General features: G+C 42.3%; 58 protein-coding genes, 1 tRNA gene and 1 pseudogene (2 of these 60 cut by a window edge). 36 read left to right on the plus strand and 24 right to left on the minus strand.

Translation table 11 applies throughout. The annotated features are described in order from the left end of the window. Positions 1-321, minus strand: partial view of an acyl-CoA thioesterase gene (locus ACFGVR_RS19015; RefSeq protein ID WP_448699013.1) — the 5' portion only. Its footprint begins 102 nt before the window's first position; 321 of the gene's 423 nt are visible here — the first part of the coding sequence; the start codon lies at positions 319-321; the stop codon falls past the left edge of the window. 102 nt (positions 322-423) lie between these two features. Here ACFGVR_RS19015 and ACFGVR_RS19020 point away from each other — a divergent pair, with 102 nt between their 5' ends. From ACFGVR_RS19020 to ACFGVR_RS19050, 7 genes are all read left to right on the plus strand, one after another. After that, positions 424-870 carry a hypothetical protein gene (locus ACFGVR_RS19020; RefSeq protein WP_448699014.1) on the plus strand — a complete coding sequence of 149 codons (447 nt, stop codon included), beginning with the start codon at positions 424-426 and terminating at the stop codon, positions 868-870. Between the two features lie 128 nt (positions 871-998). Then, entirely contained in the window at positions 999-1,277 is a 279-nt protein-coding gene (rpsO, locus tag ACFGVR_RS19025; RefSeq protein ID WP_448699016.1) for a 30S ribosomal protein S15, read from the plus strand. Positions 1,278-1,404: 127 nt separating this feature from the next. Further along, complete coding sequence (gene pnp, locus ACFGVR_RS19030; protein WP_448699018.1) at positions 1,405-3,537, plus strand: polyribonucleotide nucleotidyltransferase; 2,133 nt, start codon at positions 1,405-1,407, stop codon at positions 3,535-3,537. A gap of 224 nt (positions 3,538-3,761) precedes the next feature. Further along, positions 3,762-4,046 (plus strand): hypothetical protein, encoded by a 285-nt coding sequence (locus tag ACFGVR_RS19035; RefSeq protein ID WP_448699019.1) that lies wholly within the window; start codon positions 3,762-3,764, stop codon positions 4,044-4,046. 52 nt (positions 4,047-4,098) lie between these two features. After that, the gene (rpe, locus tag ACFGVR_RS19040) at positions 4,099-4,749 is read left to right on the plus strand and encodes a ribulose-phosphate 3-epimerase (RefSeq protein ID WP_448699020.1); all 651 of its coding nucleotides are present in this window, start codon (positions 4,099-4,101) and stop codon (positions 4,747-4,749) included. A gap of 216 nt (positions 4,750-4,965) precedes the next feature. Beyond that, entirely contained in the window at positions 4,966-6,033 is a 1,068-nt protein-coding gene (serC, locus tag ACFGVR_RS19045) for a 3-phosphoserine/phosphohydroxythreonine transaminase (RefSeq protein WP_448699021.1), read from the plus strand. A gap of 73 nt (positions 6,034-6,106) precedes the next feature. Next, positions 6,107-7,054: a D-2-hydroxyacid dehydrogenase gene (locus ACFGVR_RS19050; protein ID WP_448699023.1), complete on the plus strand. Its 948-nt coding sequence runs from the start codon at positions 6,107-6,109 to the stop codon at positions 7,052-7,054. 65 nt (positions 7,055-7,119) lie between these two features. Here ACFGVR_RS19050 and ACFGVR_RS19055 read toward each other — a convergent pair whose 3' ends face one another. The 3 genes from ACFGVR_RS19055 to ACFGVR_RS19065 all read right to left on the minus strand — a co-directional run bounded on the left by ACFGVR_RS19055 (position 7,120) and on the right by ACFGVR_RS19065 (position 9,869). Further along, complete coding sequence (locus ACFGVR_RS19055) at positions 7,120-7,791, minus strand: hypothetical protein (protein WP_448699025.1); 672 nt, start codon at positions 7,789-7,791, stop codon at positions 7,120-7,122. A gap of 87 nt (positions 7,792-7,878) precedes the next feature. Then, positions 7,879-8,379 (minus strand): hypothetical protein, encoded by a 501-nt coding sequence (locus tag ACFGVR_RS19060; RefSeq protein WP_448699027.1) that lies wholly within the window; start codon positions 8,377-8,379, stop codon positions 7,879-7,881. Between the two features lie 98 nt (positions 8,380-8,477). Continuing rightward, positions 8,478-9,869 (minus strand): MBL fold metallo-hydrolase RNA specificity domain-containing protein, encoded by a 1,392-nt coding sequence (locus ACFGVR_RS19065; RefSeq protein WP_448699028.1) that lies wholly within the window; start codon positions 9,867-9,869, stop codon positions 8,478-8,480. 64 nt (positions 9,870-9,933) lie between these two features. On the opposite strand from ACFGVR_RS19065, the pseudogene ACFGVR_RS19070 reads away from it, so the two are divergent. Then, a pseudogene (locus ACFGVR_RS19070) lies at positions 9,934-10,029 on the plus strand (KxYKxGKxW signal peptide domain-containing protein); the annotation flags it as partial. Between the two features lie 46 nt (positions 10,030-10,075). Here the strand turns inward: ACFGVR_RS19070 and ACFGVR_RS19075 are convergent. The 3 genes from ACFGVR_RS19075 to ACFGVR_RS19085 form a co-directional block, all read right to left on the minus strand. Continuing rightward, complete coding sequence (locus ACFGVR_RS19075) at positions 10,076-11,905, minus strand: ABC transporter ATP-binding protein (RefSeq protein ID WP_448699030.1); 1,830 nt, start codon at positions 11,903-11,905, stop codon at positions 10,076-10,078. Positions 11,906-11,946: 41 nt separating this feature from the next. Continuing rightward, positions 11,947-12,468: a hypothetical protein gene (locus ACFGVR_RS19080; RefSeq protein WP_448699032.1), complete on the minus strand. Its 522-nt coding sequence runs from the start codon at positions 12,466-12,468 to the stop codon at positions 11,947-11,949. 146 nt (positions 12,469-12,614) lie between these two features. After that, entirely contained in the window at positions 12,615-13,391 is a 777-nt protein-coding gene (locus ACFGVR_RS19085; RefSeq protein WP_448699033.1) for an SAM hydrolase/SAM-dependent halogenase family protein, read from the minus strand. Between the two features lie 192 nt (positions 13,392-13,583). Here ACFGVR_RS19085 and ACFGVR_RS19090 point away from each other — a divergent pair, with 192 nt between their 5' ends. From ACFGVR_RS19090 to ACFGVR_RS19110, 5 genes are all read left to right on the plus strand, one after another. Next, a complete protein-coding gene (locus ACFGVR_RS19090) occupies positions 13,584-14,543 on the plus strand; it encodes a PhoH family protein (protein WP_448699034.1) in 960 nt (319 codons plus the stop codon). Positions 14,544-14,616: 73 nt separating this feature from the next. Next, positions 14,617-15,561 (plus strand): phosphoribosylaminoimidazolesuccinocarboxamide synthase, encoded by a 945-nt coding sequence (locus ACFGVR_RS19095; protein WP_448699036.1) that lies wholly within the window; start codon positions 14,617-14,619, stop codon positions 15,559-15,561. A 61-nt stretch (positions 15,562-15,622) separates the two neighbouring features. Further along, the gene (locus ACFGVR_RS19100; RefSeq protein ID WP_448699037.1) at positions 15,623-16,000 is read left to right on the plus strand and encodes an STAS domain-containing protein; all 378 of its coding nucleotides are present in this window, start codon (positions 15,623-15,625) and stop codon (positions 15,998-16,000) included. A gap of 24 nt (positions 16,001-16,024) precedes the next feature. After that, positions 16,025-16,942: a ribonuclease Z gene (locus ACFGVR_RS19105; RefSeq protein ID WP_448699039.1), complete on the plus strand. Its 918-nt coding sequence runs from the start codon at positions 16,025-16,027 to the stop codon at positions 16,940-16,942. Beyond that, entirely contained in the window at positions 16,942-17,409 is a 468-nt protein-coding gene (locus ACFGVR_RS19110) for a CYTH domain-containing protein (protein ID WP_448699041.1), read from the plus strand. The genes ACFGVR_RS19105 and ACFGVR_RS19110 overlap by 1 nt, the downstream gene beginning before the upstream one ends. On the opposite strand, the gene ACFGVR_RS19115 is transcribed toward ACFGVR_RS19110, so the two are convergent. Continuing rightward, positions 17,394-18,065: a phosphatase PAP2 family protein gene (locus ACFGVR_RS19115; RefSeq protein ID WP_448699042.1), complete on the minus strand. Its 672-nt coding sequence runs from the start codon at positions 18,063-18,065 to the stop codon at positions 17,394-17,396. The genes ACFGVR_RS19110 and ACFGVR_RS19115 overlap by 16 nt on opposite strands. A gap of 467 nt (positions 18,066-18,532) precedes the next feature. On the opposite strand from ACFGVR_RS19115, the gene ACFGVR_RS19120 reads away from it, so the two are divergent. The 4 genes from ACFGVR_RS19120 to ACFGVR_RS19135 all read left to right on the plus strand — a co-directional run bounded on the left by ACFGVR_RS19120 (position 18,533) and on the right by ACFGVR_RS19135 (position 23,036). Further along, positions 18,533-19,549, plus strand: coding sequence for a glutamine synthetase beta-grasp domain-containing protein (locus ACFGVR_RS19120; RefSeq protein ID WP_448699044.1), 1,017 nt, complete (start codon positions 18,533-18,535; stop codon positions 19,547-19,549). Positions 19,550-19,702: 153 nt separating this feature from the next. Beyond that, the gene (locus ACFGVR_RS19125) at positions 19,703-21,061 is read left to right on the plus strand and encodes a glutamine synthetase family protein (RefSeq protein ID WP_448699046.1); all 1,359 of its coding nucleotides are present in this window, start codon (positions 19,703-19,705) and stop codon (positions 21,059-21,061) included. A 79-nt stretch (positions 21,062-21,140) separates the two neighbouring features. Beyond that, positions 21,141-22,178, plus strand: coding sequence for a hypothetical protein (locus tag ACFGVR_RS19130; protein WP_448699048.1), 1,038 nt, complete (start codon positions 21,141-21,143; stop codon positions 22,176-22,178). Positions 22,179-22,187: 9 nt separating this feature from the next. Next, positions 22,188-23,036, plus strand: coding sequence for a TIGR01459 family HAD-type hydrolase (locus ACFGVR_RS19135; protein ID WP_448699050.1), 849 nt, complete (start codon positions 22,188-22,190; stop codon positions 23,034-23,036). A gap of 3 nt (positions 23,037-23,039) precedes the next feature. On the opposite strand, the gene ACFGVR_RS19140 is transcribed toward ACFGVR_RS19135, so the two are convergent. Continuing rightward, positions 23,040-23,252: a hypothetical protein gene (locus tag ACFGVR_RS19140; protein WP_448699052.1), complete on the minus strand. Its 213-nt coding sequence runs from the start codon at positions 23,250-23,252 to the stop codon at positions 23,040-23,042. A 369-nt stretch (positions 23,253-23,621) separates the two neighbouring features. Here ACFGVR_RS19140 and ACFGVR_RS19145 point away from each other — a divergent pair, with 369 nt between their 5' ends. Continuing rightward, on the plus strand, positions 23,622-23,801 hold the full coding sequence (locus tag ACFGVR_RS19145) for a hypothetical protein (RefSeq protein WP_448699053.1): 180 nt from the start codon (positions 23,622-23,624) through the stop codon (positions 23,799-23,801). 248 nt (positions 23,802-24,049) lie between these two features. Here the strand turns inward: ACFGVR_RS19145 and ACFGVR_RS19150 are convergent, their stop codons facing one another. Together ACFGVR_RS19150 and ACFGVR_RS19155 are read right to left on the minus strand one after the other, a co-directional pair. Then, positions 24,050-24,466: a hypothetical protein gene (locus ACFGVR_RS19150; protein ID WP_448699054.1), complete on the minus strand. Its 417-nt coding sequence runs from the start codon at positions 24,464-24,466 to the stop codon at positions 24,050-24,052. Positions 24,467-24,613: 147 nt separating this feature from the next. Beyond that, complete coding sequence (locus ACFGVR_RS19155) at positions 24,614-25,351, minus strand: SDR family NAD(P)-dependent oxidoreductase (RefSeq protein ID WP_448699056.1); 738 nt, start codon at positions 25,349-25,351, stop codon at positions 24,614-24,616. A 247-nt stretch (positions 25,352-25,598) separates the two neighbouring features. Between ACFGVR_RS19155 and ACFGVR_RS19160 the strand changes: the two genes are divergently transcribed. From ACFGVR_RS19160 to ACFGVR_RS19170, 3 genes are all read left to right on the plus strand, one after another. Beyond that, positions 25,599-26,708, plus strand: coding sequence for a hypothetical protein (locus tag ACFGVR_RS19160; protein WP_448699057.1), 1,110 nt, complete (start codon positions 25,599-25,601; stop codon positions 26,706-26,708). A 178-nt stretch (positions 26,709-26,886) separates the two neighbouring features. Beyond that, a complete protein-coding gene (locus tag ACFGVR_RS19165) occupies positions 26,887-28,410 on the plus strand; it encodes a hypothetical protein (RefSeq protein WP_448699058.1) in 1,524 nt (507 codons plus the stop codon). A 9-nt stretch (positions 28,411-28,419) separates the two neighbouring features. Continuing rightward, complete coding sequence (locus tag ACFGVR_RS19170) at positions 28,420-28,962, plus strand: hypothetical protein (protein WP_448699059.1); 543 nt, start codon at positions 28,420-28,422, stop codon at positions 28,960-28,962. A 20-nt stretch (positions 28,963-28,982) separates the two neighbouring features. On the opposite strand, the gene ACFGVR_RS19175 is transcribed toward ACFGVR_RS19170, so the two are convergent. After that, positions 28,983-30,005, minus strand: a complete 1,023-nt coding sequence (locus ACFGVR_RS19175; protein WP_448699061.1) for an LLM class flavin-dependent oxidoreductase — start codon at positions 30,003-30,005, stop codon at positions 28,983-28,985. Positions 30,006-30,671: 666 nt separating this feature from the next. Here ACFGVR_RS19175 and ACFGVR_RS19180 point away from each other — a divergent pair. Continuing rightward, complete coding sequence (locus ACFGVR_RS19180) at positions 30,672-33,110, plus strand: sulfatase-like hydrolase/transferase (RefSeq protein WP_448699062.1); 2,439 nt, start codon at positions 30,672-30,674, stop codon at positions 33,108-33,110. A 169-nt stretch (positions 33,111-33,279) separates the two neighbouring features. Here the strand turns inward: ACFGVR_RS19180 and ACFGVR_RS19185 are convergent. From ACFGVR_RS19185 to ACFGVR_RS19215, 7 genes are all read right to left on the minus strand, one after another. Next, positions 33,280-33,367: transfer RNA gene (locus ACFGVR_RS19185), tRNA-Ser, on the minus strand. 98 nt (positions 33,368-33,465) lie between these two features. Next, positions 33,466-34,434: a YihY/virulence factor BrkB family protein gene (locus tag ACFGVR_RS19190; protein ID WP_448699064.1), complete on the minus strand. Its 969-nt coding sequence runs from the start codon at positions 34,432-34,434 to the stop codon at positions 33,466-33,468. 10 nt (positions 34,435-34,444) lie between these two features. Further along, positions 34,445-34,852: an acyl-CoA thioesterase gene (locus ACFGVR_RS19195; protein ID WP_448699066.1), complete on the minus strand. Its 408-nt coding sequence runs from the start codon at positions 34,850-34,852 to the stop codon at positions 34,445-34,447. Further along, complete coding sequence (gene mltG / locus ACFGVR_RS19200; protein WP_448699067.1) at positions 34,852-35,904, minus strand: endolytic transglycosylase MltG; 1,053 nt, start codon at positions 35,902-35,904, stop codon at positions 34,852-34,854. The genes ACFGVR_RS19195 and mltG overlap by 1 nt, the downstream gene beginning before the upstream one ends. 4 nt (positions 35,905-35,908) lie before the next feature. Then, complete coding sequence (locus tag ACFGVR_RS19205; protein ID WP_448699068.1) at positions 35,909-36,214, minus strand: rhodanese-like domain-containing protein; 306 nt, start codon at positions 36,212-36,214, stop codon at positions 35,909-35,911. Positions 36,215-36,216: 2 nt separating this feature from the next. Next, positions 36,217-36,981, minus strand: coding sequence for a PASTA domain-containing protein (locus ACFGVR_RS19210; protein WP_448699069.1), 765 nt, complete (start codon positions 36,979-36,981; stop codon positions 36,217-36,219). A 106-nt stretch (positions 36,982-37,087) separates the two neighbouring features. After that, a complete protein-coding gene (locus tag ACFGVR_RS19215; protein ID WP_448699070.1) occupies positions 37,088-39,505 on the minus strand; it encodes an AsmA family protein in 2,418 nt (805 codons plus the stop codon). A gap of 137 nt (positions 39,506-39,642) precedes the next feature. Here ACFGVR_RS19215 and ACFGVR_RS19220 point away from each other — a divergent pair, with 137 nt between their 5' ends. The 8 genes from ACFGVR_RS19220 (at position 39,643) to ACFGVR_RS19255 (ending at position 45,727) form a co-directional block, all read left to right on the plus strand. Beyond that, the gene (locus ACFGVR_RS19220; protein ID WP_448699071.1) at positions 39,643-40,632 is read left to right on the plus strand and encodes a D-alanine--D-alanine ligase; all 990 of its coding nucleotides are present in this window, start codon (positions 39,643-39,645) and stop codon (positions 40,630-40,632) included. A gap of 36 nt (positions 40,633-40,668) precedes the next feature. Continuing rightward, complete coding sequence (locus tag ACFGVR_RS19225; RefSeq protein ID WP_448699073.1) at positions 40,669-41,304, plus strand: ABC transporter ATP-binding protein; 636 nt, start codon at positions 40,669-40,671, stop codon at positions 41,302-41,304. Further along, positions 41,304-42,419, plus strand: coding sequence for a hypothetical protein (locus ACFGVR_RS19230; protein ID WP_448699075.1), 1,116 nt, complete (start codon positions 41,304-41,306; stop codon positions 42,417-42,419). The genes ACFGVR_RS19225 and ACFGVR_RS19230 overlap by 1 nt, the downstream gene beginning before the upstream one ends. 84 nt (positions 42,420-42,503) lie before the next feature. After that, positions 42,504-42,683: a hypothetical protein gene (locus tag ACFGVR_RS19235; protein ID WP_448699076.1), complete on the plus strand. Its 180-nt coding sequence runs from the start codon at positions 42,504-42,506 to the stop codon at positions 42,681-42,683. A gap of 90 nt (positions 42,684-42,773) precedes the next feature. Next, a complete protein-coding gene (locus ACFGVR_RS19240) occupies positions 42,774-43,256 on the plus strand; it encodes a hypothetical protein (protein WP_448699077.1) in 483 nt (160 codons plus the stop codon). Positions 43,257-43,378: 122 nt separating this feature from the next. Beyond that, entirely contained in the window at positions 43,379-44,014 is a 636-nt protein-coding gene (locus tag ACFGVR_RS19245) for a peroxiredoxin (RefSeq protein WP_448699078.1), read from the plus strand. Positions 44,015-44,156: 142 nt separating this feature from the next. Then, positions 44,157-44,354 (plus strand): cold-shock protein, encoded by a 198-nt coding sequence (locus ACFGVR_RS19250; protein WP_448699079.1) that lies wholly within the window; start codon positions 44,157-44,159, stop codon positions 44,352-44,354. Positions 44,355-44,458: 104 nt separating this feature from the next. After that, positions 44,459-45,727, plus strand: a complete 1,269-nt coding sequence (locus ACFGVR_RS19255; RefSeq protein WP_448699080.1) for an MFS transporter — start codon at positions 44,459-44,461, stop codon at positions 45,725-45,727. Positions 45,728-45,876: 149 nt separating this feature from the next. On the opposite strand, the gene ACFGVR_RS19260 is transcribed toward ACFGVR_RS19255, so the two are convergent. Genes ACFGVR_RS19260 through ACFGVR_RS19275 form a run of 4 tightly spaced genes read right to left on the minus strand, consistent with a single transcriptional unit; the run spans position 45,877 to position 48,687 of the window. Beyond that, positions 45,877-46,635, minus strand: coding sequence for a hypothetical protein (locus ACFGVR_RS19260; protein ID WP_448699081.1), 759 nt, complete (start codon positions 46,633-46,635; stop codon positions 45,877-45,879). A gap of 1 nt (position 46,636) precedes the next feature. Continuing rightward, on the minus strand, positions 46,637-47,014 hold the full coding sequence (locus ACFGVR_RS19265) for a GntR family transcriptional regulator (RefSeq protein WP_448699082.1): 378 nt from the start codon (positions 47,012-47,014) through the stop codon (positions 46,637-46,639). Positions 47,015-47,032: 18 nt separating this feature from the next. Beyond that, positions 47,033-47,848 (minus strand): hypothetical protein, encoded by an 816-nt coding sequence (locus ACFGVR_RS19270; RefSeq protein WP_448699083.1) that lies wholly within the window; start codon positions 47,846-47,848, stop codon positions 47,033-47,035. Continuing rightward, positions 47,845-48,687, minus strand: a complete 843-nt coding sequence (locus tag ACFGVR_RS19275; RefSeq protein WP_448699084.1) for an ABC transporter ATP-binding protein — start codon at positions 48,685-48,687, stop codon at positions 47,845-47,847. The genes ACFGVR_RS19270 and ACFGVR_RS19275 overlap by 4 nt, the downstream gene beginning before the upstream one ends. A 174-nt stretch (positions 48,688-48,861) precedes the next feature. On the opposite strand from ACFGVR_RS19275, the gene hemF reads away from it, so the two are divergent. The 5 genes from hemF (at position 48,862) to ACFGVR_RS19300 (ending at position 55,223) form a co-directional block, all read left to right on the plus strand. Beyond that, positions 48,862-49,770 carry an oxygen-dependent coproporphyrinogen oxidase gene (hemF, locus tag ACFGVR_RS19280; RefSeq protein ID WP_448699085.1) on the plus strand — a complete coding sequence of 303 codons (909 nt, stop codon included), beginning with the start codon at positions 48,862-48,864 and terminating at the stop codon, positions 49,768-49,770. 4 nt (positions 49,771-49,774) lie between these two features. Beyond that, entirely contained in the window at positions 49,775-50,176 is a 402-nt protein-coding gene (locus ACFGVR_RS19285; RefSeq protein ID WP_448699086.1) for a hypothetical protein, read from the plus strand. A gap of 144 nt (positions 50,177-50,320) precedes the next feature. Continuing rightward, complete coding sequence (gene gyrA / locus ACFGVR_RS19290) at positions 50,321-52,894, plus strand: DNA gyrase subunit A (RefSeq protein ID WP_448699087.1); 2,574 nt, start codon at positions 50,321-50,323, stop codon at positions 52,892-52,894. Positions 52,895-52,984: 90 nt separating this feature from the next. Next, entirely contained in the window at positions 52,985-54,028 is a 1,044-nt protein-coding gene (locus tag ACFGVR_RS19295) for a tetratricopeptide repeat protein (RefSeq protein WP_448699089.1), read from the plus strand. Positions 54,029-54,032: 4 nt separating this feature from the next. Continuing rightward, positions 54,033-55,223 carry a tetratricopeptide repeat protein gene (locus tag ACFGVR_RS19300; protein WP_448699091.1) on the plus strand — a complete coding sequence of 397 codons (1,191 nt, stop codon included), beginning with the start codon at positions 54,033-54,035 and terminating at the stop codon, positions 55,221-55,223. A 95-nt stretch (positions 55,224-55,318) separates the two neighbouring features. Here ACFGVR_RS19300 and ACFGVR_RS19305 read toward each other — a convergent pair whose 3' ends face one another. Further along, entirely contained in the window at positions 55,319-56,575 is a 1,257-nt protein-coding gene (locus ACFGVR_RS19305; RefSeq protein WP_448699092.1) for a hypothetical protein, read from the minus strand. A 238-nt stretch (positions 56,576-56,813) separates the two neighbouring features. Here ACFGVR_RS19305 and ACFGVR_RS19310 point away from each other — a divergent pair, with 238 nt between their 5' ends. Beyond that, positions 56,814-57,671: the 5' portion of a DUF763 domain-containing protein gene (locus tag ACFGVR_RS19310; protein ID WP_448699093.1), read on the plus strand. 345 nt of this gene lie beyond the right edge of the window; the window shows 858 of its 1,203 coding nt (coding positions 1-858); it begins with the start codon at positions 56,814-56,816; its stop codon lies beyond the right edge, outside the window.

Consider the following 57,671-nt stretch of genomic DNA (forward strand, 5'->3'; position numbering starts at 1 on the left):
GCCGCTTGTTTTACTGGTAATGGTAAAATGCACCCGGCAGCCACGCTCGTCAATATGATCGATATTGGTTTGCACGGTAAAATATTCGCCTAATACCAATGCGCGTTTGTAATTCATGTGTACAGCCTTAACTACCCAGCCATGGCCCTGTTCCATATAAGTTTCCATGCTCATGCCGTAGCCATGCTCCATCTGATCATAACGGGCGGCAAGCACATAGTCCATATATTTACTATTGTGCACATGCTGAAACATATCGATATCGTCGGGGCGTACGCGCAACTCAGTTTCGAAAGTTTTGTATAAAGAGGTGTGGGGCATATAATTGGTAATTCGAAGGTCAAAAGTAAAAAATCAAAACTAAAAGAACTTCAAATTCTCAAAATAACTGAATAGTCGAAAAATAAAATATCTTTATATCAGATGAAAACTATCCTGATTTTTGCATTTTTTTATTTCGGCCTGTTATTTAATGGATACTCTCAACTAAGCAATGTAAAACTGCTTGAAGTAAAAAACGAGAACCTTGTTACACTATTAGCATCCTTAGATACGGTAATTACAAAAAACAATGGTAATTGTGGTATTTATATCTACGTTTTTGCTAACGCATCAGGCAGCGCGCATGTTGCCGAAACGGATGAAATAACAAATAAGGTATTAGTTGCTACAACTAATGGTGATGAATTGCCTGAGCAGCATTTATTTAAATTGGGGGATTTTTACGATCCTAAAATCAGTGATATTCGTACTTTGCCAACTGGTGGCTATTCGTTCAGCTTGGTCTATACGGCGAATAATCACAAAAAGAAATTGCTGTACGTCGTTTCTCTGCGAATGGTAACTGTGAAGCAGGCGCAATTTAAATAATTCATGACACTATACTTGCCGACAGTTTCATTGCAGATTTTTGCTTTTTGCGTTTTAACTTATCACAATAAACACTATCTTTGCGCCACAATTAACAAAAGTATTTACGCTTTAATATTATTCAGGTAATGTATTTAAGTACAGAGTGGAAACAAGAGATTTTCGCAAAACATGGTGGCGCTGCCACTAACACAGGTTCAGCAGAAGGACAAGTAGCTTTATTTACAACACGTATTGCTCACTTAACCGGTCACTTGAAAAAAAACAAAAAGGATTTTTCAACCCAGTTGTCTCTTCAAAAATTAGTAGGTAAACGCCGTGCTTTGCTGGCATACCTTTACAAAAAAGATATTAACAGGTACCGTGCCATTATCAAAGCTTTAGAGCTGCGCGATATCATCAAGTAAATATTTTTGCATTTCAATAAAAAGCCGTCGCAATTGCAGATGGCTTTTTTACTTTTGTTGAAATAATAAGCACACAATAAAAACCGGTACGCTCAAAAGATGAAAAGCGTACTATAAACAAAACAAGATGAGTTTAAATGTAATTAAAAAAGTTATCGATTTAGGTGACGGCCGCACCATTGAGATCGAAACAGGAAAACTGGCCAAGCAAGCGCATGGAAGCGTAGTGGTAAAAATGGGTGATACCATGTTATTGGCTACCGTTGTTTCATCGTTCGAAGCAAAAGAAGGTGTTGATTTTTTACCGCTTTCTGTTGACTACCAGGAGAAATACGCTGCAACAGGCCGTATCCCGGGTGGTTTTTTACGCCGTGAGGCCCGTTTATCAGACTATGAGGTATTGATCTCGCGTTTGGTTGACCGTGCTTTGCGTCCGTTATTCCCTGAAGATTACCACGCTGATACCCAGGTGATGATCTCGCTGATCAGTGCTGATAAAGATATTATGCCTGATTGCTTAGCCGGTTTGGCAGCATCAGCAGCATTAGCTGTTTCTGATATCCCATTCAATGGCCCGATCTCTGAAGTTCGCGTAGCTAAAATTGATGGCCAACTGGTGATCAATCCTAAAATGAGCGATTTAGAGCGCGCTACCTTAGAATTTATTGTAGCAGGTAGCGAGTTCGACATCAACATGGTTGAAGGCGAATGTAACGAGATACAGGAAGATGAAATGATCGAGGCATTGAAATTTGCCCATACAGCTATCAAACATCACTGTGCCGTACAAAAAGAACTGACCGTTGCTGTAGGTAAAACCGAAAAACGTGTATACAGCCACGAAAACCATAACGAAGACCTGAAGAAAGCTATCTACGCTGCCACTTACGACCAGGTTTATGCTATCGCCTCATCTGCCTCGGGCAAAGATGAGCGCGCCGCCAAATTTAAAGAAGTACGTGATACCTACATCGCTACTTTAGGCGAAATTGACGAGGTTACTAAATTTTTAGCTAAAAAATATTATCACGATGTGGAGTATGATGCTATCCGTAACCTGGTGTTAGACGAAGGTAAACGTTTAGACGGCCGTACCACTACCCAAATACGCCCTATATGGAGCGAAGTTGGTTATTTACCTGCAGCTCACGGTAGCGCAGTATTTACCCGTGGCGAAACACAATCGTTAACCACTGTTACTTTAGGTGCTAAGGATGATGAGCAAATGATTGACGGTGCTTTTATCAATGGTTACCAAAAATTCCTGTTACACTATAATTTCCCTGGTTTTTCAACCGGTGAGGTTCGCCCGAACAGGGGAGCAGGCCGTCGCGAGATCGGTCACGGTAATTTAGCTATGCGTTCGTTAAAACAGGTTTTACCTGGAGATGATTCAAACCCATACACTATCCGCATAGTATCTGATATTTTGGAATCGAATGGTTCATCATCAATGGCTACGGTTTGCGCCGGTACATTGGCTTTGATGGATGCCGGTATCAAGATCAAAGCACCTGTATCAGGTATCGCGATGGGATTGATCACCAACGAAATGGGTACTAAATATGCCATCCTTTCGGATATCCTTGGCGACGAAGATCACTTAGGTGATATGGACTTTAAAGTTACTGGTACCGAAAAAGGCATTGTGGCTTGCCAAATGGACTTAAAAATCAACGGTTTATCATACGAAGTTTTGGCCAAAGCTTTAGAGCAGGCAAAAGCCGGCCGTTTACATATCCTTGGTGAAATGGCTAAAACCATTACTGCGCCTCGCGAAGATTACAAACCACACGCTCCGCGTATTGTGAGCATGCGTATCGATAAAGAATTTATCGGTGCTGTAATTGGGCCCGGTGGTAAAATTATCCAGGAAATGCAACGCGAGACCGGTGCGACCATTTCGATCGAAGAAAAAGATAACCAGGGTATCATCCAGATATTTGGCGACAATAAAGATTCGATCGACCAGGCTGTTAAACGCATCCGCCAGATCGTAGCTAAGCCAGAAGTTGGCGAAATTTACGAAGGTAAAGTAAAATCAATTATGCCGTTTGGTGCATTTGTTGAGATCATGCCAGGTAAAGACGGTTTGCTGCACATATCAGAAATTGACCATAAACGTATTGAGACAATGGATGGTATTTTTGAAATTGGCGACGAAGTACGCGTTAAATTATTAGATGTTGACAAACAAGGTAAATTGAAACTTTCGCGCAAAGCTTTATTGCCTCGTCCTGAAAAACCGGCTAACGCCTAAGTTAACAGCTTATAACTATACTAAAGACCCTCATGGTATGAGGGTCTTTTTTTTGCTCAAATTTGCGATAATGGCGCATGTTACTTACTTTAGATACGCCTTGACAGGGCATTAAAATAAATATTGAATTATCGCAAACAAAATCGGGGTATTGTGTGTTGCATTTTGGTATAGTTGCACCCCTGTAAAAGCAATTTAAGCATCGAGCCTGTTTTTGAATAAGAATGATACAAACGCCTAACGATCCTTTAAATTTTTTAGATAAAGCGACCGCGCCCGGTGGTGGATTGTCTAAAGGCGCCAGTACCGATGATCTGATCCAGGATTTGCTGTACGAGATCATCCGCGTAAAAGAGCTCATTAAATACTATGATAATATCCCCAATGGCGCTGGTCAGCTTGGTTCGTCTATACTAACAGAACTGGTTGCCGAAGCTTATAAATCATTGGTTGATTATGATACCGTGCTGATGAGAAAATACTTCGAACTGTTACAAAATTGCGACTAACGCTGAATACTTAACCATCCCCGAAAGGAAAATATTTTGTAAGTTTGGCGACATGAGTCACCTGCTTTCTCCTTCAATTTTGACCGCCAATTTTGCCAACCTGCAACAAGAGATCGATATGCTGAACAGCAGCAATGCCGACTGGATACATGTTGACGTGATGGACGGCATGTTTGTACATAATATCTCATTCGGCTTTCCGGTTATCAAATCCATAAAACAATACGCACAAAAGCCGCTTGATGTTCACCTGATGATCGTTGATCCGGACAGGTACATTGAAGACTTTAAAAATGCTGGTGCCGATGGTATTACGGTTCATTACGAAGCCTGCACTCATTTAAACCGTACTATAAACCGCATTAAGGAATTGGGCTGCAGGGCAGGGGTGGCCATTAACCCGCATACTCCAGTTGCTTTATTGACCGATATTATTGCCGATGTTGATATGGTATTAGTGATGTCGGTAAACCCCGGATTCGGAGCGCAAAAATTCATTCCCAACACCTATAAAAAGATCCGCGAAGTTAAGGCGCTAAGCAGCCAGAGTAATCCTGATCTGTATATCGAAATTGATGGCGGTGTTGATCAATCTAACGCTGCAGAATTGGTAAAGGCAGGGGCGAATGTATTAGTAGCCGGTAACGCCGTATTTTCAGCCAAAGATCCCGTTGGCATGATCTCGCATCTCAAACAAGTATGAGCCTTAGGGCGATCATCTGCTTTATGTAAAAACCTGTGATTTTTTTTTAATATTACTGATAATACAATTCCAAATTACATAACTTAGCGGCGAAAATATTAACATCTTAATAACAATTATAGTAACTTTTTTTTAAATACATAATATATAAAATCTATAGTCTAAAAGGTATAAAAATAAAGGTGATACCTCAATCACCCTATAATTAACACAAACATGAAACATAATTTTGGCGCCGGACCTGGCATTTTACCTCACGAAGTATTAAAACAAGCGGCTGAGGGTGTAGTTGATTTAAATGGAATTGGACTATCAATTTTAGAGATATCGCACCGATCGACTGAGTTTGAAGCTATCTTGAATGAGGCTGTTAGTTTGGTAAAAGAGCTGTTTAATGTGCCGGCCGGATACTCTGTTTTATTTTTGCAGGGAGGCGCCAGCACCCAGTTTGCCATGGTACCTTACAACCTGTTGCCATCAACGGGCAAAGCTGCTTATTTAGACAGCGGGGTATGGGCAAGCAAGGCTATCAAGGAAGCTAAATTCTTCGGCGACTCTGTTGTAGTTGCTACCGGTAAAGAAAACAATTACAAAAGCATCCCAGCTGATTACGAAATACCTGCCGATGCAGCATATTTCCACATCACATCAAACAACACCATTTATGGTACCCAATTGCAGCAATTTCCAAAATCGCCCGTACCGCTTATCTGCGATATGTCGTCGGACATATTTAGCCGTAAAGTTGATGTTGCCGATTTTGGTTTGATCTATGCAGGTGCGCAAAAAAACATGGGCCCTGCAGGTACAACACTGGTAATTGTTAAGGACGAGATTTTAGGTAAGGTTGACCGTAAAATACCGGCCATGTTCAACTATCAAACTCAAATTGAAGGCGGCTCGATGTACAATACGCCTCCATGCTTTGCCATTTACGTATCGATGTTAACCCTGCGCTGGTTAAAGGCTAAAGGAGGTGTGGCTGCGATAGAAAAAGAAAACGATGCTAAGGCTGCTGCTTTGTATGCCGAAATAGATCGCAACCCATTCTTTAAAGGAGTATGTGTGCCTGCAGACCGTTCAAAAATGAATGTATGTTTCTTGACTGAAAATCCCGAGCACGAAAAACCATTTTTAAAGCTTTGCGATGAAAGAGATATCGTAGGTGTAAAAGGTCACCGTAGCGCAGGTGGTTTCAGGGCATCAATCTACAATGCGTTGCCAATAACAAGTGTATATGCATTGATCGATGTAATGCAGGAATTTGCAGAGAAGAATAAATAATTTAGTTATTGGATTACTGAGCCAACACAACTCAATAACTTAATAACCAATAATATAATAACTAATTAAGAAAATGAAAATATTAGCTAATGACGGTATCGACCCTGCAGGTAAAGCCCTTTTGGAAGCTGCCGGTTTTACAATTGATACTGTAAATATACCTCAGGAAGAATTACCTGCACGTTTAAACGAATACGATGCCATTACTGTACGCAGCGCAACTAAAGTGCGTAAAGCGCTGATAGATGCCTGCCCTAATATCAAACTGATAGGCAGGGGTGGTGTAGGTGTTGATAATATTGATGTTAACTATGCCAAAGAAAAAGGTGTAGCGGTATTCAATACGCCGGCATCATCATCACTATCTGTTGCCGAATTGGTATTTGGTCACTTATTTACCGGCGTGCGCTTTTTGCATGATAGTAACCGTAAAATGCCGGTTGAAGGCGGCACCAAATTTAACGACCTGAAAAAAGCTTATGCTAAAGGCATTGAGCTTGGCGGTAAAACCATTGGTATTTTAGGCTTTGGCCGTATCGGTCGCGAGGTTGCCAAAATGGCGATAGGCCTGGGTATGGATGTTTTGGCATTTGATGTTTATGATTTTAACCCGGAAGTTGAGCTAACCCTTGGCGGCGGCATAAAAGTTAAAGCATCGGTAAAAAGAGCAACTAAAGAAGAGATCATCAAATCAGCCGACTTTATCACCCTGCATACACCGTTTATCGACAAACCTATTTTAGGTGCCGAAGAATTTGCTGAAATGAAAAAAGGCGTAGCTATAGTAAACTGCTCACGCGGTGGCTTGATCGATGAGTTAGCTTTGGTGGACGCTTTGGACAGTGGCAAAGTTAGCTTTGCCGGTTTAGATGTTTATGATAACGAACCAACGCCACGCCAGGAAATATTAACACATCCTAAAATATCGTTAACACCGCACATCGGCGCTGCAACCAACGAAGCCCAGGAACGTATCGGTGTTGAACTCGCCAACCTGATTATCGGATACTTTAAAAAGTAAACTAAGCAGGTCTTAAATAAAAAACACCCCAATAAACTTGGGGTGTTTTTTATTTAAGTTATTTTTTATTGTGAGATGTTAAAAGAACCAACTACCCGTACTGAATCTGAACTGTGGGCACCGATTCCGCTTGCATCTTGCAAATAGCCACTAAATGTCCCTGTAACTGTGTTTGCGGTCTGTGAAATTACAACTACTTTATCATTGTGGCTGCTGGTCAGGTAAGTTTTTTGATCGTTCCCCATGCTTAACGAAAGATTTATAGTCAAATTGATGTGACTAAAAGAACCAGGTGTTAAAGACTGGTAATCAATTTCGAAATCATTGTAACCTATAGAAGCTTTTGCGCCGAAAGTTACTTGAGTGCTATTGAAAGGAGCCCCTAACGTATTATAGCTTGTATTAAAAAACTTAGCGGGCCATGTATATGTCGTGTCATTGTTTATACGAAATATTACGGTATTTGCAGGCCCTACGGCAACAGGGCCTGAGCCGCCGCCGGCTGCCACTCCATTACCTCCCCAACTGGTGTTGCCAACTCCGGTTCCATCGTTAGAACCCGAACCACCGCTACCACCGGTACCTCCGGTCCCCCCGGTAGAACCGGTGCCTCCGGTTGTTTTAGCGGCAACACCCGTTGCATGACCAGGTATTTTTTCACATGAACTGAGAATTGTGCTGCACAGAAACAGACACAGGACACAATAGATCAAACTTAAGGGTACTTGTTTTTTCATACGTATTCCAACAGCTAAATTATTAGCTATAAATATAGTATAAATAAACAACACGAAAAAAGAAAGATCTTTAAGTAGTTGCCAAAGTTACTGTTGAATATTAAAGGTCCCTGTTACCGTAACCAAATTATTCGAGGTGTCAGGTACGCTTGTCGTAAAACTGCCGGTAAGCAAACCACCATATACATTAAAGCTATCAACCGTTACTGTGCCTGTGTTGGTACTGCTTGTAGTACGTTTACCATTAGTTATTGGTACTGTAAAAGATACCGAAGCTACCGGGTAAGAACCGGCCGCGTTAGCCTTAAATGACAATATCATTGACAGGTTTTTTTGCGCATTTTTAGCGGTAATTGTGGTCACCGGCACAGTTGTGGTATTAAACGAGACCGTATCTAAACTTACCGTTGATAAAATATGTGTGCTATTATCGATAAAAAAAGAAACATTGCCCTGCTTTGTAATAGGTGTTTTAGTGGTAGATATGGTATGCCCGGCTATCTTTTCGCACGAAGCAAATAAAACAGATAAACCTGCCAATACCAGCAGTGCTAATATGTTAAGCCTTAAAGTAGAATGTCTTTTCATGATATGATAGCGTAAAATACCTTTTTATATGATTACGATATAAACGAAAATTGGTTGCGCTTATTATAAATTTAAATGACCTATAAGGTTTCAGATAATTATAATTCGTAGGCAATATCCCTGTTGGGTATAGTAACGGTATAACCTTCCGCTGTCAGTTCATCGGCCATAGCTTCCATGCTTTCAGTTTCACCGTGTACAAGGTATACGTTTTTTAGGCGCTCTTTGTTTTGCTGCTTTACAGTATTTATCAGATCGGCATGATCGCCGTGCGCGCTAAACAGGTCCGTTTTTTTGATGGTGGCATAAACGGCCAGGTCGCGATCGCGTATGTGTACAATAGGATCGCCGCGTAAAAGCCTGTGTCCCAGTGTTCCTTTGGCGCAATAACCAATAAACAGAATGGTGCAATAGTAGTTCTGGATATTATAATACAGGTGATCTTGTATCCGTCCACCCTCCAGCATCCCGGCCGAAGAAATAATGATACAAGGTTCAAAATAATTCGAAACCTGGCGGCTATCCCTCAAATTCTCAACATAGGTCAGGTTATCAAATTCAAATTCATCGCCTTGGCGGTTATAAAAATCCTGGGCTTCTTCGTTTAGCAAGGTATGATATTTCCTGAAAACGCCGGTTGATATATTAGCCAGCGGACTGTCAACAAATACTTTAACAGGTGGGAGCAACCCCTGGCTGAATATCTTATTCAACGAAAATACCAACGCCTGGGTGCGCCCGATACTGAATGCCGGGATGATCAGTCTGCCTTGCTCTTTGATACACGCTTTTTCAATGGTTTCAACAAGCGTTTCTTCTATCGTTTTGTCTTTGGTGTGATGGCGGCCGCCGTAGGTAGATTCGGATACCAGGTAATCAACCTGCGGTATATCCTGCGGGTCGTTCAGCACCGGGTAATTTTTACGGCCGATATCTCCTGTAAAGGCAATGCTTTTTTCTATGCCATCGTCGTTTACTTTGAGTACAACAGCTGCCGCGCCCAGCAAATGCCCCACAGGTATAAAGGTTAGCTCTATATCACCATTAATGCGGAACGGGCGGTTAAAGCCTATCGTAATAAAACGGTCAATCGTGTCCATTACGTGCTTTTGCAGGTATAAAGGTTGCCTGCCGCTGCCGGGCCTTTTGCGGTTATGCTTACGCGATTTTTCTTCTTTCCGCAAAAAGATATTAACCGAATCCAACAGGAGCAATTCCGTCAGATCGGCGGTAGGCGGGGTGCATAATATCTGTCCGTTAAATCCCATCCGCACCAGCGTAGGTAAATTACCCGAGTGATCAATATGCGCGTGGGTCAAAATAACCACATCAATCTCTTCGGGCCTGAACGGAAAGTTTTCGTTCAGTTGTATATGATGGTCTTTTTCGTAATCAAGGCCGCAATCTATCAATATTTTAAATCGGCCTATCTCTAAAAGGTGCATGCTCCCGGTAACCTGTTGCGCCGCACCGTGTATGGTTAATTTCATTAATTCCTTTTGGTTCTTAATCGCTTAGCGCGATTATATTTTTTGTAAATACCCTTACTAATACGTAGGTAAAAGGTGGGTATTTGTCGGTATTTTTCAGTTTACTTTCGCTATTTTGTTATCAAAATCGCAATTTCTGCTTACTACAATTTACCATTAACTTCTCCACTAAATATACAAAAAATAATTGGCTGTTACAACACCCGTCAGGCGCCTACCTCAAATTGCAAACTGCTCAGGTAACGGTACAGGCCGCTTTCGTTTTGCAGCAACTCATCGTGATTACCGCTTTCAACAATAACGCCTTTTTCTAATACAATGATCTTATCCGCCTCGCGGATGGTTGATAAACGGTGAGCAATAATGATCGATGTCCGGTTTTTCATCAGTTCTTCCAAAGCTTCCTGCACCAAACGTTCCGATTCCGAATCCAGCGACGATGTTGCTTCATCCAGTATCAGTATCGAAGGGTTTTTCAACAGTGCCCTCGCAATGGCTATCCGCTGCCTTTGTCCGCCCGAAAGCTTTACGCCGCGTTCGCCCACAACGGTATCAAACCCTTCGGGGAAACCGGTTATAAAGTCAAAAGCATTGGCACGTTTGGCTGCCTGTAAAATCTCCTCTTCGCCGGCGGTTAGTTTACCGTAAGCTATATTTTCGCGAATGGTTCCGCCAAACAGCATTACATCCTGCGGTACAATGGCAACTTGTTTCCGGATATCGGTTAACGAATATGCCGAAGCCGGCTTGCCGTCAAACAGCAGTTCACCCTTTTGAGGATGGTAAAACTGCAGGATCAGTGCGGCCGTTGTTGATTTACCCGATCCGCTCGGTCCAACAATAGCCACCTTTTGCCCGGCGCTTGCTTCAAAAGAAACACCTTTCAATACTTCGATCTCCGGCCGGGAAGGGTAGTGGAACTCTACATTGTTAAAGCTCAAATTGCCTTCAATTTTTTGTTTAACATAGTTTTCTTTTTCGATGATGTTGATGTCCTCGCCTTTATCGTTTAGTATTTCGATCACACGCTCGCTGGCGCCTACTGCCTTTTGCACATTGGCGTATTGTTCGGGCAAACTCCCTAACGATGCCGACACCATAATGGCATACAACACAAACTCCGTCAGTTCGCCTACATTTAAACTATGCGACTGAACCAAATTTGCGCCAAACCAAATAACACCTACAATAACACCAAATCCACAGAATACGATAAACGACGCAAATAAGCCTCTAAATTTAGCGCCTTTAATACCCAGCCGGGCAACCTCGCGGATACTTTTATCATACCGGCCCGCCTCAAATGCCTCGTTAACAAAAGCTTTCACACTGGCTATACCTTGCAGTGTTTCTTCAACTATAGTGTTCGATTCGGCTAACTGATCTTGTGCCTGTCGCGATACTTTGCGTACAAAGCGGCCAAAAAATATAGCAGAAGGGATAACTATAGGCAATAAGATCAATAAAACCAGTGCCAGCTTTGCCGATACGATAGCCATCATCACAACACCGCCTACCATTAAAATAACCTGGCGAATGATCTCGGCAAAAGTCGTAGTTAAGGTATCTTGTATTTGCGACAGATCAGCTGATATGCGGCTATTCAACTCTCCAACCCGGCGGTTGGAAAAGAAATTCATCGGCAGCGTGATCAGTTTAAAATAGGTATCTCGACGAATATCAGCCAAAGCATTTTCGGCTATCCGTACAAACCAGGTTACTCTAAAAAAAGACACGAATGCCTGCGCAAACAAAATTGCAAAGGCAATAAGTCCTATTTCATTCAAATTAGTAGGTAGTATTCCCTTTTTCAGATCACCCCTTGCTACATCAATAATACTGCCCAGTAATTTTGGAAACGCCAAACCGGTTAAACTGGATAGGATCAAAAAAAACAGCGCGCCGGCAAACCTAAACCGATATGGCCTTAAGTACGAAAAGAGCTTTGATATGTTTTGTAAACTCTGCTTGTTTATTTTTGCTTTAGGTAATTCCTGTTCTGTTGCGTTGCCGCTATTGAGTCGTCCTCTGGCCATGAGTGCTATTTTTCAAGTGTGTTCGGTAGCAAAAGTACGGCTCAGTTTGTGTTTATCGTCCTCCTTTTACGGGTTAACAAAAAAACTGACAATAGGATGAGCAGTAAGATCACTACAATATGCATGGTTTGACGCTGCTCGAACTCTTTTGTTACCCTAACTTGTTCAGCTTGTAGTTTCGCATTCTCATCGCGCAGCTTATTGATAGTATTCATATAAGCAAGAGCATGGCTTTCAGATTCTTCAGATTTACCCGCAACCTGTGTTTGCTGAAAAGTGCGGTACTCCAGTAATATTTTCAATTCCCGGAAAATATCATCATCCGTTTGAACGATCTCCATCAATATCTCGTTCGACCGCTTGATATCTTTTTTGGTTTGCAAACCAAATATGCCGGTGTGTTTGTCAAGGCTTTCGGTATACTGACTAAACTTTTGGCGCCTTACCTCAAGCATCTCGTTTATTTTATCACGCTGGTGCTGATAAACCAGTGAGTCTGTATTAACGGCAAAACATTTAGTGGCTGAGATAATAATTATAAAGGCAAGGAGAATTTTCTTCATAATGCTAATACAGCAGAAGCAGAAATTTGTTTAACCTGGACCCGCGTTAGTATTGAGCAAGGATAAAGGAGCAAAGAATAAGGACGTTTGCTAAGTAGTCTATTTCGAAAAAGAACCAAAATCCTTGTTCCTTGCTCCAAACAGATCTATTGAAAATCAATGATCACGCTATCGCCCAATCCCAGCCCCAGCAAACCACTGGCATTGCCTTTGTTGATCGCTATCTCCAAATGATCGCTGATGCCAAACATGCAAAGTTTTTCGCCCTCGGGTACTTCGTTGTAGTGCCAGCTTAAATGCGTAATGGTTTCGTTTCGTTTAAAGTACAGCACAAAACGGCGGCCGTTTTGTATGCCGTTAAAAAACTCTTTGGTGATATTGGTGATCACGTTCTGGAACGAGTCGATATAAATAACGCTGCCTTTGATCGTGTTTTTTTCAACAACCGGCTGCAGGTTCATTTTCTTTTCAATGCCCGTTACCGGGATGCCTATTTCGCTCAGCGGTGAGCCTTCGGCCAGTCTAACCGCGGCCTTAACAAAGATATCGGCCAGCGGAAAATGCAGAAATTTAAGATCCTGCATAATGTTGATCTCTACCATTTCTTCGGCTTCGCGATCAAACATCAGCGAGAATATCCCATTATCGGCACCAACAAAAAAATGATTTTTATACCTGACAGCCAGGTACTTGGTACCGTCGTTATAAACCGTATCGATCCCTATCAGGTGAACGGTATTGTCAGGAAAATAGTGAAAACTATTTTTTAAAATAAACGCTGCTTGTTGTACATTAAAGGCCGAAACAGAGTGGGTAATATCAACAATGGTAACACCCGGTATTAACTTTAAGATACTACCTTTAAGGGCAGCCTGATAAATATCCTTATCGCCCAGGTCAGTAGTTAAAGTTATAATCGCCATTAAAATTTTTAAATATTATTGCTAATCTTGTGAACGCTTAAATCAATTGCAAATATTCAATTTTTAATCCAATAAAACCACCATGAGCCACCTCTTGCAAATTGAAACGTAAAAAAAATGGCTTATGGCAGCTTCATTGCCGTTAAAACAAAGTACATTACAAAAAAAACCAGCATCTAAAAAATATACCGCTTGAACGAATTAAAAACAACCATTGAGCAAATTAACCCCGCAGTACTATGGGGGCCTAATAATGATCATTTTGAGATCATTAAAAAACAATTTCCAAAATTAAAAATTGTTGCGCGCGGCAGCGAAATTAAGGTTTTGGGTGACGATGCTGAATTGAACCATTTTCAGGATAAATTGACACGTATTATTCAGCATATCGAAAAGTACGAAAGCATTACCACGATAGAACTGGGACAGATACTCGGATCAAAGATACAGGATACCCCGGCACCCGACGCCGGTGCCGATAAGTCAACAACCGGCGAAGTGCTCGTTTTTGGCCCTAACGGTATTATGGTTAAGGCGCGTACAGCCAACCAGCGCCGTATGGTTACCGGTATTGGCACGAGCGATATTTTGTTTGCTATTGGCCCTGCAGGTACAGGTAAAACCTATACTGCGGTTGCGCTGGCCGTTCGCGCGTTAAAAAACAAAGAGATCAAACGCATTATCCTAACCCGCCCGGCCGTTGAGGCAGGGGAGAACCTGGGCTTTTTGCCAGGCGATTTAAAAGAAAAGATCGACCCGTACCTGCGCCCGCTGTACGATGCGCTTGATGATATGATCCCGGCCGATAAACTGAAAGTTTATCTGGAGAACCGTACCATTGAGATAGCCCCGCTGGCATTTATGCGCGGCCGTACCCTGGATAATTGCTTTGTAATTTTGGATGAGGCACAAAACGCCACCGATATGCAGCTAAAGATGTTTTTAACCCGTATGGGGCCGTCGGCTAAATTTATCGTTACCGGCGACGTTACCCAGATCGACTTGCCCAAAAAGCAACAATCGGGGTTACATACCGCGCTGCGCATTTTAACCGATATAAAAGGTATCGATATTATTTACCTTACCGGCGAAGACGTGGTGCGCCACAAACTGGTACGTAAGATTTTGGAAGCCTACGGGGATATACAATAGAGATATGCGTACAGCGTATTGCGTAGTGCGATCTTTATCTCAATACGCAATACGCACATCTCAATACTAAAACATGAATGCTATAAAAGAAACACATTTTACCCTCCCAAACCAAACCAGCTTTTATAAAGGCAAGGTAAGGGATGTATATACTATTAATAACCAATACCTGGCCATGGTGGTTACCGATCGCATTTCTGCGTTCGATGTGGTATTACCCGAGCCTATTCCGTACAAAGGACAGGTATTAAACCAGATAGCCGCTAACTTTTTAAAGGCTACAGCCGATATTGTACCCAACTGGGTTATTACCGTGCCCGATGCCAACGTAACCATTGGCCGCATTTGCGAACCGTTTAAGGTTGAAATGGTGATACGCGGTTATCTTGCCGGCCATGCGGCACGCGAGTATAAATTAGGTAAGCGTACCGTTTGCGGCGTTGCTTTACCCGATGGTTTGAACGAGAACGATAAGTTACCCGAGCCGATCATTACCCCAACTACCAAAGCATCTGTTGGGCACGATGAGGATATTTCACGCGAAGATATTTTGGCAAAAGGCATCTTAAGTGAAACTGATTACGTACAACTGGAAACTTACACCCGTGCGTTATATCAGCGCGGCACCGAAATGGCCGCCAAACAGGGCTTGATTTTGGTTGATACTAAATATGAATTTGGCAAAGTTGACGGAAAGATATATTTAATAGACGAAATACATACGCCCGATTCATCACGCTATTTTTATAAGGAAGGGTACGAAGAGCGCCAGCAAAAGGGCGAACCTCAGAAGCAGCTTTCGAAAGAATTTGTACGCCAATGGCTAATTGAAAATGGTTTTCAGGGAAAAGAAGGGCAGCAAGTACCCGTAATGACGCCCGAAAAGGTGGCGTCCATATCCGACAGGTATATCGAATTATATGAGCAGATTATCGGCGAAAAGTTTATCAGATCAGAAAACACCAATGTATTACAGCGAGTTGAGCAAAATTTGATCGGGGCATTAAACAAACTTTAATACGATAGTATTATATTTGCAGGAAAAAAAAATCCTATATTTAGACTTTCAATATTTAACGATGAAATTTTCTGTAGATAAACACGAAAAATATGTTTTGGTAAAGTTGAATGAATCCAAGCTGAATTCATTGATCACACCACAACTGAAATCAGAATTCATATTAATGAATACTGAGGGGCAAAGAAATATAGTTTTAGACCTGTCTGCTATAAAATTTGCCGATTCATCTGGTTTAAGCAGTTTATTGGTTGGCCATCGTTTATGTAAAAACTCCGACGGTTCCTTTATTTTAGTAGGATTAAATGATTCGGTTGCCCGCCTGGTAACCATCTCTCAATTAGATAACGTTCTATCTATCGTAAAAACACCTGATGAAGCTATTGATCTCATCTTTATGGAAGAAATAGAAAAAGAGCTCAAAAAAGAAACAAGATAATATTCCATTCGTTTAACCGGACACATGAGGTTTGATGTAACTATCCTGGGCAGCAGTTCGGCAACACCAATTTATAACAGAAATCCAACGGCACAGGCGCTTAATATTAACGAGCGCTTTTACCTGATTGATTGCGGCGAGGGTACGCAACAGCAAATGCTGCGTTTTGACATCAAATCAAGCCGTATCGATTATATCTTCATCAGCCATCTACATGGCGATCATTACCTTGGCCTGGTTGGTTTATTGTCATCGCTCCATTTAAACGGGCGTAAAAAACCGATCACCTTATTCGGCCCGGCAAATTTAAAAGAGATCATCGATCTGCAGTTCCAATACTCAGAAACCGTATTACATTTCGATCTGATTTTTCAGGCCATTGATCCATCGGCCCCGGCTGTTATTTTAGATAACCAGGATATCACCGTCGAAACTATTATTCTTGATCACCGCATAGCCTGTACAGGCTTTTTATTCAGACAAAAAAAACGTCTCCGAAAGATCATTAAAGACAAGGTTGAAGCACTGGATATACCCGTAAGTTATTATCCCTTACTAAAGCGCGGCACAGATTATTTTGCTACCGACGGCTCCGTTTATCCTAATGCCGATCTCACCACAGATGCCGAGGCACCTAAAGCCTACGCTTATTGTTCGGACACCTTATATAACGAGAGTTATTTTAAACAGATAGCCGGCGTTGAATTGCTTTACCACGAAGCTACATTTGCCCATGACATGCTCGACAGGGCAAACGAAACTCACCATACCACAGCCTTACAAGCAGGAGAAGTTGCCAAAACTGTTGGCGCTAAAAAGCTCATCATTGGCCACTTTTCGGCCAGATATAAAACCCTTGGCGAACTGCTCGACGAAGCCCGTTCCGTTTTCCCGGATACAGAGTTGGCCATTGAGGGTAAAACTTTTATCATCGGTCAATAATGGGTGTTGAGATAGAAAGAAAATATCTGGTCGATCTTACTAAGTGGGATTTATTAGAAAAGCCAGATGGTAGCTTTTACAGGCAAGGTTATATGCATAAACAACCCGGTAAAACCATCCGCGTCCGGGTAACCAACCAGGGGAGCTTTCTAACTATCAAGGGTAAATCGCTGGGCGCATCCCGACCAGAATACGAATATGCCATACCTACAGCTGATGCCGAAGAACTGTTAAGGGATTTTTGCGATGAGATCATCACCAAAATGAGATACCGCATTGCACACGCCGGTAAAATATGGGAAGTGGATGTGTTTTCAGGAGATAATGAAGGCCTCGTTACCGCCGAAATTGAACTAACCAGCGAAACCGAAACATTTGAGATCCCGGATTGGATAGGGAAGGACGTTACTGATGATAAGCGTTATTTCAACTCGAACCTTTCTGTGCATCCTTATACAAAATGGTAAGGTACCAGGCAGTAATGAAATAACAAAAAGCCCACCAATCCACCCATAATACTGCCCGCTACTACCTGCATGGGCGTATGTACCTTTAAATACAGCCTTGCCGCACAAACGCCAACTGTTAAAAACAGTATAATATAATATAGCACAACAAAGCTAGGTTCGTGGTAGCGCGATTGCAGATCATAAACTATGGCAAACAGGCCCCAGGCACCGCAGGCATGAGTACTGATCTTCCAGAAAGGCGTGATCAGCGTAAGCCCGATAACCGATACCGATACCGCGATCAGGCTTAAACTTAACGCGTTGGTTGCCCCTTCAGTGTACACTAAAAAAGCACAGATGCCCGCGTAAATAAAGCACGAGAATATCTGCGGAATAACCCTGTCCTGCTGCCGGTGCAGTGTTAAATCAGTAATTATCTTTCGCTTATATAAAATAAACACCACCAGGAACGGTAAAAATGTAGTTGCTAAAAAAATGTAAAAAATGGCCAGTATTTTATCGCTTAAACTAACTATGCGCGTAAGGTGCGGAAAGAAGAATAAAATGATCCAGAAAAGATAAGAAGGAGCAATAAGAGGTATTAATAGTATCGAAACAAAATTGGCTGCAAATTTCTTCATATATCTGATGGGGTGGCCAGGGATCTCATTCATCTGCGCAAACAAAAGTAAAATCAACCGGGCTTACCCAACAAATATAATTCAAATACCGCTTTACCCATAACTTTTTTCATTTGAATGTCAGGCGAATAGTTTGGGCTCTTTGATGTGTTATTGCGTGATAAATTCCATATAATTTATAATTATGTTAATTTTAAGGGTATTAATTGTAGTTAAAATACATTTTACTCAAAAATAAAATACATTTTTTATTAAAATTTTAATTTACAACATTTTTAATCCCAAAATGCAGATGAATTTTAAAATTTTAGTTACAAAAACAAGTTTCTGTCTCTTTTTTCGTTTAAATAGCGCCTTTTTCAAACATTTGTCCTATTAAATAGATTAATTTGATAGAATATTATGAAAAAAAGAAAAATTTTCATTAATTCGTATCGTTTATTGAATATTTCATTATAAAATTCCCATTTTTGAACTAAGCTTTACAAAACAACTAAACAATGGCAACAAAACTCGAGTACATTTGGCTTGATGGCTACAAGCCAACACAAAGCCTTCGTAGCAAAACAAAAATTGAAAAAGATTTCAGCGGTAAATTAGAAGATCTTCCAAACTGGAGCTTCGACGGTTCATCAACCGAGCAAGCACCAGGTGGTTCATCTGATTGTATCCTGAAACCTGTTTTTTTATGCCCTGATCCTCAGCGCAGAGACGCATATTTAGTAATGTGCGAAGTATTGGATTCAAAAGGAAACGCGCACGAATCGAACGGTCGCGCTTTGATCCAGGACGATGACAACGATTTTTGGTTCGGCTTTGAGCAAGAGTACTTTTTGTGGGATCCGGAAACTAACAAACCTCTTGGTTTCCCAGCTAATGGTTACCCAGGTCCGCAAGGCCCTTACTATTGCTCTGTAGGTGCTAACAACGCTTTCGGTCGCGATATCGTTGAAGAGCACTTAGATGCTTGTTTAGATGCAGGCCTGAATGTTGAAGGTATCAATGCCGAAGTTGCCGCTGGCCAATGGGAATTCCAGATCTTTGCTAAAGGCGCTAAAGAAGCTGGTGACCAGATCTGGGTTGCACGTTATTTATTAGAAAGAATAGGCGAAAGCTACGGCGTTGCCATCAACTGGCATTGCAAACCGTTGGGTCAGCTTGACTGGAACGGTTCGGGTATGCACGCTAACTTCTCGAACACTACTTTGAGAACTGCTGGTAGCCAGGATACTTACACCAAAATTTTGGAAGCTTTCCGTCCGAAAGAAGTTGTTGCAGAACATATCGCGGTTTACGGTGCCGATAACGACCAACGTTTGACCGGTAAACACGAAACTGCTTCGATCAACGATTATAGCTATGGCGTATCAGATCGTGGTGCTTCTATTCGTATCCCGTTATACACAGTACAAAAAGGCTGGAGTGGTTATTTAGAAGATCGTCGCCCTAACTCGGCTGCCGATCCGTACAAAGTTGCTGCCGTGATCATCAAAACTGTAAAATCAGCTAAACTGTAATTGCATATTACAACTAAATAGCTTTATAAATGTTAAATCCCCCGGGCGAAAGTTTCGGGGGATTTTTTTTGTGATTTATTTTAATACAGTGCAGTTGAGCAATATTTTGCGGATATTTACCCTACCAAACCAAGGTTTATAAACCGATACAACATGAACAAGGATCAGGTTATTGAATATTTAAAAGAAAAGAGCATAGATAAAATAAAGTTTGCCTTTGCCGATATCGACGGGGTTTTACGAGGCAAAGTGATTCATAAACAAAAGTTTATAGATGGCCTGCAGGATGGTTATGGCTTTTGCGATGTTGCTTTTGGCTGGGATAGCAGCGATACCTGTTACGATAATACTTCACTTACAGGCTGGCATACCGGTTACCCCGACAGGCCCTGCCGCATCGATCTCAACACTTTCCGAACCGTACCATGGGAGGATAATATTCCATTTTTTTTAGGAGATTTCAGCAAAGCCGATGGTAATGATCTGCATACCTGCCCACGCAGTTTATTAAAAAAAGTTATCGTGCAAAGCACAGCAATGGGGTACCATCCCGAATTTGCACAAGAGTTTGAATGGTTCAACTTTCGCGAAACGGCACAAACTTTACAGGACAAAAGCTTTACCAATATACAAACGCTAACACCGGGGATGTTCGGGTATTCCATTCTGCGTACATCACAGCAAAGCCAATACTATTACGATCTGTTTAACCTGCTTAGTCAGTTTGATGTTACTTTGGAAGGCCTGCATACCGAAACCGGTCCGGGGGTTTACGAGGCCGCCATTTTACACGATGAAGTTTTGCGTGCTGCGGATAAAGCCGTACTGTTTAAAACCGCCGTAAAAGAAATTGCCACACGCCACGGTATTATGGCATCATTTATGGCTAAGTGGAACGAAACCTTGCCGGGATGCAGCGGGCATATTCATCAAAGCTTGTGGAGTAACAAAAATGGCAAAAATTTATTTTATGATGCCCGCGATGCACACAATATGAGCGACACCATGAAGCATTACCTGGCTGGCCAGCTGTATTGCCTGCCGCATGTATTGCCGATGTATGCGCCAACTATTAACAGTTACAAACGCCTGGTTGAAGGTGCCTGGGCACCAACCACCGTGACCTGGGGCTTTGATAACCGCACTACTGCGTTAAGGGTGTTGCATCCATCCGAAAAATATACCCGGTTGGAAACACGGATCCCTGGCTCCGACACTAATCCGTACCTTGCCATGGCTGCAGCTTTGGCTTCGGGATTATACGGCATTAAAAATAAGCTTCCGCTTGATATCGCACCAACGGTTGGAAACGGCTATCAGGATACTAAAAACGGCAAGTTACGGCCTAATTTGTACGAGGCCGCTAATGATATGCAGCAATCGGCCATAGCCAAAGAATTATTCGGCGAAGGCTTTGTTGAACACTTTACACAAACACGCCTGTGGGAGTGGAGGCAGTTTGCCAAACACGTCACTGATTGGGAGTTGAAACGCTATTTCGAAATAATATAATTTGATTACACCGATTGTTTTTTGATTACACTGATTAAATCGGCGCAATCACTCTTCTAATCGGTGAAATCCCCATCATATGAATTATAACGCTATTATAAAAAAAGCATGGGCAGGTTTTGATGCCTCAAAAGCCATTCGCAAGATCGAGGATATCAGCGCAATGGTTTCAACAAATCATGTGTTCAGGGTTACTTTTGTTGATGAGGATGTGGTGGTTGCCAAGCTATCAAACTTTGGCAAATACGAGCATTTTAAAGAGGATCACCGCATTATCAATGCCTTATCAACCAATTTGTTATATCCCTTTGAGAACCTGCTTTCGCGCTCATTGCAAAAAAACAATCAGGTTTATACCTACAGGTACAAATGGGGAAAAACTGATGCCTGGGTAGTGTTTTACAATCCCACACGGGTACAATTGCGCTTACCGCGACGCCTCGAAGATCACCACATCCGCAAACTGGCACAGCAGGTGGCCCGTTTTCATAAAGCGTGCTCGCGGGTAAAAAACGTGATCCCAAAATCATCAAAAACGCTTCGTACAGATATCAATGCCTTAAAGGACAAGATCGAAACCAATCCCGAAAAGTTTGGCGATGCTGAAAAATGTGCTATCCTCAAACACCATTGCGAGCTATTTATCAAAAACCGTTTGAAGTGTAACACCAGCAGGTTTGAGATCATCCCCGTATTTATCGACTGGAATATCGGCAACTTTTCGGTAACCAGCAGGATGGAACTCTATTCGCGCTGGGATTACGATTGGTTCAGGATGAGCTACCGTATGCTCGATTTTTATTTTTTCAGCAGGGTAGTATCTGATATCGGCGACCGTACCGTGTTTAGTTACGTGGTTACTACCATGATGGAAGACCGGTTTATACTGTTCCTCGAAGAATACCACAAAATATACCCTTTGCTGGCCGATGAGATCCGCTTCTTAAAAGAAGCCTATCGCTTTTTTATCCTCAACTATGTTATTAAGGATGGTAAATACTTTTTCAATGAGCAGTATGCCGAAAAACTCCAGTCGGAAGCGTTCAAAACATACCTGCCATCCATTGACAGGGACTTTGATCCCGAAAAACTAATAAAAGCCCTCAATTTATCGTAATTTAAACCAATGCAAACCCAAAACTTTAAACAGGTTGTTGACGAATACAAGGTTATATTTTTTGATGCCTTTGGCGTGATCAAAAACTACATGGGCCTGGTTCCGGATATCGAAAAAACGTTTAAATATCTTAACGAGCAAAACAAACCCTATTATATAGTTACCAATGATGCATCACGCAGCCCGGTACAGTTAGCCGAATCCTTTCACCGGATGGGGCTCGATGCTATTCGCTATGATCATATCATCTCATCGGGCATGCTGGCCAAAGAGTATCTTGACCTAAAGGTGCACAATGGTATTGTAGCCTATTTGGGCACAGCTAATTCGGCACACTATATCGAAACTTCGGGTCTGCACACCTTGCCGGTAAGCATGGTTAATGAAAGCAATATCGACCAGGTAAACGCCCTGGTTTTATTGGATGACGAAGGTTTTGATTGGTTCAAGGATCTCAATAAATCCATCAATATACTGCGCCGACGTAATATTCCCACTATAGTGGCCAATACCGATACTGCTTATCCGCTTAATATTAACGATGTTTCGATAGCCATAGGAGGGATAGCCACCATGATGGAAAGTATTGTAGGTAAAAAATTTATTCGTTTTGGTAAACCCGATTCGCAGATGTTTATGTTTGCTTATGACCTGGTGCGCGAGCAAATGCCAATAGGCAAAAAAGATATCCTGATGGTTGGCGATACCCTGCATACCGATATACTGGGTGGTAATAAATTTGGTTTTGATACGGTGCTGGTGTTTACCGGTAATACTTTGCCGCATGATGCCGAAACACGGATAAACTCATCAGGTATAGTGCCCACTTATATTTGCAATACCGCGGTTATAGAGTAGTGGTCAGGACGCTACACGAAGTATTTCTTTTACTTCGATGTCGATGGCAAGTTCGAGCCAGTTATACAATGCGCCACCACATTCGCTGCATTTCATATCGGTTAACAGGGCCACCTCAACAGGTACGTACCTGGGCAAAGCCATATTTCTGTTATAGATAGATATTGTGCACTGCTTGTTAAAGCAATAGCACGCTATGGGCTCTGCAATTTTCATGATGGATACATGGTTTTGGTATTTAAAGACCACAACAACTGTACCATCAATGTACCAATTTGATTATCAGTGGTTAACTATCAACTTATTGTATGTTAATGCAGTCTTGCTGTCTATTATGCCATATACTTAATTGCCGTAAAATTTATCAATATCCTAATGTAACGCTATCAATAATGATTTCGTGATAAATCGCATTTAATTTGATATTAAAATAACACTTTGGAATGTTTTTTGAATATTATGCATGCATAGCGAATTATATTGTATAAAATCCTAAAAGTGCAGGCAAACTATGAAAAACGGAAGATGTTGCTTTAACTTTGATGTTGCAATCTAAAAGCTTAGATACAAGTAAATTTTAGTGTTATGATAGTCATTTTAGAAGTATTGGCAATTGTAGGCGTATTTGTTTTACCTATAATTTTATCGCCCAAAAAGAAGAAAAATACAGCAACAACTTATACCCGTCTTGAACTTAGTAATGAGTATGGCGTTGACCAGGACGGTTACCTTGTGAGGCTCGAACATAACAAGGCGATACTTTAGTAGTATCAGCAAATAAACTCATTAAGCCGACATGTACAAACTTTGTGCAATTGTCGGCTTTTGTTTTATACAGTTTTAATATTTTATTAAAAAATGTATTAAAAACACGTTTATTTTCTGAAATTTTTAGCTCAATATCATTTTTAACATGAAAATTAACCATCACTTTGCTTTTTGTTTACACTAAAGTAATAATTTATTAATTAGTATCAAAATTTTAATTAAAAATAAAGTAACAAAAGATATATTTATGATTTAGTGCCTTTACTTTCCTGCATCCGTTCCCTCAATTTCTCTTTCATCTCATCTTTGGCAGCTTCATACTGTTTGTACTGATCAGAGGTAAGTACCTTTTTAAGCTCTTTGTCTTTGGTGTTTTCAATTTCCCGCATCTGCCTTAATTTTGCCAGTTTACCACCATCACCTTTTAATACCGGCTCCATTTTTTGTGCTGCTGCCAGGTTAATGGCCTGTATTTTTATCACTTGTACGGTATCTAATCGCAATTTAGCTTTCATCATGCTGGTTTGCATTTGGGCCCGTTGTTCGGGAGTAGAGTTCTTGAGCATCTCAGTTTTATCCTGCGCCCAAACAGGTGTGTTTATTATACAGAAAAACAGTAAAAAGCACAGGCTGATGGTAGTTTTGATCTTATTCAGTTTCATGATGATAAAGTTTTTTTTGCAAACTAATATAATGAAAAATGATACATATGACTACTCGTAACATAGTGGTTTAATTCGCCGGGAGGGTGTAAACAAAAAATCCCGCATTTGAGCGGGATTAGTATTAAAACAGATGTTTTTGTTTGCTTAGAAACCTATCGAGTTGCCGCCATCTACGGGCAAAACAACCCCGGTGATGTATTTCGCCGCATCTGATGCCAGGAAATAAATAGCTTCGGCTACATCTTCAGGCTCACCTAAATAGCCTATGGGCGTACGGCTCATTACTTTTTGCTTTCTTTCGGGATCGCTATCCAAAGCTTTAGCCGACATGTTTGTTTTTATAAAACCCGGAGCCACGCAGTTAACCCGTATACCTTTCGGCGAAAGCTCAACAGCCATAGCTTTGGTCATGCCTTCAATACCGGTTTTAGCTGCTGTGTAAGCAATAACAAGGGGGATGCCATATTGTGCCGCCATTGAGCTGATATTGATGATACACCCTTTATGCTCTTCGAGCATTATTTTAGTAACCTCGCGGCTTAACGCAAAAACCGAGTTTAAATTAGTCTGAATAACTGACTGAAAATCGGAATCAGTTACGGCAGTAAAAGGCTTCTTCATGTTAATACCGGCATTATTAACTAATATGTCGATCTGGCCATGTTCCGTTGCAATATCTGCTACCAGTTGCGGTATACCCTCAAGATTACTTAAATCAAATACTTTATAGGTACAAAGCGCGCCCATTTCTTCGGCCACTTTTTTAAGGTTATCCTCATTACGGCCAATGATAATGGTTTTCACACCGCATTGGACAAACTTTTTAGTAGCAGCAAGGCCCAACCCTGATGCGCCGCCGGTAATAATTACTGTTTTTTGCATTGTATTACTAAGATTTGTAAGTAAAAGTTGCTGTTTTTAACCACTTCCGTAAAGGTATTTAGCTTCGCAATCGATTACAATGCAAGTTTAAAAAGAATAATTGTTTTTCGGAGAATATTATTGATTAATTTATGCTTAATGTTTTGCGCTTTTACTATCGCCATCCGTTTAAGTACTAAATGGGTTGACTTAAGATAAGGGAGATACAAAAATTTTTGTATTAAATTTACTTATCAAACGCGTTGTTATGGCTGAAAGATACGTCACAGTTACAGCAAGACAGCAACCGGCCGCGCACACGGCCAGTGCAGGAGGGAAGTCAATGCCTGCGGTGCCGGTATTACAGCGAAAACCAAAAGAACAGGAAGAAATATCTTTAGAATCACCCCAGGCTGATTTACAGAAATCTGCCGGCTTGGCGGTTGCACAACGTACACCAGCCATTTGGGCAAGAGATGCTTATATAACCCGTATACTTACACTTGAACGAAGCGGCACATTTGAAACGTTTAGCAAATGGAAGAAAGTAAAAGACCTGATAGGCGAATACCAGGCTTTACAGGATGACCAGTATATGGAAAGAGGAAGAATATTAAGAGCTATGAGGGAAAAGGCTGAAGACTGGTTTGCAGCTCATCCCGTACCAGCAAACGGAGTAGAGGATGCTAAAGTAACCAATATACGAACTGAAATACCCGGATTGATCAGGTTTATCGCAGCAGAGGAAAAAACAACAGCAGAAGATGCCTATTACAGCCGCGACCCTGTGACGCTCGATCAGTCGGTGCCAAGGGAGCTGAAAGCCGGCATTGGCCGCTTTGATAGCGAAGACGTAAAAGCACGAACACTGTTTAATAATTTCAATAATAACCTGAGGTTCAATTACATCGGTGCCGCTGTCAATGTTAAGATAGCTATTGTAAGCCGCACGGGCGACTGTGTAACACTGGCCGGCCTTTACATATACGTAGCCGAACAATTAGGGATAAATGCAGTGCTTGGCCAGCGGCAGGCAACCCAATTGGGGCCCGCACGCGCTGTTAATGGCCGCAATACCGTGGGTAATACACACGGAGAAACCCACTGGTATTTTCAAAATCATTATTGGGCAATAGTAAATGGCGTAAATTACGATCTGCTTTATAAAGCGATCAACCCGGCCCCACCCGCACTTGTGGCAAGCGAGGCAACGTACAATGAAGTAAATTATACCATTTTTACCAATGGTTGTTGCGTTATAGGAACCAGTGAGCGTGACAAGTTAACAGCCGATACCATCCAGGGGCAAGGGCGTGTTTTTACAACCGAAGATGATGCAAAGGGATTTATTGATGGGAATAAAATTGTACATCAGTAATTTTTCAAAAATTTCTGATAGGTTATAGTTCACAGCCCACTACAATGCAAGTTATTTTGCACCTAATTAATATTACTGCTCATTAAAACGATTTAAAATAGTTTAATAAATATTGCAACAACAGAAGTTTTCTTTAAATATAATTTTTTTTATACCTTGTATTATTAATATTTCACCATTGAAAAATCAAGCGGAAAAACGGCCGGCTACAAATGATTCAGCATCCGCAAATGCTGCACAAAGGGTAGGTTCGGGCGCCGCTAACCATCAGCCAGTGGGGGTTAATGATCATGCCCGCCAATTGCAAGCCTATCAAAACATGGTTGATGATAGCCCTCGTATTAAGCAACTAAAGAGCTATCAAAATATTGCCGATAAGGGTGTTAAGCAATTTAAAACTAAAACTAAAAACAATACAGTAAGCAGTGCGCCGGTTATTCAACGTTGGGAGTGGCCATCGTGGGTGCCGTGGGCAAAGAAAAAAGATCCTTATGAGGGCTTGGATGCGGGCCAAAGACATCTCGCTCACATTACAGAGGGGGCCGACCGTGATGAACGGGCTGAACGGGCATTAATTGACCATGGCCAACATACCGGCCGTTACGGACGCAGCAATGTGAGTTTACTGGAAAATTACCAGAATGCTGTACATGGGTCAACTTCATCACCGCTTCATCAAACCGCTGCTGAAAAAACAGGGCAGGTAGGCAGCGGAGCCTCTTTTATAGGCGGACAAACAACAAACCTAAGTCACCTTATCGGAGACGAGGGACTGGGTGCAGGCGGCGAATGGACAAAGGTTGGTGGCCAGGGCCTTGGTGTAGTTGGCTCGGTTGCCAAAGCGGCACTTGGTATTCACGATATCGCAACTTCGCAGGACCAGAAAAAAGATAAAGCTATAAAAGGTGTGGATGTAGTAAGCTCTTTGGGCAGCGCAGTTCAAACCGGTGCCAACGGGCTCGGTACTTTATCAGGTGCAATACCTGCCTCCGGGGCTTTGTCAACAGCGGCAAGCATAGCTGCCCCGGTAATTGCACCGGCAGCTATTGTAAAAAGCGGGGCTGACGTGGTAACGGGTTTGGCTACAGGCGGCCTTGCACACTACCGAAGTAATAAGTTACAGGAGCTGGGCCAGCAGGCAATGGAAAAAGAATCCATTATTAAATTTGCCATGGATAACCAATGGACAAAAGCCAAAGCCAATTATGCCAAAGCGGCGGGCGGAGCATTGGGAGTGGCAGGCGGGGCATTACTGCTTGCTGCCGGGCTTAGTAACCCGGTTGGCTGGGGTTTATTGGCTGCTGCAGGCGGAGTTGCACTTGGTGTTGCGCTTTACAAAATGTATAAAAAACATCAATCGGGTAACGCCTTACTTGAGGAAAGAGGTTCGCTTAGAAATGATAATATAGTAGTACCACAGCACGTTGGGCGAAGAGGTATTGGCGACTATTTTAAAACGGAGGCCATGCGCAGGCATGATAATGTACGCGGGCAGATCGCTACTAATTTAGCACAGTCTGAAGGAACTTCGCCTTATGATGACGGGCCAAATACAGCAAGTAAAATAGTAAGTAACCTGGGTGTGGGTGAAAAGAAAAAACCGGATGAAGAAAGTGATTTGATCAGTGCATTAGATGCTGACGCAACCGAAAAAGCGCGACACGAACGGGCTAAAGCCATAGCTAAAGGACTTGACATTTAACCCACGATAATGGCAAACGACAATCACTTAGCACAACTACGCCAGTTTAAAGAAATATTAAAAAAAGAAGGTTTTGAAAGCCAGGTATTAGACGTAACTGAACAAAGACCCTACGAAACTTTGTTAGTAGCACTGCCAATGGAAGGTCGCCCGGAAGGCAGCCTGCACATGGAGTTTTCTTTTTTGCCCGATATGGAGGCACAGCTTGATGGCTTATCACTTTTGCAATGCTTTGTGGCCATAGCAGCTATAGATATGGATAATACAGATATGCGTACCGCTATCTTAAACATCAACAAGTTTTGCCCGCTGGTAGCCTTTGGCGTATTGAACAATCCGCATATTATCTATTTCAGGCACACCATGATGCTTCATGCCGATTGGCAACAAAACACAACGCTGATAACGCAAACAACCTGGCTTATCAGTTATTTGCTGGAAATGTTCGGACCTGGTCTTACACAACTCGCAACCGGCTCATCCAAAATAACTGATGCGTTTAACGGGCATCAATTTGAGCACCTGATTCTGGGTGATCCGAAAGGATTTTAGACCATCAAAGTCATCCAGCATTACCGCCAACCCAATCCTGGTGCAACGTGCTCCAAAATAGACGACAGTACATGAACATTATAATCAACCCCTAATGTATTAGGTATAGTTAAAAGTACTGTATCGGCTTCCCGGATGGCTTCGTCTTCAGCTAATTGTTTGATCAGTTGATCCGGTTCTGCAGCGTAGCTTCTTCCAAATATGGCACGCTTGTCGGGTTCAATATAACCAAACTTGTCGGCCTGGCCGGCTTCCCGTCCAAATAAATACCTATCCTGATCGTTCACCAAAGCAAAAATTGACCGGCTCACCGAAACCCTGGGCTCACGTTTGTGCCCTGCTTTTTTCCAGGCTTCTTTATACAGCCTGATCTGTTCGGCCTGTTGTACATGGAAGGGTTTACCGTTTTCATCAAACTTTAAGGTAGAGCTTTGCAGATGCATCCCATTTTCGGCCGCCCATACGGCTGTTGCGTTAGAAGCAGCGCCCCACCAGATACGTTGACGTAACCCCTTAGAATAGGGCTCCAGGCGCAACAAACCCGGAGGATTAGGAAACATAGGGTACGGGTTGGGCTTGGCAAAACCTGCACCATCCAGCCTATCTAAAAACTGCAACGCTTTATGGCGTCCCATTTCCGCATCGGTTTCTCCCTCAACAGGCTCATAACCAAAATAGCGCCAGCCATCTATCACCTGTTCCGGCGAGCCTCTGCTTATGCCCAATTGCAACCGCCCGCCCGAAATCAGATCGGCTGCCCCGGCGTCTTCTATCATATACAATGGGTTTTCGTAACGCATATCAATTACCCCGGTGCCGATCTCTATTTTACTGGTTTTAGCGCCTATGGCTGATAGCAAAGGAAACGGCGATGCCAGTTGCGCCGCAAAATGGTGCACACGAAAATAAGCCCCGTCGATACCGATCTCTTCGGCAGCAACAGCCAGATCAATCGATTGAAGAAGGGTATCGCTTGCTGTGCGCGTTTGATATGAAGGATGATCGGCCCAGTGTCCGAACGATAGAAATCCTATTTTTTTCATAAGCGTTTTGGGTTTGAAATAGCCCGGCAAAGATAACGATTGCTATGGTAGGAATGTGTGCCCTGACATGTAGTATAAAGCAAAAAAAAGCCACCCGAATCGGGTGGCTTTTTCTGTTGCGGAGAGTTAGGGATTCGATGTTCACCGTATGACCCTTTTCCCTCTTCCTCTAATGCCGGTCTTCCCATCGTCGTAAGATCTGAAACGTAGTGCAAGATCGCCCTGATCCCCGAAGGGTAAGTCGTTTAATCGTGGCGAAAACGTGACTTGCTCCTTCGGGAAAAAGATACATTTATTTACTGAAGCTGATCCGTTTGCTTTTGACTTTTCCCTTTAAGACTACAGGTCAAGGTAATTCCGATTACCACAAATTCGTATCATTTTATAATATGCATCTTAAAGCCGCATCTTATCGGGTGTGATTTATTAATATCGCACATATCTTTAATCATCTGATCTATTGTGATAAGCAAAATACTATTGATAGTTTGAACTGTATCAAATTATTCTAAAAGATGGCTGAAGTTTCGGGACAATTTGATATTAGGTAAGTGATCTATTTTATCAAAGTTATTATGAAAAAAGTAACGAAACGTGCTATGTTCTCCGGAACCATTGATAAGGTGGTTATTGATCTGAAGTGAACATGTATTCAATAAACTTATTATGAAAAAGTTCATTATTGCCATTATTCCGTTCCTAATGCTGCTGGCAGCATGCGGGCAAAAAAAGACAGAAAATGTCGGCGGTGCTGACCAAAATGAAACGGTGCAAAACGAGAATGACAGCAACAGCAATATCCCCAGATCTGATCCGCATTTTAACGGAACAATTGCCCCCACTATTGAAGGGTCAAAAGCCGATTATCCGCCGCCGGTGAAAGCACCGAAAGGCGCACCTAACGTGCTCGTCATTTTGCTGGATGATGTAGGCTTTGGTCAAACCAGCACGTTCGGAGGCCCGGTCCCTACGCCTGCGCTCGACAGGCTTGCCAAAAACGGACTCATGTACGATCGCTTCTTCACAACTGCACTTTGCTCTCCCACCCGCGCCGCGTTGTTGACCGGCCGTAATCACCACTCTGCCGGAACCGGCGTTATCATTGAAATGGGTACCGGGTTCCCCGGTTACACCGGCATGATACCCAAAAGCACAGCATTGATCTCAAAAATGCTGCAGGGCAATGGTTATGCTACTTCCTGTATTGGTAAATGGCATAACACTCCCGACCCTGATCTGACCCCGAGCGGGCCGTTCGACCGCTGGCCCACAGGCATGGGGTTCGATTATTTTTATGGGTTCAATAACGGCGAGACCCACCAGTACTATCCCGTATTATATCGCAATACTACTGCGGTCGATCCGCCAAAAACACCTGAGCAGGGTTATCACTTCATTAACGATATGACAAATGAGACCATACAATGGATCGGCAACGCACATGCGTCTAAACCCGATCAGCCCTGGTTTCTTTATTATTCTTCCCCTGCCGCACATGCGCCGCATCACGCCCCAAAAGAGTGGAGAGATAAGTTCAAAGGACAATTTGATCAGGGGTGGGATAAGTTGCGTGAGGAAACCTTTGAACGTCAGAAAAAAATGGGCGTCATTCCGGCAAATACCAAACTTACACCACGCCCGGCCGAGATCCCTTCGTGGGATTCGCAAAGCCCCGATGCTAAAAAGGTATACACCAGGCTAATGGAAAATTACGCAGGCTATCTGGCCTATGGCGATAGCGAGATAGGACGGGTAATAAACTACCTCGACCAAAGCGGGCAGCTGGATAATACGCTGATCTTCTACATCGTTGGCGATAACGGGCCCAGTGCCGAAGGTGGCTTGGAAGGTACCTTTAGTGAGATGGCCTCTCTGCTTGGCTATAATCCGGGTTTAAAAGGTACGCTAAGCCGCATTGACGAGATCGGAGGCCCTACATCCGAACCACATGTGCCCGTAGGCTGGGCCTGGGCTTGTGCTTCGCCGCTTAAATGGACCAAACAAGTAGCCTCACATTTTGGCGGCACCTGTAATCCACTGGTCGTACACTGGCCGGCCGGTATACACGCGAAGGGAGAGATGCGCAGTCAGTTTCACCATATCATTGACATTGTTCCCACCATACTCGAGGCCAGCGATATCAAGGCGCCCGAATACGTCGATGGCATTAAACAAAAACCCATCGAGGGGGTAAGCATGCTGTATTCATTTAACGATGCCAAAGCACCCGGCAAACATACCGTACAATATTTTGAGATGTTGGGCAACCGGGCCATCTATAAAGATGGATGGGTGGCTTGCAGCCGGTTTGGCGTGCCCTGGATAATGGGAAATAAAGATGTGAGCCAGCTCAATTCGGCCCCATGGGAATTGTATAATATTAGTGAAGATTTTAGCGAGGCCAATGACCTTGCATCTAAATATCCGGACAAACTTGCCGACCTCAGGAAAGTTTTTGACGAAGAAGCCAAGAAATATAATGTATACCCGATAGACGTGCGCATGACGGAGCGCTTTAACCCCGCATTGCGCGAGACAGGCGCGCCGAAGACGAACTGGACCTATAATACCTCCGTACGGATACCCATTAACGCAGGCCCATTGCTTTGGGTGAGCCCGTTCGAAATGACTACAGATGTTAATATACCCGCTAACGGTGCCGAAGGAGTGATTGCCTGCGCCGGAGGGTTGACCGGCGGATGGACATTTTACGTGATGAACGGGAAGCTGAATTTTGAATATAACTATTTCGGTTTCGAACGTCATAAGATCGTTTCCTCTCAAAAGGTGCCAGCAGGTAAAGTGAGCCTCAGGGGTGTCTTTGTGCCTAACGCCGGTGTTAATAAGGGTGGCTCATTTACACTTTTTATAAATGGGCAACAGGTTGGACAAACCTCATTCGATAAAAGTTCATTCGCTCTAAGCGGAGAACCTTTCGAGGTGGGACAGGATGCTATTTCGCCTGTAAGCATGGATTATATGTCAAAAGGCAAGTTTTCGTTTTCCGGTAACATCAATAAGATCACCTTTCAACTTACCAATGCCCAACATGCACAGGTTCAGGCAAGAAAGCAATATAAGCAGTTGGCCTATGGGGATGAGTAGTTGGTTATTGTTCAGAAGCAACTGGAGAGTAGATGAATGAATTAAGTCGCTCGTTTGCTCCGATGAGAAAAAATGCCTTTGTTGATGTCACGTTCCGATATTCAAAGAAAATGCAAAAAGCGCCCAAATCATATGATTTGAGCGCTTTTCAGTTGTCTTGACTTTCGTCTGGCGGAGAGTTAGGGATTCGAACCCCAGGACCTGTTACAGTCAACAGTTTTCAAGACTGCCGCAATCGACCACTCTGCCAACTCTCCGGGGTCAAAAGTACAAAACCCGGCCGAATTGGCAAATTTGATTTTATATTTTTTAAAATAGTGTTAACCTATTGGAAACAAATTGTTTACCCAAGCCCTTAGTTGGTTTTTGGTGTTTTAAAGGTGTTGAACTTGGGCTTCACTATCTTCACCGTCCGCTTGGAAAGGTCAATACTGGCGTTCAATTCAAAGCCAAGCAGCACGATCATGGAGTTAAAATACAACCAGATCATCACCACGATCAAAGTGCCGATCGATCCGTATATTTTATTGTATGACGAAAAATGATCGATATAAAATGAGAAAGCAAATGAGGTCAATATCGCTAAAAACGTAGCCAGTATAGAACCCGGGCTTAGAAACTTCCATTTTTGTTTGTGCGCAGGCCCGTAGCGGTACAGTATGGATACCGTGGTAAAGTAAAGCACTACTACAATGAGCCAACGTGATACCTGTATGAGGTATATCCATAGCTTGCTTTTAGACTCGAACACAAACTGGATGGAACTAATAATGTTCTGGCTCAATACCATAGTTGCAATGGCTACAAATAAGGATAAAGAGATGAGTATGGTAAGCACCAGTGCTATCCAGCGGCGTTTGTACCAGCTGCGGGTTTCGGTTATCAATGATGACTTGTTAAACTCACGCATCAGCTTGTTGATGCCATTTGTAGCGAATACCATAGCCGATAAAAAGCCAAACGACAACAAGCTCACATTTTGCTTTTTTACAACATCTTCAATAGTTGATTGGAAAGCGATGTAGGCGTTATTGGGTAATATGAGTTGGATGATGTCCAAAAAACGTTTTTGAAAGTGCCTGAAAGGTATGTAGGGGATAAGTGTAAACAAAAAGATAATACCCGGGAACATGGCCAGTAAAAAACTATAGGCTAATGATGATGCTTTGTTTACCAGGCTGTATTGTTTTACTTCTTCGAAAAAGAAGGTAGCTACGGTATATACCGGCAACGGGCGAAACCCCGGGATAATAATAACCTTTAGCCAGTCTAAAAAGTACCGGTAAAATCTAAATCTCAGCAAAAATCGGTGCAACCAGTCCATCTAACCAAACTTACGCAAAAATCGGGCGCATTTTATCCAAAAAATACTGAGGCGCCATACAGGGCCGTTTGGTTTTCATATCAACAAACACCAGCAGGGTTTCGCCGGTGTTAATCAGTTCACCCTGTTCGTTGGTTAGTTCGTACTTAAAGTGTATGCGTACACCGGGCATGGTTTCCATAATCACTTTGATCGTGATCTCTTCGTCATACAACGCTGGTTTGATGTATCGGCATTTAAGTTCCAGTACGGGCATCATTACCCCAAACTCTTCCATACCGCGGTAGGTGAGGCCTATACTGCGCAGCATCTCTACGCGGCCAACCTCATAAAACTCGGCGTAATTGCCGTAGTACATATAGCCCATCTGGTCGGTTTCGCCGTAGCGTACACGTAATTTTGTGGTATTTACAAACATTAGCGCTTGATGTTTCTGCGGTTCAAAGCCTCCTGGAATGCGCGTGCGTTGATCTGGTGCTGGGCAGATGTGCTGGCAAAATTAGTATAGCCCGAAAAATCAGGTTTGGCACACATATAAATATAATCGTGATGCTGATAATCCAATACGGCGTTGATCGCGTTAAGCGATGGCATCATAATAGGGCCCGGCGGCAACCCTGTATACATATAAGTATTGTAAGGTGAGTTGGTTGCCAGTTGCTGCCTTAAAACCCGGTGAATGCTAAAGTCGTGCAGGGCAAATATCACGGTTGGGTCGGCTTCCAGTTTCATCCCTTTTTTCATGCGGTTCAAATACAATCCGGCTATGATCGGCATTTCGCTGTCGTGCAGTGCCTCGGCATCTACTATCGAAGCTAAGATGGTTACCTTGATCGGGTTCAAACCCATTTCCGAAGCTTTTAGTTTTCTTTCCGACGTCCAAAACTTTTCGTATTCGTTGTGCAGCTTGCTGAATATTTTACGTGGCGAACTGTTCCATTTAAACTCGTAGGTGTTAGGCAGTATCATGGTGTACACGTTTTCGGGCGTAAAGCCAAACTGCTGTACATAAGCAGCCGAATCGAGCAGGTTGATGATGGATGCCGAATCCGGTTCGAGTTTTTTACCCATAAAACCTGCAAAATCTTCTTTTAAACGCATGTTTTTGATCGCTACACTCACAGGCTCCTGCGTGCCCGATTTCAGCATATTGATCAGTTTGCGGTTGGTCATCCCTTCGTGCAGGTGGTAACGGCCGGGCTTTACGTTATATACATAATGCATACTGATGGCCGCATCCCTGAAAGATACGCTATCGCTCAACATGCCCTCTCTGTTCATATCGGCATAAACATCGTTAAAATTAGAGCCGGTACGTATATACAGATACTCTTGCTTGCCTGTTACATTGGGCCCGAAATAGCGGAAATAGTAAAATACGCCGGTCGCGATAAGCGATACAACGATAATGAGTATCAAGGCTATAATAAACTTACGGACCCCGCCTGTTTTTTTTTGTTTTGCAGTCATCTTATTAAATGCTTTTGTCTGTTCGTTTAAGCGCTATCAAACCGCCCTTCAAATTTTTCACGTTGTTATAACCATTTTGCTGTAAAATAAGTTTGCCGGTATTGCTGCGCATACCAATTTTACACATTACAATAATCTCGTCTTCCTTATCCCATTCCAGGTCATCAAAATGGGTTGCTAATTTTCCCAGGGGTATATTTATACCACCAATATTATAGGTATGGTATTCCAGCTCTTCGCGCACATCCAGCAGGTTTAGTTTTTCACCTTCGCTTAGCCGTTGTTTTAACTCTTCGGCGGTAATATCCATGTTTAGTTTTTTTGGATCACCGTGAGGTTAACGCGTGTGCCGATGCTTACTTTGCTGGTCGAATCGCTTTTAGCAGGCACCTGCGATTGTACTACCATTTTTGTCGAATCGGTGATCACACCATAGGTAACGGTACCGATAATCAAACCCGAGTTGCTGATCACAAATTTGGCGGCATCCAGGTCCTGCCCAACCACATCCGGCACTTCAACTTCGCTGGCGCCTTTGCCATCGCCTAAAACCAGGTCAATTTTTGATCCTTTCGGGATCTTACTGCCCGGCGTTAATATCTGCCCGGCAAATTTAACCTGCAATACCCGGTCGCGTGCTATATCGTGGATATAAGTTGTGTCTCCGATCTTCAAACCGTAGTTTTTGATGTTGGCTACTGCGCTATTATAAGTATCCTGGGTCAAATCGGGCAGGGCTACAGGTGGCGCAAGGCTTTTAACCACGGTGAGGTATATGGTTCGGTTCTCTTTTACGTTGGTGCCGGCATCAGGGTCTTGTATAATAATAGTACCGGGTGCTTTATCTGCCACATAAACGGAATCTATCTGGTACTTGAACCCCTGGTCATCCAGCAACTGGGTAGCCTTGTCAATATTAGTACCCACCAATACCGGCACCGGGATACCCGATCCGTGGCGGGTATAATAACCAAGACTTAAAAATACGATGGTAATGATCAAGATAACACTACCTATGGCTATGCCCAGGTTGATATAGAACTGCCTGGTTTTTAAGTAATCAATAAATTTACTCATTGTAAAGTATAAGCTTGCTATATTTTTATTCAAATTAGCACTCAAACATAGTTGAAAAATTTCAAATAAGCACAGCGATTTACTATTTGATATCAATACCCGTCAATTATTTGTGATTCTTGTTGCGGCTTATTTTGATCTTCCCGGTACCATCATCTTTTACTGAAAGGTGCAGCACAATACCTTTATACCGCTGTTTTTGTAATTCATCGTTATCGGTGATCTTGTCATCATTTTTAGGGTTTCGCAAAGGGAGGTCAACAGCAATATCCGTACCGCCTGTTAAACCATAAGTGCCGGCTATGTCGGCGTTTATAACGCTTGAAGTGAGCTGCATGGGAGCGATAACTATTTTATTGCCATTGATATCAAATTTGGCATCCAGTACAGGGATTTGAATATTATTAAGATCGCGAAAGGGGAAAGCTATTTTACCGATAGTTTTTAAAGGGTTATAATTTAACAAAGCGCCGTTTTTTAAATTAAGGGTAACAAAACCGTTTAACGAATTGGAAACTATCGATGCCTTGTTATTGAGATTACCTGTAAGCTGTGTTTTCGCCGATAAATACCCTTTCAGGTTATTGTAAGTAATACCTTTCAGACCGAAATTATCAAACGCGTAAAAAAACTCGCTGATATTTACATTACTTACTGTTGTGCTTATGGTAAACCTGTTTGCTGCCTGGCTTTGCAGCATTTTACCATGCAATTGCAGCGAACCGCCGGCATGTTTAACTGTGATGTTATTAATAGAAATACCTTCGTCAGTCAGGGCAAGATCAGCTATGGCGTTGGTGGCTAAAAATTTATAGTAATAAACTTTATCAACCTTAAGGTGTAATTGGGCACGGGCATGGTTTATAGCATTACTTAAGCCAATGGTGCTGATGCTTTTGTTGCTGCTCGCGGCCTGCGTTTGATGGCGATTATTTAAAAAACCTAAAAATTCACCTAAATACAGTTGTGGACTCCTGATGTTCCAGTCGATAGCTATTTTTTGGGGAGCGTTGTAGTACAGGTTTAAAAAGTTATTGACCCGTCCGTCCATCATTACAATGCTTTTACCGCTTTGTAACCTGATGTTGTTTAATATCAGGTTATCGCCAATAAAATTGAGCGATAGGGACGAGTTTTTAAGCGCAAAATTGTTAGGCAGATAATTAATATCCGCATTTTTAAGGTTGATTGTACCTGCGATAAAGGGTTTGTTGAGCGCGTAATCGACAACGTCGGCTTTATATTGCAGCAGCATATCAGCAGTGCCTTTACCAAAGGTTGCTGTTTTACCCAGCATATAGTTGAGATTGCTTACCGGGAAGTTTGCCCTGAAATTACCCGTGGCGATAGGTTTTTCGAGGTTGGCAACGCTCGCGGTATCAACTGTAAAAGGGATATGATTATAAGTGCCCGACAGATCATGGAGCCGGATGATGGAATTAATGTCGCTCAATTCTTTCCCCTTGATATTTAAATTGGTATAAAGACCGTCGAAATTACAATTGTCAATAACTGCGCCCGGTACGGTTAACCTGTTGTTGCGCACCATGGCGGTGATATATAAAAACGGATCGCCGCCGCCGCTTAAATTGCCCGCAATAAGAGCCTTAACTTTAATCGGTTTATCCAAGTTGAACATGTTAAGTGATTTAGTAATATTGGCGGAAAGCAATGATGATGCACCTCCCCAGGTAATGTTATCCGATGCTAAATGGATACGGAACGAGGCCGGTTTTTTGCCGGTAGCAAATTGCGCGTTAACGCCAAAAGTAATACCGCCAATGTTAAAATTATTTGATACGATGCTGATATTTCCACTTAAGCGGTTTTCGCCTGTTGTAAGATCGCCATCGATGAGCTTACCCTTGATAAAGCTGCCGTTAGTGAGGTTAAAGGCCATGCTGTTAGCCAGAACATTTAAATGTACTTTTGCATGCCAACCGGAATCAGGGAAATCCATTTTGCCTTTAAGACTGTTGATATTGAACGAGAATAGCTTATTTGCGTGCTGATCGTCGACAGTGAAACTTATATTGGTGAGGCTAAATTTGCCAATCTGCGGCATGCCCCCGCCTTTGTTGCTATCGCCGGGTTTACTGTTATCGCTCTTTTTAAAAATGCTGATATTGCTGTAACCTGTACTATCGGTAAACAAATTAATTGCCGCGTTAGTAATAGTGACATGATCTATACTGATAGTGCCTTTTAACAAAGCCAGCGCGTTTACTGCAACATCAAAGTCTTTTGCATCAAGCAGGGTGTGGTGATGCTTCGGGTAGCGCTTATCGCGGATGAGTACGTTTTTTAGCGACAATGAAATATCCGGAAAGCCTTTAAAAAATGCCGGTTCGAGGTCGCCGATGGAAATTTTACCATCCAGGTTTTTATTCATCTCGTTCGACACCATGGCCAATACCCTGGTTTTATTGTGGTTGATATACAAAACCACCGCTTCTAAAAGGATGATCATGACGATGATCAGCACACCTATAGCCTTTAAGCTGATTTTTAACCATTTTGGCATTTCGGCGGATTTAAGTAAAATATTTGTTCGGGTTAGATAAGAACCGGAAGTTTAACAGGAGAAGGGTAGAGGTGTGTATGTAAATATAAGAATAATCTGTTTATTTGGAGAATTATTACATCACTATACAGATTAAAATGAGCATTAAAAATATAGCCCTTTTGGCCGGCGGTTTTAGCGGCGAATACGAAGTTTCGATAAAAAGCGCGAAGTATATTGCCGAGAACTTGAAACCCGAAAAGTATAAAGTTTATACTATTTTAATAACCCGCCAGGATTGGTTTTACGTAGCCGGTAACGGTGAAAACATCTCTGTTGATAAGAACGATTTCAGCTTAACGCTGGATGGTAAAAATATCAAATTCGATTTTGCGTTCATCACCGTACACGGTACGCCGGGCGAAGACGGCAAGCTGCAAGGCTATCTGGATATGCTGGGCATACCCTACAATACCTGCGATGCCACTACATCAGCCATCACCATGAACAAGGCTTACACCAAAGCTATTGTGCACGGTATTGAGGGTTTGCATACAGCCCGATCAATGCAGTTGTTCAACCATGATGGGCACGATGTGGCTACAGTTGCCAACCGCCTTAGGTTCCCGTTGTTTATCAAGCCTAACAACGGCGGCAGCAGCGTGGGCATGAGCAAGGTGCATAATGTAGCCGGTTTACCCGATGCTTTAGAGCGCGCTTTTAAAGAAGATAACCAGATATTGGTTGAAGAATTCATTAAGGGCCGCGAGTTTAGCATCGGTATTGCCCGCTTACATGGCGAACTGGTGGTATTACCGGCTACCGAAATCATCAGCACCAAAGAGTTTTTTGATTATGAGGCCAAATACACTTCGGGCATGTCAGAAGAGATCACCCCGGCAAACCTTACTGCCGAACAAAATGCCACTATTGCCCGCATAGTGCGCGAAGTTTACCTACGATTGAACTGCCACGGCATGACCCGCGTCGATTTCATTTTGCAGGAAGATACGCTTGATTTTTACTTTATCGAGATCAATACCACGCCCGGCCAAACCGCCGCCAGCCTGATACCGCAGCAGGTTAGGGCAGCGGGTATGGATATCAAAGAGTTTTACGATGCCCTGGTGATGGGGGCGGTTCGTTAAATGTAACAAAGGCTCGGTAACAGTCATCTAACATTCATGCTCAGCTTCAAAAACTTTAAAAAATCGTATGGTGCATTTCCTGCATTAAAGGTTCCGGATCTGACGCTCGATCCCGGTATTTACTGGATCAAAGGCATAAACGGATCGGGTAAAAGTACTTTGCTCAAATCCGTAGCCGGTATTTTAAGTTTTGATGGCGATATTTTGCTGGATAATTCCACCAGTATAAAGAACGATGCGGTAGCTTATCGCAAGCTGGTTAACTTTAGCGAGGCCGAGGCCCTTTTTCCGGAATTTATTACCGGTACCGAATTGATCGACCTGTTCACCTCGGCCAAAGGCGGCCAAAAAGGGCAGGAGCAAAGCCTCATTGACAGTATGAAGATGCAGGGCTTTGTTGGCCGCCCGGTGGGCACGTATTCCAGCGGTATGCTCAAAAAGCTATCACTGCTTTTAGCCTTTTTAGGCCAGCCAAAGATGATCCTGCTGGATGAGCCTCTGATCACCATCGACACCGCCTCGCTGGAAATACTGTACACCTGGATAGCCGACAGGCACCGCAACAACGGCACCACCTTTTTACTTACCTCGCACCAGGCGCTGGATGCCGAAATTTTACCCGAGGCCAAACAGTTGTTGGTTGAAGATCAAACGTTAAAATTCATCGGCTGATGAGCTCGCCGCTAACCAATATCCTGCTTAATATCTTCGCGGCCGGTTTTTACCGGGTACATGCAGGCATTTTGTTTTTCCTCTTCCTGGTGATGTTCGGTTTAGTTGAACCTGCCCAACTGATCGGTTATCATACTTCGCTTATGCTGGCCTTTATAACCAACCCGGCAATGATGGCCGTTGTTTTTGCCATCTGGCTGCTGTACACTTTTAAAGCCTGGCACTATGTAACCGGGCAGATATTTGCCGTGCAGCAGCAGTTTTTGTTTTACAGCACCACATCGTACGCCAAAACCAAACAGTTTACCAGCTGGTTAATTGTGCAGGCCACCATCAGTTTACCTGTTTTAGCTTATGCGGGTGTAAGCTGTGGTGTAGCTATCAGGCATCATTACTTTTTATCGGCTTTAGCCATACTACTTTATTTAGCTGTTATAATATGCTGTAGCTCATTGTTTTATATCCGATTAGTTAACCGCCTGATAGACGGTAACAAACAATCCTATTTGATCCGCTTAACGCAAAACTGGCAAAAGCCATATTTTAGTTTGTATGTATACCACGTGTTTGATAAACTAAAGCTAACTTACCTCATAACCAAGGCCTTATCTTATTTTATCATCACCGGCGTTTTCCTGCTTTTCGCGGATGTGAGTCATGATACCCGTGTTGCCGGCATCGCTATACTGGCTATTGCTATGGCTCACGCCATTGTGATATTTGAAGAACGTAAGTTTGAAGAAACCTTTTTAAGCTTTTCGCGAAACCTGCCTTATTCCAGGTTAAAGCTTTTCTCGTCCTTCGCGGGTGTTTACCTCTTGCTGCTTTTACCGGAGGGTGTTTGGCTGTTCACCCGCTTCGCACCGCTGATGGCTATCGGATTATTTGCTTTCGCGATAAGCATTACTTTGCTGTATCACAGCTTTTTATACCTCTTTGGATTGAACATGGATAAATACCTGCAGTGGGTGCCCGGTATGTTTGTATTGATCTTTTGGTTGATCATGTTTAAGCTGCTTTGGGTGATCATACCGCTGATCCTTGTTATTGCTTTCGGGATATTTTACACCAATTATTATCAGGTGCCGATGGTGATTAAGGAAGAGGAGAAATAAGAGACAAGAAGCAAGACAGGGAGTTTTTTATTTGCGTAAGTTGCTAATTTTGTGTATATTGTATGGTTTGAGATGGATAAAATCATGACAAGAATTGAACGACATGCAAACATCGGTATACCGATGAATACCTATGTGATACCGATGTGTTTTATCGGTGTTAAATTCGCCAAAAGTGCATTTGGGTTGAATTTTGAAGGTTTTGGTGGAAAAGTTGAGAAAAATACCGAAGAATACCTATGTTTTCACTCGCTATCTGCATAGCCGCTCTGTAAGTCGGGGATTGCTTCGTACCTCGCAATGACGTGATGGAGAAATAAATTGTTGAAAATACCCACAAATACCCACCCTGATATGCAAACAGAATATTACCTCGATCTATTTCAACACGCTGCAGAGCACATAGATCTCAGTCAAACTGATTTAGAACTCAAAGTAGGAGTGTGGCTCAATTCGGTTGTATTGAAAATCCAAAAACCATCATGGCGAAACAGTGAGGGTGATGCCTTTCAAAGTGGTATCTTCTTCTCGGTATGGCTGAATGATGAATTGCTCAGTAAAAATAAGTTGTACTATAACATCCACGCTTTAAAACTCAGGGAACTAAATTCTTATCGCTTAAAAAGTCGCGACTTTGCAGAGGCTTTTCGCGACCTGTTTAAACCGTTCGAAGTTGAGTGGCCGAATGTGAGTACTGGTTTTGGTCCGCTTACGTTGATGGAAGGCTGGGTTGAACTTGATACCGAAAAACTGGAAAAGCAGGTACACCAATTTTCTTCAAGTTTTTTGAGGATCTATCCGATCATAGATAAACTGCTGCTGGGTGTAAAAAAGTAGTGGCGAAAAGCAACTGTTTGTTTTATCTCATATTTTTAAAATAAAATTTCAAAAGACGTTTATAGCGTGTAGATTTGTTTTAATCTATAAAATTAGTCGACATTTTTAAAACAACCATTATCATGAGTTTACGATTAGGCGATACCGCACCAAACTTTACAGCAAAAACCTCACAGGGTGAGATCAATTTTTACGATTATTTAGGCGACAGCTGGGGCGTACTGTTTTCGCACCCGGGCGATTATACACCGGTGTGTACCACAGAATTAGGCCGTACAGCTGCTTTAAAAGACGAATTTACCAAACGGAATGTTAAAGTTATAGCGCTGAGCGTTGATTCGGTTGAATCGCACGATGGCTGGATCAAAGACATTAATGAGACCCAGGGCGTTGAGGTTAACTTCCCGATCATTGCTGATGCTGACCGTAAGATATCAGAAGCATATGATATGATCCACCCGAATGCTTCGGTAAACGCAACCGTACGTTCGTTATTTATCATCGCCCCCGATAAAACTGTGAAACTGATCATTACTTACCCGGCATCAACCGGCCGTAACTTTGTGGAGATATTGCGCGTGATCGATTCGCTGCAACTGACCGCCAAATACAGTGTGGCTACACCAGTAGATTGGAAGGATGGGGAAGACGTTGTGGTGGTGCCTGCCATCAAAACTGAGGACATTCCGGCTAAGTTTCCGAAGGGCTATACAGCAGTAAAACCTTACCTCAGAATCACCCCTCAACCAAATAAATAATTTTTATTGCATTTAATTGTTAATTTTATATCTTTGAATTTAAACGCTTAATTGGTTGATTTCCTTTCTGATAAATATCCCCTTTACAGTTCGGTGACGTTTTAAGCCTAATGATTTTTTAATACTATTACTATTATTTATTATGAAAACTGGAAAAGTAAAATGGTTTAACACTCAAAAAGGTTATGGTTTCATCGTTACTGAAGATGGTAAAGACCTGTTTGTGCATTTTAAAGACGTACAAGGTGGCGTAAATGCTATTAAAGATAACGATAACGTAGAGTATGAGGTAGAAGAGGGCAGAAAGGGATTGCAAGCTGTCAACGTAAAAAAGGTATAAGTTAATTATCAACCATAGATTTTGAACCCCTGAAAAATTTTCGGGGGTTTTTTTATGCATCTTATTGCGATTGCTTATTTTAGTCGGCCATAAAACCCCTGTAAATGACAGATACCTCTACCTCCAAAATCTCAAGAAACGTCGTATTCCTGGTACTGGTAGCCTCTTTAGGCTATTTTGTTGATATTTATGATCTGCTGATCTTTTCCATCCTGCGTAAAGCCAGTCTCACAGGTATCGGCGTTCCGGCCGATCAGCAAAAGGATGTAGGCCTGTTCATTCAGAATGTACAAATGGGCGGCCTGCTCTTGGGTGGTATTGTTTGGGGCATTATAGGGGATAAGTTTGGCCGTATCAAGGTGTTGTTTGGTTCTATTTTGCTATATTCAATAGCCAACTTTGCCAACGGCTTTGTTACTGATGTAAATACCTACGCTATTATCCGTTTTATAGCAGGTGTTGGCCTTGCCGGCGAATTAGGCGCAGGTATAACGCTGGTAAGCGAAACCATGAGTAAAGAAAACCGGGGCTACGGCACTATGATGGTAGCGGTTATCGGCTTGTTTGGCGCTGTTGCGGCGGCTATTGTAGCCAAACACTTTAGCTGGCAAACTTCCTATTTTATCGGCGGTGGCTTAGGCGTATGCCTGCTGTTGCTGCGCATCGGTACATTCGAATCGGGCTTATATAAAAGTGTTGCCGAAACCAAAATATCAAAAGGCAACATGCTTATGCTGTTTAACAACGGCAAACGCTTCTGGAAATACCTTTGCTGTATATTGATCGGTACGCCATTGTGGTATGTTGTCGGCGTTTTAGTGTTCTTATCGCCCGAATTTGGTAAGATATTACACGCCACAGCGCCTTTAAGCGCCGGCGACGGGGTAATGTGGACCTATATCGGTATCTCTATCGGCGACGTGTTTGCCGGCGTTTTAGCACAGGTGCTTAAATCGCGTAAGATCACTATCCTCACATTCCTGTTGTTATCCGTTGTCAGCGTTGTATTTTACCTGAGAGCCGAAGGCATGACTCCCGGCTATTTTACCTGGCTTTGCTTGTTTATGGGCGTTGCCGTAGGTTATTGGGCAAATTTTGTAACCATCGCATCAGAGCAGTTTGGCACAAACATACGTTCCACAGTAACTACCACCGTCCCCAACTTTGTTCGCGGTGCTTTGATACCGATTACTGCCTTGTTTAATTTTATTGTGAGCCGTTTTAATCACGATGGCCCAAATTCTCCGGCACAGGGTCCGGCCATGATTAGTAGCGGCTACGTCACGATGGGCATTTTAACCCTTATTGCACTGCTTGCCCTAAGCCAGCTGAAAGAGAGTTTTGGAAAAGACCTGGACTATGTTGAAGAATAGGCAGCCGGATATTTACCGATAAGTTTATAAGCGGGGTATAGCCCATTTCTCTGCTAAAGTTGAGATAGGCCATACCCATACTAAACGAGCAGGTAATTACCAGTAACACCAAAAGTCCGCTTATAAATATCTTTTTCATGGTTGTGCAGTTATTTACTGATAAGGTGTTTTAGTGCTGCGCCTGGTATATCAATGCGTGCCTCGTCGGCTACCGTACATTCAAATTTGCCAATGTTTAATTGATCTATCTTTAACAAGCTTTTGTAATTGATGGCCAGGTTGGCGGTGTTGATTTGATTATCCTTATGGATAATTAAATGTGAAGTGCCGTTAACTATCGTTTTTAAAGTATTGATTGTATTTGTTTTCAAATCAATAATCCCCTCGTTTTGTCGGATCAATAGGCTATCAAGTTTAAAATCATGAACCTTAACAGAGTTCGGGTCAAATTCAGTAAGTGAAGGAGTATAGCTGATACCTATCGGGTTTTTACTTGTTTCGTCGGTGTAAATATTTGTTTCCAATAAATTCAATTTCGGGCAACTGATAACAATCTCATTATACCCCCATATACTTTGAGCCTCATGTTTGCCTGGTTGTTGTGCTGGTAACTTATCAAAATGAATACTGATCAATAACCGGTTACCAACTTTAGTTATTTTAACCGAGTCCTGCGAATGCTTATTTCTTAGTACGGAAAATTCACCTTGTTTAACAATCACGTGCATCATGCTTGCGCCTGTAATGGTTATCTTATCAAAACCATTAATATTATAGCTGGTATAGTTGCTCAAGGGATCTTTATACTTGCCGGTTTGGTACTCTGCCTTTAAAGCAGCGTTATATACCATAAGCACAATTATAAAAATCACAAAGGCGCTTAATATAAATTTGTTACTTGTCTTCATTTTATTCCGTTTTAAAATTTTCTGATTTAAAATTTTCATATCTGGCCTGTAAGTCTTCCAGGGTAATATCCAGCAGGTAAATATTCCTAAAAAACTCCGGCAGGTCCTGTTGTAAAAAACGCTCCTTGCGGTAGGCCTTTACCGTTTTTATACCGTCGGCAGCTACAAAAAAACCAATACCTCGCTTATTAAATATCACTTCCTGGCTTTGCAAAAACTCGTAGGTACGCATCACGGTATTGGGGTTTACTTCCAGCTCAATAGCCAGGTCGCGCACCGAGGGTATTTTTTCATCGGGTAACCAAATCCCCCTTAATATTTTTTCGCTCACAAACGCTGCTATCTGCAGGTATATGGCTTCGTTATTTCTAAATTCCATTTCTTCGCTCTCCCGCAATTAAACTTTCTTTTCCTTAAGCCTGTAATAGGCGGCACACCAAAGCGTCACGCTCAGCAATGTAAACATTGCCAGTATCCAGTTCATGGCGCCGTTGCCGGGCAGGTCAACATTGGCATATGATGTTGCCGCATTTGTGCCCGGGTTAGTCTTTGGCATAATTTCATACTCAAAATTTAAACCGGTAAACGGCGGGTTACCATTAATGCGGTGATGGATCATCAGTTGCAAAACCTGGTCGTTTAAGAGCCATATCACCATCAGCACCACAAAAAATGAAAATGCCGTTTTAATAAAGTGCAGCTTGTTAAAATAGATGGCGCCGTATATTACTATGCTATGTAAAAATGCAAAGGCTATAAATATGATATAAAACTTATCCTTAATCGAAAATATGTCAATAATCTGGGCTGTACCTGGCGGCCAGTTACCTAACCGGATCACGGTCACGATAATGGCATAATAAACAGCCGTAAATACTACCTGGAATATCAGGTACGAGTACAGCCAGCCAACAAAAAACTTTTCGAACGAAGAAGCCGGCAGCATGATAGCCGCTATGGCTTTCCGTTTTTCGCCCAGGTTATTAAAAATAGTGCTGGTAAAAATAGTACCACTAAAAATAAAAAAGCCAATAAAAAAAGCGATCTGCTGCTTCATCGACATCGGCTGAATGGCTCTGTAATTGGTAATACCTATCACGATCACCAAAATCCCCACCAGTACAAAAAGCGACATCAGGTAACTCTTGTAATTTTCTACAGTATGCTTTTTAAACAGCATACCAAAACGCTTAAAACTAAATATCTGGTTCATTTTGCTGACGAATTTAAAAGGTTGATCAATGGTTGCGTATCGCTGACAATGGCATTGAACAATAGCTCCATATCAACTTTACTGTATAAGTTATCAGTATTGTTCATTATCACATTCTTACCGCGAATGTTCTCTTCCTGGTACAAAACAGGTTGTTTATCATCACTGTCAAGCGTGGTAAAGTATACCCTTTCGGAGATGGTATCCAGTGTCTCGTTCACCACGATCTCCCGGTTGTTTAGCACCACCAGGGTATCTATCAAACTGTCCAGATCGCGCACCTGGTGGGTGGAGATAATAACACACCGGTCTTCGGTTAAAACCGACGCGATAATTTTACGAAACTGCACCTTCGACGGGATATCCAAACCATTGGTCGGTTCGTCCATTACCAGCAAACTGGTGTTGGTGGCCAGGCCGAAAGCGATCATCATCTTTTTTTGCTGCCCGAAAGACATTTTATCTAAAACCGACTCGCGGGGCACTTCAAACTCTTCGATGTAGCTATAGAAGTGCTCTTCGTTAAAGTGCGGATAAAACGACGCCGTATTTTTAACAAACTGTGCCGCCGTAACAGATGGTACGTAGATTTCTTCGGGGATAAAGTACATATCTGCTAAAAAATCTACCGACCGGTCGGCGCTGTTCCATCCATTGATAAAGCAATACCCGTTTTGAGGGTGGGTGAGGCCAGTTATGTTGTGTAACAGTGTTGATTTACCTGCGCCGTTTTTACCTAATAAGCCATAAATATGACCTTTGGACAGGTTTAGATTCAAATTTTTAAACAACATGGCCTTTTTGGAATAGCCAAAGTTCAGGTCTTTTATCTCAATCATGTTGATTTGTTTTAGTGTATTAGTTAAATAGTACACTACAAATGTAGATAAAGAAATTTCAATTCAAAATATTTTGTTAAAAATATTTTAGGGAGGAGGGCACTACGTGATTGTATCAATTCATACAAGCCTTCTTAATTAGTGAAATTCGTGCAATTCAATTAAGTTTGCAGGATGATAACCAAGGAAGAAATTGCGGCCCAGTATCAGCAAATACAGGATGAGATATGCGCTGGTTTGCAGCAGGTTGATGGCAAAGCAAAGTTTGAAGAGGAATTATGGCAACGTGATGGCGGGGGCGGGGGGCGTACCCGCGTAATTCAAAACGGCAATATTTTTGAAAAAGGCGGTGTTAACTTTTCGGCTGTTTATGGCCAGTTGCCCGATGTAATGAAAAATGCGCTCAAAGTTGAGCAACGCGATTTTTTTGCTACCGGTATATCTATCGTTATCCACCCAAACCATCCCTTGGTACCCATCATCCACATGAATATCCGTTACTTCGAGATGGAAGCCGAACCAGGCCATGATCCTGTGCGTTGGTTTGGCGGGGGTATCGACCTCACACCGCATTATGTTTTTGATGAGGATGCCCGCTTCTTTCATAGTCAATTAAAAGCTGTCTGCGATCAATTTGGCGATGAGTTTTACCAACGGTTTAAAAAATGGGCCGATGATTACTTTTTTATCAAGCACCGTAACGAAACCCGTGGCATAGGCGGTATATTTTACGATCGTTTAGCCGCAACGGATCAACATAGCTGGGATGATATCTTTGAATTTTCAAAGGCTGTTGGCCGTTCGTTTTTGCCAACCTATACCGAACTGGTAAACCGTAATCGCGATAAGCAATATACAGAAGCACAGCAGGAATGGCAATACCAGCGCCGCAGCCGCTACGCCGAGTTTAACCTGGTTTATGATGCCGGTACCAAATTCGGACTCGAAACCAATGGCCGTATCGAATCGATCCTAATGAGTTTACCGCCACAGGCACGCTGGCTATACAATTACCAGGCGCAACCCGAATCGGAAGAAGAACGTACCTTAGGTTTATTAAAAAAGGGCATTAACTGGGCGTAATATTATGAAAAGAATAACTTTAGCATTGGCAATCGGTGCGTGTATTTCATTGATTTCATTTACGGATATTACCACCCTAAAAGGCACCTGGCAATACAACGGCGGCATATCAAACGGCAAGGCCGAAGCAGCGCCTACACAATATACCCTACAGCGTAAGTATACCGATAAGGATTTTACTGCCTACGTGTTGGAAAAAGGCACCAAACCCGAAAAATACGAGGCCGGAACCTACACCTTAAAAGCCGATACCTGTTTTGAAACCTGCACATTTAATAACCAAACGCCGCAAGCTGTGGGCAAAACAGTGGCCTATATTTTTTCGATAAAAAATGGCATCATCCATCTCAAAACCACCTTGCCCGGTGGCACTGTTGTTGATGATCAATGGAAAAAGGTTAGGTAAGGAAATAATCAGTGTAATCGTTTATAACCGCAAAACTTATCAACAGCGTACCCCTATACCACATTATTTCTTATCTTCGCACGTCGCTTTAAAATACACCTAAATTTAAATAGATATTAAGCGGCTTTCCATAATATATAACAGATGGCTGAAGATACAGAGAACGATCAAACGAACAATTTCGACCGAATTATCCCGATTAATATTGATGAAGAGATGCGTGCCGCGTACATTGATTATTCAATGTCGGTTATCGTATCCAGAGCACTTCCAGACGTTCGCGACGGCTTAAAACCGGTTCACCGCCGTGTTTTATTCGGCATGCTCGATCTGGGCTTAAACGCAAATAAACCCTATAAAAAATCTGCACGTATAGTGGGTGAGGTGCTCGGTAAGTACCACCCGCACGGCGACTCTTCTGTTTACGGCACAATGGTGCGTATGGCACAGGATTGGAGCTTACGCTACCCGTTGGTTGATGGCCAGGGTAACTACGGCTCAATTGATGGTGATAACCCTGCGGCAATGCGTTATACAGAGGCAAGGCTGCAAAAAATTGCCGAAGAGATGCTGGCCGATATCAACAAAGATACCATTGATTTCCAGTTAAACTTTGACGACTCGCTCGAAGAACCAACCGTATTACCGGCAAAGTTCCCTAACCTGTTGGTTAACGGAGCATCGGGTATCGCGGTAGGTATGGCTACCAACATGGCGCCGCACAACTTAACCGAAGTTGTAAATGCGACCATGGCTTATATTGATAACCGTGAGATCGAGATCTCGGAGCTGATGAAATATGTGAAAGGCCCCGATTTTCCAACCGGCGGTATCATTTACGGATACGAAGGCGCCCGCGAAGCTTCTGAAACCGGTCGGGGTCGGATAGTTTTACGTTCGCGTGCCGAAATTGAAGTTTACAACGGCGACCGTGAGCGCATCATCGTAACCGAAATACCTTACCAGGTTACCAAGTCGGACATGATCGAACGTACGGCCGAGCTGGTTAACGATAAAAAACTGGAAGGTATCTCAGCCATCCGCGATGAATCTAATCGCGAAGGCATCCGCATCATTTACGAAATAAAACGCGATGCCAACGCGTCTATTGTACTGAATAACTTATTCAAATACACCTCATTACAAACTTCATTTAGTGTAAATAACATCGCGCTGGTACATGGCCGCCCAATGTTATTGAACCTCAAGGATCTGATCCATCACTTTGTTGAGCACCGCCACGAGGTAATTGTACGCCGTACCAAATTTGAATTAGCCGAAGCCGAAAAACGCGCGCACATTTTAGAAGGTTTATTAATTGCCTTAGACCATCTGGACGAGGTAATTAAACTGATCCGCGAATCAAATACGCCTGATGAGGCCCGTGATGGTTTAATGACCACATTTAATCTGAGCGATATCCAGGCACGTGCTATTTTAGATATGACCCTGCGCCGTTTAACCGGACTGGAGCGCGACAAGATCAAAGCCGAGTACGCAGAGTTAATGAAACTGATCGACTATTTGAAAACCATTTTAGCCGACGAAGGGCTGCGTATGCAGATCATTAAAGACGAATTGATCGAAATTCGCGATAAATACGGTGACGAGCGTAAAACCGAGATCGTACACTCATCTGCAGAAATGCAAACCGAAGACTTTATTGAAGATGAGAACGTAGTAATTACCATATCGCACGAGGGTTACATCAAACGTACATCCTTAACCGAATATCGTACCCAGGCACGTGGTGGTAAAGGCGCTATCGGCAGCAACAGTCGCGATGCCGACTTTATCGAGCACCTGCTTATCGCATCAAACCACAACTACATGTTGTTCTTTACCGAAGCCGGTCGTTGCTTCTGGCTGCGCGTATTTGAAATTCCGGAAGGCGCACGTACCTCTAAGGGCCGTGCTATCCAGAACATCATCAACATCCCGAAAGAAGAAAATATTAAGGCATACATTAAACTGACTACCTTAAAAGATCAGGAATACCTTAAAAACAACTTCATTATCATGTGTACCAAAAAAGGTACCATTAAAAAAACATCGCTCGAGGCGTACTCTCGTCCGCGTGCAAACGGTATCAACGCCATTAACATTAACGAGGGCGATACCTTGCTGGCAGCTAACTTAACCACCGGCAGCAGCGAAATAGTAATGGCATTGCGTTCGGGTCGTGCTATCCGTTTCAACGAATCAACTGTTCGTCCGATGGGCCGTACCGCAACCGGTGTTCGTGGCATAACTCTTGCGCATGATGAGGATGAAGTTGTAGGCATGATCAGTATTGACGATGCCGAAACGACAGTTTTGGTAGTATCCGAAAATGGTTACGGCAAGCGTACCGATATTGATGATTACCGCGTTACCAACAGGGGTGGTAAGGGTGTTAAAACTATCAATGTTACCGATAAAACCGGTCCGTTGGTAGCTATAAAAGGTGTTACCGATAAGGATGACCTGATGATCATCAATCGCTCGGGTATCATTATTCGTATTGCTTTAGATACTTTAAGAGTGATGGGCCGTGCAACGCAAGGAGTGAGGCTGATCAACCTGAAAGAGGGTGATAGCATTGCATCGGTAGCACAGGTTGAGCGCGACGAAGAGGAAGAAACAGCAGGAGAGGGCGCTGAAGGTGAAAATCCGGAAAACGGCGGAGATGTTGGTTCAACCGACGCTGAAAGTACTGATACTGAAGAAAAAGAATAATAAGCTTAACTGATGCATATCCGTAAATTTTTTTTACTGATAATCTGTATAGGTTTTACATCCTCCGTTGCCTTTTGTCAAACAGAGGCAATGAAGGATGTAATTAATAACATTGCATTTTATTATAAAAAAAACGATCTTAAATATCTCGCGGATGCCAAAAAATCGGTCGATGCATCATTTAAAACCCGTGCTGACTCGCTTGATCTGGGCAAAAACGTTTATAAGGCGGTAGTATACTCCAGTATAGTTTATATCGATTCGCTCAATAAACTCAAACAGCCCGACACCCTTTTTTTACAGACAACCAAACTGGTAAACCGCATACTGCATAATCGCAAAATATACAAGTACGAGGTTGAAGTAAACTACATAAAAGGCTGTATAGCAAATGTTTATTTGCGAAAAGCTTTCGATAGTTATACACATAATAATTATCATTCGGCTATAGCCGATTTTAAAACCGCGAAAAGTTATGTTCCGGCAGATAAAGAGTTAAATGGCTATCTTGGCAACATTTATTATAAGTTGGGTAGTTATACAACCGCTGTTACTTATTACGATACCCTATTACAGGCAAAAAAACCACGGATAGAGTATATACAGTCGGCAGCAAATATTTACAAAATATTAGGCGATACCTCACGTGCCTTACAGATCATCCAGGACGGTATTGCCGATTACCCGCACGACAGGTATTTGCAACTGGAAGAAGCCAACATCTACAACAACCGGAAAGATTATGCCAAATTACGCCCATTGGTTGATGCCTTGCTAACCGATGCACCAAACGACGCCGACCTGATATTTCTGGCTGCAAATTGTTATGACCATCTAAACGACTTTAAAAAAGCCGAATCGCTTTATCAAACTGCTATAGAACTTAACAGTACAGATTATACGCCGATATTTAATTTAGGATTGTTATATCTGCGCAAAGCAGCAACCGAAAAAAAGCACGAAAATTACCTGGCAAGCATTAACCAGTCCAGAAGCTGGCTCGAAAAAGCTTCAGAAATTTCTCCGAACAACCAAATGTGTTTAAAAGCGTTACAAATGTTATATTTGCAAACAGGCAATGATAGCCAATTAAACAAAGTAAACAGTAAATTAAAACAGCTAACAAATTATTAACCCCATGAGATTAAAATTTCTGATAACAGGTATGGTTTGCCTTGTTTCGGCAACTACATTATTTGCCCAAAAAGGCGAATTAAATACCGCGACTGAAGAGTACGGAAGCTTTTCTACTTTAAGAGGCCAAAAAGCCGGCCCTTTAGCAGAAAAGGCCAAAACAAGTCTTAATAATGCAAAAGCATCTATAGACAAGGCATCAACCAATGCAAAAACCAATACTCTTCCGGCTACGTTCGCCGTTAAGGCGCAGATATATGCTTCATTAGCGTTACGCGAACAAGAGCCTGCTGCAGCAACACCATATTTTGCAACAGCAGAAGAGGCATTAGCAAAAGCTAAAGAATTAGATACCAAAGGCGAAAATAAAAAAGCGATAGATGAAGCGTCTGATCTGCTTGGCCAATTCAAATATTATGACGGGGTAAAGCAATATCAGGCTGCTAAATATGAAGCTGCTTATAACGATTTTGATTATTTCCGCACAACCCGCCCGGATGATACTACAGCTTTGTATTTAACCGGCTTATCTGCAGCTGCGGCACAAAAATATGATATGTCTATTAAATACTATAGCCAACTGATCAAGACCAAGTATTCCAAAAATCCAGATGTATATGCCGACTTGTCATTAATATATTTGCAGAAAAAAGATACAGCATCAGCAATTAAAGTGGTAGCCGAAGGCGCCGAAAAATTCCCTAATGATAATAAACTTTCAAAAAGGGAAATAGAGCTAAACCTGCAGGCAGGTAACCAGGCCAAAGTGCTCGAAAAAATAGAAAAAGCAATTGCCGGGGATCCAAAAAACAAAACACTTTACTACTATGCCGGCTTAACTTACACCCAGACAAAGGATTTTACCAAAGCCGAAGCGATGTACCGCAAAGCATTAGAGATCGATCCTAATTACTACGAGGCCAGTTTAAACCTGGGTTATATTTTATTAAACCCCGGAATTACTGAATTTAATGCAGCTCAAAAATTACCACCAAGCAAACAAAAAGAATATGATGCAGCAATGGCCAGAGCTACAGCATCTTTTAACGCTGCAAAACCGGTTATTTTAAGAACCACCGAGATCAATCCAAAATCAATTGATGCTTTAACAAACTTAAAGCAGTGTTATTTAGGTTTGAAAGATATGGCTAACGCCACAGCTACTCAAAAAAAGATAGACGCTTTAAAACAATAAAAGGAGAGCCCGGAAGAAGCATCCGGGCTCTTTATCGATTTCTTTACTTAACATAATATTAATTATAGGAATATATTAAAATGGTGTGTAAAGTGTCACTTTATATCATCAAGCACATTTTGTTTTGCATTTGCTGATATGATGTATCTGTCTTCGAAAGTTTTATATTGCTGCGAGGTTATGCCGCTTTGTATTAGCGAAGACTTGAAGAAAGCATAATTGGTATTAACATCTTTGCTATTTAAAACAATATTCAGCCATTTCCACATGTTTATTTCGCCAATCTGTTTCTCAAGTGCTGTTAACAATAACGGAATATAATTGTATCTGTACACGTCACTAATATCATTTTCATTTTTTATAGATGAGATTGGTGTAGCTTCAAAATTTTTCAATTTTTTAACATAGTTGGCTAAACTGTTCGAATAGAATTTGTCACCTAAAATCTGCTGACGTGCTTTTAAGGAAATATATTCTGTAAAACCTTCCAAAAACATCCACCTTAATTCAGCATTCGGTACCAGGTATGTACCAAAGTAATAATGTCCAAGCTCGTGCGAAAAGAACGCAACTAATGAACTATCTTTTAGTTGTTGTTTATCGTTAAAATAACTCTTTATGCTATAGCCATCATGATTGGCAATAAAGGCAACAGTTGGGTAAGTCACAAAAAGCCATGCGTTTTTTCGGGAAACGGCTGTTGCTCCAACATATGTAATAGCGCTGCCGTATGGTATTTTTAACTTCTCCAAATAGAAATTTGTTATTTTATTAGACCATCCGCTTAACACATCTTGTTGTTTTTTATCTAAAAACGTATTTACAAAATAGGTATTCATGTTTTTACTAAAATCAAAATCGCCGGCAAGTAGTAATAAAGGAACCGGCACATCCGATTTAAAATTGGCAGTTGATGCCTGTACAGGCGGCGATCCGTTCAAAAAGATAGCTTTACTATCGGTTATGATCTTTAGGTCATAAGTTACTTTTTGGTACTGTACATCTTTTAGGGTATCATACAATATCGGATACCAGGCTGATTGCTCGGTTAAACGCAGGTATTTATCGTTAATGGCCACGTTTCCCTTCCAATCGCCCCGGTCGTTGTATTTTGATGTATCTGCCTTCACAGGGAACGCGCCAACATATTTGATCCGGAATTTCTTTGGCAGAAAACGTGTTTTATTATCTGACGCCGGCAAAAAATATTGTAAGGTTTCGTAACTTTTCTCACCATTATAATACCGCTCATAGCCATAACCAAATTTATCAGAGCTATCGCGTATAGCATCTATATTAAACCCGCTGTTTAACCATAAGCTGTAACCTTTAATTCTCGGTAAATTGCTCATTTCTAAATCACAAGAAACCGTTCCGTTTTTAACAGACACGGTTACAGTTCCGCTTATGTGTGGTATGGTTGTTTGTTGTGCTGATAATCGGGTAAAAGAAAAAAAACTAAGGATTATTATGCCCAAATGTATAAGTTTTACTTTCATAGGAGGAATTTATGTTTTCAAAAATAAAATTTAATTTCAACTCTCCTCGCCTACCATCCTTCAAAGATTTATTTTACTAACTTTGTTAGCAATGAAACGATCGGGCAATACAGATTTACCGTTACACTATGGCTATGTGCCCATTTGGCTTGCCGAACGCATGGCTAAGCTTGGTTTAGCTATTGTTGAAGCTGTAATTACCGAATACGGCAAAGCTGAGGTACTGCGCCGTTTAAGCGATCCATTCTGGTTTCAAAGCCTGGGAGCGGTTATGGGTATGGACTGGCATTCATCAGGCATTACAACCTCGGTTATGGGTGCTTTAAAGCGATCGATCAATCCACACTCAAAAGAATTAGGTATTTATATTTGTGGCGGTAAGGGTAAATTTAGCCGTCAAACGCCCGCCGAGCTGATGACCGTTGGCGAACGTACCGGCCTTGACGGTAATTACCTCGCACGTTGCAGTAAACTAAGCGCCAAGGTTGATAATACTGCTATTCAGGATGGTTTTCAGTTGTATTTACATAGTTTTATAGTGAGCAACGAAGGTCAATGGGCAGTTGTGCAGCAAGGTATGAGCGACCATAGTTCAACAGCACGAAGGTATCACTGGCATTCGCCCGATCTGACATCATTTGTAGAAGAACCTCATACGTCTATTTATGGTAAAAATACCGGCCTGATTTTAAATATGGTTGATAAGCATGCAGCACCAACAAGGTCATCTGTAATGGAGATCAGTCGCGAAGAACCGGAAAGAATGCTTGCCGAAATTAAAAAACTGGTGATGCCGGCGCATCATGATGTACGTGCCAAAGATGTTGATCTGAAACGGCTTGGATCGGTATTATGGTTGGCGCATGAAAAGAAGCCATCTGATTTTGCCGAGTTATTATTGCTTGAAGGGTTGGGACCACGTACATTACAGTCACTGGCGTTGGTTAGC

The organism is Mucilaginibacter aureus, from assembly GCF_053514885.1.

What these genes read in the sequence shown, in the direction of transcription:
- ACFGVR_RS19020 (WP_448699014.1), top strand. Translation starts at nt 424, where the DNA reads ATGAAAACTATCCTGATTTTTGCATTTTTTTATTTCGGCCTGTTATTT.
- rpsO (WP_448699016.1), top strand. Translation starts at nt 999, where the DNA reads ATGTATTTAAGTACAGAGTGGAAACAAGAGATTTTCGCAAAACATGGT.
- pnp (WP_448699018.1), top strand. Translation starts at nt 1,405, where the DNA reads ATGAGTTTAAATGTAATTAAAAAAGTTATCGATTTAGGTGACGGCCGC.
- ACFGVR_RS19035 (WP_448699019.1), top strand. Translation starts at nt 3,762, where the DNA reads ATGATACAAACGCCTAACGATCCTTTAAATTTTTTAGATAAAGCGACC.
- rpe (WP_448699020.1), top strand. Translation starts at nt 4,099, where the DNA reads ATGAGTCACCTGCTTTCTCCTTCAATTTTGACCGCCAATTTTGCCAAC.
- serC (WP_448699021.1), top strand. Translation starts at nt 4,966, where the DNA reads ATGAAACATAATTTTGGCGCCGGACCTGGCATTTTACCTCACGAAGTA.
- ACFGVR_RS19050 (WP_448699023.1), top strand. Translation starts at nt 6,107, where the DNA reads ATGAAAATATTAGCTAATGACGGTATCGACCCTGCAGGTAAAGCCCTT.
- ACFGVR_RS19055 (WP_448699025.1), bottom strand. Translation starts at nt 7,791, where the DNA reads ATGAAAAAACAAGTACCCTTAAGTTTGATCTATTGTGTCCTGTGTCTG.
- ACFGVR_RS19060 (WP_448699027.1), bottom strand. Translation starts at nt 8,379, where the DNA reads ATGAAAAGACATTCTACTTTAAGGCTTAACATATTAGCACTGCTGGTA.
- ACFGVR_RS19065 (WP_448699028.1), bottom strand. Translation starts at nt 9,869, where the DNA reads ATGAAATTAACCATACACGGTGCGGCGCAACAGGTTACCGGGAGCATG.
- ACFGVR_RS19075 (WP_448699030.1), bottom strand. Translation starts at nt 11,905, where the DNA reads ATGGCCAGAGGACGACTCAATAGCGGCAACGCAACAGAACAGGAATTA.
- ACFGVR_RS19080 (WP_448699032.1), bottom strand. Translation starts at nt 12,468, where the DNA reads ATGAAGAAAATTCTCCTTGCCTTTATAATTATTATCTCAGCCACTAAA.
- ACFGVR_RS19085 (WP_448699033.1), bottom strand. Translation starts at nt 13,391, where the DNA reads ATGGCGATTATAACTTTAACTACTGACCTGGGCGATAAGGATATTTAT.
- ACFGVR_RS19095 (WP_448699036.1), top strand. Translation starts at nt 14,617, where the DNA reads ATGAATGCTATAAAAGAAACACATTTTACCCTCCCAAACCAAACCAGC.
- ACFGVR_RS19100 (WP_448699037.1), top strand. Translation starts at nt 15,623, where the DNA reads ATGAAATTTTCTGTAGATAAACACGAAAAATATGTTTTGGTAAAGTTG.
- ACFGVR_RS19105 (WP_448699039.1), top strand. Translation starts at nt 16,025, where the DNA reads ATGAGGTTTGATGTAACTATCCTGGGCAGCAGTTCGGCAACACCAATT.
- ACFGVR_RS19110 (WP_448699041.1), top strand. Translation starts at nt 16,942, where the DNA reads ATGGGTGTTGAGATAGAAAGAAAATATCTGGTCGATCTTACTAAGTGG.
- ACFGVR_RS19115 (WP_448699042.1), bottom strand. Translation starts at nt 18,065, where the DNA reads ATGAATGAGATCCCTGGCCACCCCATCAGATATATGAAGAAATTTGCA.
- ACFGVR_RS19120 (WP_448699044.1), top strand. Translation starts at nt 18,533, where the DNA reads ATGGCAACAAAACTCGAGTACATTTGGCTTGATGGCTACAAGCCAACA.
- ACFGVR_RS19125 (WP_448699046.1), top strand. Translation starts at nt 19,703, where the DNA reads ATGAACAAGGATCAGGTTATTGAATATTTAAAAGAAAAGAGCATAGAT.
- ACFGVR_RS19130 (WP_448699048.1), top strand. Translation starts at nt 21,141, where the DNA reads ATGAATTATAACGCTATTATAAAAAAAGCATGGGCAGGTTTTGATGCC.
- ACFGVR_RS19135 (WP_448699050.1), top strand. Translation starts at nt 22,188, where the DNA reads ATGCAAACCCAAAACTTTAAACAGGTTGTTGACGAATACAAGGTTATA.
- ACFGVR_RS19140 (WP_448699052.1), bottom strand. Translation starts at nt 23,252, where the DNA reads ATGAAAATTGCAGAGCCCATAGCGTGCTATTGCTTTAACAAGCAGTGC.
- ACFGVR_RS19145 (WP_448699053.1), top strand. Translation starts at nt 23,622, where the DNA reads ATGATAGTCATTTTAGAAGTATTGGCAATTGTAGGCGTATTTGTTTTA.
- ACFGVR_RS19150 (WP_448699054.1), bottom strand. Translation starts at nt 24,466, where the DNA reads ATGAAACTGAATAAGATCAAAACTACCATCAGCCTGTGCTTTTTACTG.
- ACFGVR_RS19155 (WP_448699056.1), bottom strand. Translation starts at nt 25,351, where the DNA reads ATGCAAAAAACAGTAATTATTACCGGCGGCGCATCAGGGTTGGGCCTT.
- ACFGVR_RS19160 (WP_448699057.1), top strand. Translation starts at nt 25,599, where the DNA reads ATGGCTGAAAGATACGTCACAGTTACAGCAAGACAGCAACCGGCCGCG.
- ACFGVR_RS19170 (WP_448699059.1), top strand. Translation starts at nt 28,420, where the DNA reads ATGGCAAACGACAATCACTTAGCACAACTACGCCAGTTTAAAGAAATA.
- ACFGVR_RS19175 (WP_448699061.1), bottom strand. Translation starts at nt 30,005, where the DNA reads ATGAAAAAAATAGGATTTCTATCGTTCGGACACTGGGCCGATCATCCT.
- ACFGVR_RS19180 (WP_448699062.1), top strand. Translation starts at nt 30,672, where the DNA reads ATGAAAAAGTTCATTATTGCCATTATTCCGTTCCTAATGCTGCTGGCA.
- ACFGVR_RS19190 (WP_448699064.1), bottom strand. Translation starts at nt 34,434, where the DNA reads ATGGACTGGTTGCACCGATTTTTGCTGAGATTTAGATTTTACCGGTAC.
- ACFGVR_RS19195 (WP_448699066.1), bottom strand. Translation starts at nt 34,852, where the DNA reads ATGTTTGTAAATACCACAAAATTACGTGTACGCTACGGCGAAACCGAC.
- mltG (WP_448699067.1), bottom strand. Translation starts at nt 35,904, where the DNA reads ATGACTGCAAAACAAAAAAAAACAGGCGGGGTCCGTAAGTTTATTATA.
- ACFGVR_RS19205 (WP_448699068.1), bottom strand. Translation starts at nt 36,214, where the DNA reads ATGGATATTACCGCCGAAGAGTTAAAACAACGGCTAAGCGAAGGTGAA.
- ACFGVR_RS19210 (WP_448699069.1), bottom strand. Translation starts at nt 36,981, where the DNA reads ATGAGTAAATTTATTGATTACTTAAAAACCAGGCAGTTCTATATCAAC.
- ACFGVR_RS19215 (WP_448699070.1), bottom strand. Translation starts at nt 39,505, where the DNA reads ATGCCAAAATGGTTAAAAATCAGCTTAAAGGCTATAGGTGTGCTGATC.
- ACFGVR_RS19220 (WP_448699071.1), top strand. Translation starts at nt 39,643, where the DNA reads ATGAGCATTAAAAATATAGCCCTTTTGGCCGGCGGTTTTAGCGGCGAA.
- ACFGVR_RS19225 (WP_448699073.1), top strand. Translation starts at nt 40,669, where the DNA reads ATGCTCAGCTTCAAAAACTTTAAAAAATCGTATGGTGCATTTCCTGCA.
- ACFGVR_RS19230 (WP_448699075.1), top strand. Translation starts at nt 41,304, where the DNA reads ATGAGCTCGCCGCTAACCAATATCCTGCTTAATATCTTCGCGGCCGGT.
- ACFGVR_RS19235 (WP_448699076.1), top strand. Translation starts at nt 42,504, where the DNA reads ATGACAAGAATTGAACGACATGCAAACATCGGTATACCGATGAATACC.
- ACFGVR_RS19240 (WP_448699077.1), top strand. Translation starts at nt 42,774, where the DNA reads ATGCAAACAGAATATTACCTCGATCTATTTCAACACGCTGCAGAGCAC.
- ACFGVR_RS19245 (WP_448699078.1), top strand. Translation starts at nt 43,379, where the DNA reads ATGAGTTTACGATTAGGCGATACCGCACCAAACTTTACAGCAAAAACC.
- ACFGVR_RS19250 (WP_448699079.1), top strand. Translation starts at nt 44,157, where the DNA reads ATGAAAACTGGAAAAGTAAAATGGTTTAACACTCAAAAAGGTTATGGT.
- ACFGVR_RS19255 (WP_448699080.1), top strand. Translation starts at nt 44,459, where the DNA reads ATGACAGATACCTCTACCTCCAAAATCTCAAGAAACGTCGTATTCCTG.
- ACFGVR_RS19260 (WP_448699081.1), bottom strand. Translation starts at nt 46,635, where the DNA reads ATGAAGACAAGTAACAAATTTATATTAAGCGCCTTTGTGATTTTTATA.
- ACFGVR_RS19265 (WP_448699082.1), bottom strand. Translation starts at nt 47,014, where the DNA reads ATGGAATTTAGAAATAACGAAGCCATATACCTGCAGATAGCAGCGTTT.
- ACFGVR_RS19270 (WP_448699083.1), bottom strand. Translation starts at nt 47,848, where the DNA reads ATGAACCAGATATTTAGTTTTAAGCGTTTTGGTATGCTGTTTAAAAAG.
- ACFGVR_RS19275 (WP_448699084.1), bottom strand. Translation starts at nt 48,687, where the DNA reads ATGATTGAGATAAAAGACCTGAACTTTGGCTATTCCAAAAAGGCCATG.
- hemF (WP_448699085.1), top strand. Translation starts at nt 48,862, where the DNA reads ATGATAACCAAGGAAGAAATTGCGGCCCAGTATCAGCAAATACAGGAT.
- ACFGVR_RS19285 (WP_448699086.1), top strand. Translation starts at nt 49,775, where the DNA reads ATGAAAAGAATAACTTTAGCATTGGCAATCGGTGCGTGTATTTCATTG.
- gyrA (WP_448699087.1), top strand. Translation starts at nt 50,321, where the DNA reads ATGGCTGAAGATACAGAGAACGATCAAACGAACAATTTCGACCGAATT.
- ACFGVR_RS19295 (WP_448699089.1), top strand. Translation starts at nt 52,985, where the DNA reads ATGAAGGATGTAATTAATAACATTGCATTTTATTATAAAAAAAACGAT.
- ACFGVR_RS19300 (WP_448699091.1), top strand. Translation starts at nt 54,033, where the DNA reads ATGAGATTAAAATTTCTGATAACAGGTATGGTTTGCCTTGTTTCGGCA.
- ACFGVR_RS19305 (WP_448699092.1), bottom strand. Translation starts at nt 56,575, where the DNA reads ATGAGCAATTTACCGAGAATTAAAGGTTACAGCTTATGGTTAAACAGC.